The organism is Paenarthrobacter sp. PAE-2, from assembly GCF_026013155.1.
Lineage (GTDB): Bacteria > Actinomycetota > Actinomycetes > Actinomycetales > Micrococcaceae > Arthrobacter > Arthrobacter ureafaciens.
Genome location: NZ_JAPDNV010000011.1, coordinates 1 through 57,199, shown reverse-complemented (window position 1 = coordinate 57,199; position 57,199 = coordinate 1). Strand labels below are relative to the sequence as shown.

Genomic DNA, 57,199 nt, shown 5'->3' with positions numbered 1-57,199 from the left:
ACGGACTCTACGAACGAGCGCAGCTCACCGAGGACCACGCCGGCATCCACCCACACTGCTGCCTCGCCGGCGTCGGGCTTTTCCACGGCCGCCATCCGGCGTGACAGGTCCAGCACCAAGGAAGTGCCTATCGCATTGCCCGCCATGGACGTGCCGCCGCCGCGCGGCGTGATGGATATGCCCAGGGCCGAACATTCGCGCACGACTGCCCGGACATCGTCGACGTTTGCCGGAAAGGCTACGGCGGCAGGCCGGACGCGGTAGTTGGAGGCGTCATAGGAGTATTCGGAGAGGCGACGCGGAGAATCGTCCACCTCGATGCCTTGCCCGCGCAGAGCGGCAAGCAGCCGCGTCAGTGTTGAGTCTCCGCCGTCGCCGTGGGGCATGATCGACTTCTCCATTTCCATAGTGGTCCTTTGGAAGTCTAGGCGGGGGCCCGCCAGGCGGACTGTGCCAAAACAGAACGGGCACAGCGGACGGAATCCGCTGTGCCCGTTTCCTTATGCGGAAGTGGCTACTTCAGGAACTCGGACAGGTTGTCCTTGGTGATGAGGGTGAATGGCAGCGTGTAGCGGTTGTCCACATTGGAGCCGTTGAGGAAGTCCGTAACAACCTCCACTGCCTTGACGCCCTGCCCCGCGGAGTCCTGGCGGACCGTCGCGGACATGGTGCCGGCCTTGATGTCCTGCAAAGCAGGCTCGGTTCCGTCGACGCCGACTACCGCTTTGAACTCAGCCGTACGGCCTGCGTCCTCAATGGCCGACGCGGCACCAATGGCCATCTCGTCGTTATTGGCCACCACGGCGTCAATCTGGCCGGACGGGAAGCGCTGGAGCGTGTCTTCCATGTTGCGCTTGGCGTCGTCACGGCTGCCCTTGGCCTGGAATTCGGCCACGATCTTGAAGTTCTTGTTGATCGTCTTGTCGAATCCGGACTTGCGGCGGTCGGTCCACGAGGCACCGTAGATGCCCGCGGCGAACACCAGGTTGCCGCCGTCGGGCATGACCTTGTTGAGGTACTCGGCCTGCATCTGGCCGGCCACGGTGTCATCGACACCGATGTAGCTCTTGTAGCCGACGTCAGAGCCTTCCGCGAACTCGGTGGACAGGATGAACAACGGGATGTTGGCAGCGATGACCCGCTTGGCGGCGTTCTGGCTGGCATCGCCGTCCAGGGGCTGCATGATCACAGCGTCCACCTGGCGGGTGAGGAGGTCCTCAACCTGGTTCAGTTCGCTGCCCACATCCTTCTTGGAGTCGGTGATGTTGAGCTTGACGCCCTTTTCTTCAGCCGTCTTCTTCATGGCGTCGGTCATGTGCGCCAAGTCCGGGTCCTGCAGGTCGAGGACCACAACGCCGATGTTGTAGCTCTTCCCGGACTGTTCGGAACCGCTGGCGTTGCTGCTGCCTCCGCAGCCGGTGAGGGTCAGGGCTCCGGCAGCCAACATGGCTGTGGCCGCAGCGAGCTTGTGTCGCATTCCCATGGTTGTTCCTTTCAGTGGTTTTGTCTGTGCGCTTGGAGATGGTGGTGTTGCGTTGGTTGGGTGCTGGACTAGTCGGATTTCCAGCGGTTCAGCAGCACGGCGAGGACGAGGATCACGCCCTGTACGCCCTGCTGGTAGTAGGAGGAAACGCCGAGCAGGTTCATGCCGTTCATGACGACGCCCAGCAGCAGGACCCCGATCACGGTTCCCCGGATGGTGCCGACACCGCCGAAGAGGCTCGTGCCGCCAATCACGACGGCGGCGATCACCTGGAGCTCGTATCCGGTACCTGCCACGGGTGCGGCGCCATCCAGGCGGGCCGTCAGGACAAGACCGCCCAAGGCAGCCGTCACGCCACCGATCAGGTAGACGGTGAAGAGCACCCGGCTGGTGGAGATACCCACTTTCTTGGCCGACTCTTCGTTGCCGCCCACGGCGTACACATGGGAGCCGAACTTGGTACGGCTCAACACGAACTCACAGATGATGGCGGCAAGCAGGAAGATGATCACAGGGACCGGGACTGGACCCAGGAATCCGGAGCCCAGCCATTCGGCCGGTCCGCTCAACCCGGAAACAACCTGCCCGTCAGTGATGACCAGGGCTGCGGTACGGGCTATGGCCATGGTGGCCAGCGTGGCCAGGAAGGGAAGGATTGCTCCCCAGACAACCATGGCTGCGCTGAGGAAACCGACCAGGAGTCCCACGCCCAGGCCGGCTATCAGCGGGAGCCAGAAGGCGCCGCCACTGGCGGGCGCCAGGATGGCGAATGTCATGCCCGCCAAGCCGACGACCGAACCAACCGACAGGTCGATACCCGCGGTGATCATGATGAACGTCATTCCCAGCGCGATCAAGCCGATAATCGATGACTGCCGGACCACATTCACGATGTTGTTCAGGGTCAGGAAGTTCGGCGCGGCCGCGGCAAGGACGATGAGGATCACCACGAAGAGGATGATGATCCCGTAGTCCCCAATGAACCGCTTGACCTTGGTGGCCGTCAGGCCCTCCTTGAGATCGGCGGGTCCTAGTTTTGTCTTGAGGGTGTCCATGGTGAGGCTCATGAGTCGCTCCCGGTTGCAGGTCCGCCAACGGACATGGCATCAACGGCTTCCTTGCTTGACGTGCTTCCGATCTTGCGGCGGTCATCGGGGATGCCGCTTCCGGTGTCGACGTAGTCATCCAAGGTGCCGTGGGAGATCAGGTGGGCCACTTGGGCTTCCGAGACCTCGCCGACGCGGAACCGGCCCACCACCTGCCCCTGGCGCATGACGGCGAAGCGGTCTGCCACCGCGAAGGCTTCGTCAAGCCGGTGGGTAATGATGATGACTGCAATCCTCAGATCCTTGAGCCGCTGGGTGACTTCGATCAACTTGTCCACCTTCGCCACCGACAGGTTGGCAGTGGGTTCGTCCATGATGATCAGACGTGCATCGAATGCCAGGGCGCGCCCGATGGCCACGGCCTGCCGCTGACCGCCCGAGAGGCGCTTGACCTTCAGGCGCGGGTTGATGGGGATGTCCAGGCGCTCCAGCACGCGCTTGGTCTCGGACTCCATCTTCTTGCGATCGATGATCCGCACCAGCGGACCGAGGATATTCTTCTGTGGTTCCCGGCCAAGGAAGATGTTGGTGCGTACGTCCAGGTTGTCTGCCAGGGCAAAGTCCTGGTAGACCATCTCGACACCCTGGTCCCGGGAAGCGGACGGCGTAGGAAACTCGGTCCGTTTTCCATCCAGCTCAATGGCGCCCCGATCGGGCTGGTAGACGCCCGTCAGCACTTTCATGAGCGTTGATTTGCCGGCGGCGTTGTCTCCTAGCAGAGCGAAGGTTTCGCCGGGCATGACATCGATGCTGACGCCGCGCAAAGCGGACACCGCCCCGAATGTCTTGTGTATGTCCTTGAGGGCGACAAGTGGAGCTGTCACCGGTGGTGCATCGGTCATCTCATCCTCGATTGATAGGGCCAAGCAAATGAACCGGTGAAACACCATTGGCGATGGTCCGTCCAACCACATTGTTTGACGTTGCGGAGGCGGGAAATCCAAAGACACCCGTAAACCGCGTGACCTGCGCCACTCTGTTTCACTTACTTGAACTTTGACGGACTCGACGCAACGGCGTGTGTGCCACTTTGGAACACGGCTTGCAGAAATTGTTGCCATAGGAAACGAATCAATGGGAATTAGCCGGAGTTAAAAGGGAAATGCCCGGCCCGTGCACGGATTGTTGCGAAAGAATCCGTGCCCGGGCCGGGCATTCAAAGGGCTACGCTGACAAATCCACGGCAATGGCAGCGCCTGTTCGGGCTGACTTCTCCGCCGCGTCGGCCAGGACCAAGGCAGCACGGCCGTCCTCGAAGCCGGGACTCCGGGAGGGCAGGCCGCGGACAGCGCGCAGGAACTCGGCGACTTCAAGCCGGTACGCCTCCGCATAGCGCTCCAGGAAGAAGTTCTGGTACGGGCCTGTCCCCTCGACGGAACGCGTGCCCCAATGCCGCACCAGGCTGTCATTCTTGTTGGCCACCTGGAGCAAACCGGTGGAGCCGAAGGCCTCGATGCGCTGGTCGTAGCCGTACGCGGAATGCCTTGAATTGAGGATGGTCACGAGTTGGTCGTTGGTACCCCGAAGGGTGACCACGGTGGAATCGAAGTCGCCCGCCTCCCGGATGCTTTCGCTGAAGACGTTGGCACCGCGGGCCGCGACCTCCACAATGTACGGAAGAAAGTAGCGGGCCATGTCCAGGTCGTGGATGGTCATGTCCCGGAAAATCCCGCCGGACTGGGGCAGGTAAGCCGCCGGCGGCTCCCCTGGATCCCGGCTGGTGATGATCAGCTGCTCCAAGGCACCGATCTCCCCTGCCCCCACCCGCCGCCGTAGTTCCACAAAATGCCGGTCAAAACGCTTGTTGAACCCCAAAGCGATCGGAACATCCGCAGCAGCCGCCTTGGCCCGGAGTGCATCAACCCGGGCAATCTCCAGGTCAACAGGTTTCTCACACAGCACGGGGATATTTGCATCGATTGACTGTTCAATGAGTTCCACGTGGGTAGCGGTCGGAGAGGCCACGATGACGGCATCCACTTCCCCTGAAGCAAAGACTTCGGCGGGGTCGTCACTGACCCTGCCGCCGAACTCGGCAGCAGTCCGCTTGGCACCTTCCAGGTATGGATCGCACACCCAAGTGAGCGTCGCTTCTTCCAACGTTGCCAGGCTCATGGCATGCACCTGACCGATCCTCCCGGTCCCGAACAGGCCAACCCTGATCTGTTGCGTCATTGCAGCCCTCCAATAATGCAGTGGTTATTGATCAATCTTCTGCCGGCCCAAACGCGCATAGACCTCGGGGCGCTTTGAACGCAGGAAGTATGCATAAATAATGCCGCCGATGAACAAAGCAAAAGTAAATGTCATGAAAATTGCCGTCATGACGGCCGATCCACCGACCAGCTCGGGATAATTCGCAATTGCCAGATAAGTAATCAGGCCAAGGAACAACACGCTGACGATGGGGGAAACAATGGTCTTCCACACGGATTCGGGAGCGAAACTGCGGCGGCGCACAAAGTAGACCAGCACCGCGAAACTCGTAATGAACATCAGCAGCAGGACCGAGAACGTGCCGCTTCCACTGGCGATCGGATAGAGGGCCTCGGGAGCAACCGCCACCAGGGTGAACACCACAGTGGCAACCACCCAAACCATGCCCACGCCCACCGCCGAAACATAGGGGGACTTATGCCGTGGGTGGACGCGGCCGAGGATCCTCGGCAGCGCCCCGTCGGCCGCCAGCGAGAAGCTGTACCGGGCCGCAATATTCTGGATGGACAGCATGGAGGCCAGGATCGACGTGATCAAGAGGACGACCCCGATATCGGCAAAAATCTTGCCGACCAGCGCAGTGGCTCCGTCGTTGAACAGATTCACCGTGTTTGCTTTGGCCTCGTCCTGGACATTGTCGGCGCCGAGGAATGCCGTGTAGGCCCATGCGGCCACCGCGTAGAACAGGCCAATGCCGACCACCGCCAGATACGTGGCCCTGGGAATGGTCCGGTCAGGGTTCTTCACTTCATCCCGGTAGATAACCGTCGCTTCGAACCCGAAGAAATTTCCCACGGCGAACAACAGGGCCAGGCCCAACCCGGCGTCGGTGATCCAGGGCATGGAGAACCCGACACCCTGTGACACGTCGCCCGAGGCGAACGCGGCCACATCGAAAATGACCACCACGGCCGATTCCAGCAACATGACTACCGTCAGGACCTTTGCCGACAAGTCGATGCGGTTGTAAGCCAAAAGCGTGGTGACGGTGATGATGCCCAACCCGTACCAGTACCACGGAATCTCCGGACCACCCAGGGTGTTCACCACAAAGCCCTGCAGGGTGAGGGCGAACAGGGACGGCGCAAAGAAGCCGATGAAGATGTAACCCACCAGCGCCAACAGTGCACCACCAAGACCGGCCGGCTTGCCAAGGCCGGCGGTGACGAATGAATAGAAGCCGCCGGGAGCGTCCACGCTGCGGCTCATCCTGACGAAGCCCACCGAGAAGATCAGGAGCATCAACGTCACCAGGAGGTAGATGCCCGGAGCCGTGTGCCCGCTAAAAAGGAGCATCACAGGCAGGGTGCCTGCAACGGTGGTCAGCGGGGAGGAGAAAGCGAGCACGTTCATCACGAGCTCGCCCACCCCCATGTTGCCGCTGAGCTTGTCTTCCTGGGTCCGGGTAGGCGTCTGCTTCCCTTTTGTTGTGCTTGACATGTAATCCTCGTCGCGAAGTTTTGAGTGCTGAATCACACTATCGACGCGGATTGTGGGAGCACTGTACCAGCTTGGGACAGGGGTTTTGGAGCGGTTCCGCCAAGCTTTTTCAGGTCCACGATGTCATTGAGCGGCTCGCCCGTCTTCCACTTCTGCAGGTTTGCTGCGAAGCAGTCCACAACCCGGCCACGCCACCCGATCAGGTCCCCGGAGGCGTGGGGCGAGACCAGGATGTTGCTGCGGCTCCAGAGTGGATTTTCAGCTGCCAACGGCTCGTTCTCGAAAACGTCCAGGGCTGCTGCACCCACGTGCCCGGCGTCGATGGCGTCGAGCAGGTCCTGTTCCACCACCACGGCCCCGCGGCCCACATTGACCAACCGCGCTCCCGGACGCATCTTGTCAAAGCGTGCAGCGTTGAACAGCCCGCGCGTCTCCTCAGTGAGCGGCACCGTCAGCACCACGTCCTGGGCCTCCCCTAGGAGCAGGTCCAGCTCCTCGAAGGAGGCAATGGCGCCCAGTTGCTTATCCTCACGCGCTGTCCGTCCGACGACCGACACATCCATGCCCGCCGCACGCAGCAGCAGGACCGTCTCGCGCCCCACCGGTCCAGGGCCGACCACCAGGACCTTGCGTCCCAGCAACGGTTCGGTTTCCCGGTGCTGCCAGGTCCTTGCTTGCTGCAGTTCGATGGTTCGGCGCAGGTCCTTGGTGAACATCAACAGGACACCCAGGACCCACTCGGCGATGGGCCGTTCACAAACGCCGCGCGAATTGCTCACCACGATGTCGCCGTTGATGATCTCCCCGGTCATGAGGCTGTCCACGCCGATGCTCGAGGTGTGGATCCATCGCAGCTCCCCCGGACCAACGTCACGCAGAAGCTTTGTCCTGAAGTCGTTCAGGAACAGGATTTCCGCCCCGGGCAGCGCCGCCTTGAACTCTTCGGCGGACCGGACCACCACCACCTCGGCCTCGGCGTCCAGCCGCTCCACAGGAGGCAACGGCCGGCCGTCCTGGACGATGACGATTACTTTCGGTCGTGACATGCCCGTTCCCTGCCCTTCCTCGTCGCGGCTTCTCACCAGCCGCCCTGCCAGCCGCTCATCAGGCCATACGGCAGGCGCTGCGGCTCCTCATCAGGGAGGCCCTTGAGGAAATCGAAGTCGCAGCCCTCGTGAGCCTGGTTGACGTGGTCAATGAACAGTCGGCCGTAGCCGCGGCGATACTTGGGCTGCGGAAGCTTGAGGTCAGCGAGCCGGGCTTCGATCTCCTCCTGGGGGAGGTCGAGGTCCAGGCGCTGGTTTTCGACGTCCAGCACGATCGGATCGCCGTCCCGGACAATGGCCAACGGACCGCCCACGGCAGCTTCAGGGGACACATGCAGCACCGTGGTGCCGAACGCGGTACCGCTCATGCGGGCATCGGAGATCCGCACGATGTCCCGGACACCCTTGCGCAGCAGCTTTTGCGGAATGGGCAGCATGCCCCATTCCGGCATTCCGGGCGCACCCACCGGGCCGCTGTTGCGGAGCACCAGGACCGAGTCCTCCGTGATGTCCAGGTCCGGATCGTCAATCCTGCGGCCAAGGTCGTAGATGTCCTCGAAAACTATGGCCGAACCCTTGTGCTGCAGCAGGTCCTTGGAGGCTGCGCTGCGCTTGATCACCGCACCGTTCGGGGCCAGCGAGCCGCGAACGACGGCGATGCCACCGGATGCATCGAACGGCGCCTCAAGCGTGCTCACGACGACGCCGTCCGGCTCAGGTGCCGATTCGTAGCCCTTTGCGAGGGATTCGCCCGTGACGGTCAAGGCATCCCGGTGCAACAGCGGATCCAGGGCCTTCAGCACCGTGGGGATGCCGCCGACCTCGAAGAGCTGTTTCACGAGGTATTCACCGGACGGACGGACGTTGGCGATCCGCGGAGTGCGCTGCGAAATCTCGTGGAACCGGTCCAGCTGAAGTTCGTAACCCACCCTGCGGGCGAGTGCCAAAAGGTGAACCACGGCATTGGTGGAGCCACCTACGGCCATCAGCAACGTGATGGCGTTATCAAACGCTTCCTTGGTGAGGATCTCGCTGGGCTTCGGACCCGACAGGGCCATTTCAACGGCCCTGCGGCCAGTGGCTTCCGCGGCTTGCCCGCGCCTGGCGTCGACGGCGGGGATGGACGCACTGCCCGGGAGGCACATGCCCAAGGCCTCAACGAGGGACGTCATGGTGGAGGCCGTGCCCATTTCGCTGCAGTGCCCGGCGGAGGGCTTGGCGGCGGACTCGAGTTCGTCGAAGTCGGCCTCGGTGATCTTTCCTGCCCGCAGTTCATCGGCGTACTTCCAGGTGTCCGTCCCGACACCCAATTGCTTGCCCCGGAAGTGGGCGGGCTCCTGGGGGCCGCCGGTCAGCATGATGGTGGGAATGTCTGCGCTGGCGGCTCCCATGAGCTGCGCGGGGACGGTCTTGTCACAGCCGCCCAACAGCACGATCGCGTCGAGCGGGTAGGCGCGAATGGATTCCTCGACGTCCATGGCCATCAGATTGCGGAACTGCATGGCCGAGGGCTTCATCAGGCTCTCGCCCAAGGAGATGGTGGGAAACTCCAGCGGCAAACCACCGGCCATCAGGACGCCACGCTTCACGGCCTCGGCAAGCAGCTTGAAGTGGATGTTGCAGTTGACCAGCTCCGACCAGGAGTTGGCAATGCCAATGACCGGCCGGTCCTTAATGGCGAAGCGCGAGAAGCCTTCGGCCTGGATGGCGGTGCGGTGCACGAATCCGGTGAGGTCGTGCGGCGCAAACCAGCGTGCGCTGCGGAGATCGTTGTACTTCGAGTCGGACATAACCTTCAAAGCTCCTTGGCTTGTTTGTCTTGATGAGGTCTTGGGTGAAGCTGCTAAGCGGCCGAAGTGCCGCCGTCGAACGCCATGCTGGTACCAGTGGCGAACGTGCCCTCGACGGCGAGGAAATAGATGGCCGCCGCCACTTCTTCCGGCTCCGCGAGCCGGCTGAGCGGGACGGCACTTTCCTTCTGCCGCAGGGCCAGAACCGGGTCCGGCGCGTCGTTCAGGCCGGCGCGCAGCATGGGCGTGTCGATCGGCCCGGGGCAGACGGCGTTGACACGGACAGAGGGCGCCAACTCAAGGGCCAGCGCCTTGGTGAGCCCCACGACGCCGGCCTTCGCGGCGCAGTAGTGGGCCAGTCCTGCAACGCCCATGGTTGCGAGGTCAGAGGCGACGTTGACAATCGCCCCTCCCCCGGACCTGCGCATGTGGAGGCCCGCTTCCCGCGCGACGTAGAAGGTGCCGGAAAGGTTGGTGTCCAGCACCTCACGCCAGCGGTCCTCGTCCAGGTCCTCAAGGGCCGCGTAGCCGGCAACCCCCGCAGCGTTGACTGCCACGTCCAGCCCGCCGAGGGCGTGAATGGCTCCCCGGACGCCGTTCCGGGCCGATTCTGCACTGGCGACGTCGGCAACCACGTGGTGCGCACCGCCGTCGAGCTCTCCCGCAACGCGCCGCAGCTCCCCCGGGCGGCGGCCCAGCAGCGCTACCCGGGCACCACGGGCAGCGAACAGTTTCGCGGTCGCTTCTCCAACGCCGGACGTCGCTCCTGTGACGATCACCCGCAAGGGTTCCGTCCGATTCCACGGGCTGCGGTGCATCATCGTCGACGGCTCCTCTTGGTTGGCGTTGCGGGACTAGTACGTTCTACTCAAACAGCCCGGCCCCGCCGCCGGATGTCTCAGATTGAGACACAGCGCACCCTCCGTGGGTTCCTAGGCTGATGGGCAGATGCCGTCTTTCTGCGCGGCACAGCACCGCCGGAGAGCGGCACAAAATAAGGAGTCCACTTTGGAAGACCAGAACCGCATTGGCGTTGGCCTCATCTCGGTGGGGTGGATGGGGCGCCTGCACTCGCGCGCCTACCTCGCTACGAAGCAGTTCTTCCCTGAACTGCCGCGCCACCCCGAGCTGGTGATCGCCGCAGACCCCGACGACGCCGGACGCCACCACGCCGAGGCCGCACTCGGCTATAAGGAAACGGCCACCGACTACCGCAAGGTCCTCGAGAACCCGGACGTCGACGTTGTCTCGATCTGCTCCCCCAACTTCCTGCACCACGAAATCGCTATGGCAACCATCGAGGCCGGCAAGCACTTCTGGATCGAAAAGCCCATGGGCCGCAGTGCCCGGGAATCCCGCGAAATAGCCCAGGGCGCCGAAGCCGCAGGGCTGATCACCTCCGTGGGCTTCAACTACCGGCACGCACCGGCCGTCGCGGAAGCCCGTCGGCTCATCCGGTCCGGCGCTCTGGGTCGGATCACCAACGTGCAGATCCGTCTCCTCACGGGCTATGCCTCCGACCCGACGCAGGTCTTCACATGGCGTTACGAGCAGGCACGCGCCGGTTCGGGAGTCCTTGGCGACGTCCTGAGCCATGGCTTCGACCTTGCACAGTTCCTGGTTGGCCGGATCACCTCGCTCAACGCGGTCACCGAAACTTTCATCAAGGACCGTCCACTGCCCGCAGGCAACTCCTCCAACTCCTTCGACATGGGCCAGGCATCGGACGTCACCCGTGAAGTGGAGAACGAGGACTACACGGCGATGTTGGCCCGTTTTGAAGGCGGCGCGATCGGTATGTTCGAATCCACCCGTGTAGCCATTGGCCCGCACGCCGAATACATCATCGAGGTGTACGGCACCGAAGGCTCGTTGCGCTGGAACTTCGAACGGATGAACCAGCTGGAACTGGCCACGGACCGCAGCGGATACCGCACCATCATGACCCCGCCGTCCTACGGAGAATTCGGCCGCTTCCAGCCAGGACCCGGCCCCGGCATCGGATTCAACGACCTCAAGACCATCGAGGCAGCACTGTTCCTGCGTTCCGTGGCCGAAGGCAAGCAGCTCGGCCCCTCCGCCGCCGACGGCTGGTCCGCTTCGGAACTCGTTGATGCCTCCCTGACGAGCGCCGGTTCCGGCGGCTGGGTGGACATCCCGGAAGTGTCCGGGCAGACCACGTACGGAGCCTGAGTCCCGGGCATAGAAGGAAACCGGGACAAAGAAGGAGGCCGGATCGCAATGATCCGGCCTCCTTGTGCTGCGTATGAAACTACACTCCCAGGACCTACTTCGCGAAGCGGAACAGCTTCTTGTTGGCGAACTCCAACATGCCCACCTTGCCCAGTTCGCGGCCGTAACCGGACTTCTTGACGCCGCCGAACGGCACATCCGCACCGCTGAGGTCGTAGGCACCGACGAAGACCATGCCGACGTCGAGCTGGTTGCCGACGCGCTCGGCGCGCTCGACGTCGTCGCAGATTACCACCGAACCCAGGCCGTACGGCGAGGAGTTCGCGAGCTTGATTGCTTCCTCGTCGCTGCTGACCTTGTACAACTGGGCGACCGGACCAAACAGTTCCTCGCTGTAAACGTCCATGGACGGGGTGATGTTGGTAATCACCGTCGGAGTGAAGACGTTGCCTTGGGGCTCATTGTTGCCCACCAGGATTTCGGCGCCCTGGTCCAACGCACCCTGTACCTGGGAAGCCAGGAACCTGGTGGCCGAATCTGAGGACATCGGGCCGAAATCGCCGTTCTCGTAGGACTGGCCGGCGATGGCAGCCTTGAACTTCCCGGCGAACTCGTCAAAGTACTTGTCCAGCACCACGATCCTCTTGGAACCGTTGCACGATTGGCCCGTGTTGCCCATGCGGCCCATCACGGCCTTCTTCACTGCAAGGTCCACGTCATCGGTATCGAGCACCAGGAAAACGTCGGCGCCGCCAAGCTCCAGGACGCATTTCTTCAGGGCACGTCCGGCCTGCTCCGCCACGATCGCACCCACCTGTTCCGAACCGGTCAGCGAGACACCCTGTACGCGGTCGTCCGCGATCATGGTGGAAATCTGCTGGTGGGTGGCGAACAGGTTGACGTAGGCACCCTCGGGGAAACCTGCGTCGCGGAAGAGTTCCTCCAACGCCAACGCCGACTCCGGGCACTGGCTGGCGTGGCGGACGATCACCGTGTTGCCAAGGATGATGTTGGGGATCGCGAACCGTGCCACTTGGTAGTAGGGGTAGTTCCACGGCATGATGCCCAGGATCACGCCGAGGCCCTGGTAGCGGAAGAAGGTCCTCAGTCCATCCGCCACCTCAAGTTCCTCGTCCCCGAGCCACTCTTCCGCGTGCTCAGCGAAGGCAGCTGCGATGGAACCGGAAAACTCGGCTTCCCCCACGGCCTGCTGCAACGGCTTGCCCATCTCACGGTTGATGATGGCGGCCAATTTGTCCTTACGCTCAACAAACAGGTCCGCGAGGCGCTTGGCCAAGACAGCGCGCTCGGCCACGGTCGTGGTCCGGGACCACTCCTGGTATGTCTTCTGTGCTGCGCCGAGTCCTGCCTCGACCTCCGCGTCGGTGGCCGCGGGGTACTCGGCATGAATGGTTCCGGTAGCCGGATCAGTAACGGCAAATGAGCTCATAGTGAATGCTCCTTGGTCAGGAAATGGGGACTGTTATCGAAAAACATGCGGGCGGGACCGCCGATGGAACGGTCCCGCCCGATGTGCCTAGCGTGATTCGGGTGCGGTGGTGGCAGCGTAGTAGCGCTGGCGGGCGCGGCCTTCGAGGTGCTTGGCGGTACCTTCCTGGCTGCCCGGGCGCTGGGAGGTCATCGGCACTCCGACGTCCCAGAAAGCGCCGTTGCCGGACAGGTACCGGTACTGCTCGACGTGGGCGACGATCACGGCAGGCCCCTCAGCGGCGCGGGCCTCGGCGAGGGCGCCCTCAAACTCCTCGATGGTGGTCGTTGACCACGCGGCGCAGCCCATGCTGGCCGCGTTGGCAGCGATGTCGAACTCCAGTACCGGCCCGTCAAGGCGTCCGGATCCGGCGTTGCGCTCCTTGTACTGCGTACCGAATTCACGGCCCGGGCCGCCCTTGGCAACCTGAAGGGGCCAGATGCATTGGTGGCCACGGTTGTCGACCACGATCGTGATGATCTTCTGGCGCTCCTGCACTGCGGTTACCAGTTCAGTGGGCTGCATGAAGTACGTGCCGTCACCGATGAGGACATAGACCTCACCGGGCTCGCCGTCGCGGGCAATTCGGTAGCCCAATCCTGCGGGTATCTCATGGCCCATGCAGGAGTTGGCGTATTCGAAGTGGATGTCGGTGCCGTTTGAAGAATCCCAGGCTTTGTGGATGCCCTCCACCACGCCACCGGAGCCCAGGATCAGCGCGTCCTCGCCGGTAGTGGTCCTGTTCAAGACGTCGATGACCTGCGCCTGGCTCATCTTCTCGCCCGGGAAGGCCTGCAGGTCGTGTTTGCGCACTTCCAGCGTGGCCTTGCGTGCATCGGCAATGTCGCTCCTGAATCCCGCGGATGTCGAATAGCCGACAGCGGAGAGGCGTTCCCGGAGGGCCGCGAGGTTCAGCCTGGCATCTCCGATGACGGGGAATGAGCCCATTTTGTGGGCATCGAACGCACCTACGTTAAGGTTCACGAACTTCACGTCAGGGTTCTGGAAAAGCGAGTGCGAGGCCGTAATGAAGTCCTGCAGGCGCGAACCCACCGTAATCACGACGTCCGCGGCGTCGGCGATCTCGTTCGCACCCACAGTGCCTGTCACGCCCAGTGCGCCAAGGTTCAAGTCGGTCACCGGGCCGCTGCCCTTTCCGGCATACGTTTCGGAGACAGGGATGCCGAATTCGGCGCTGAAACGCGCCAGTTCTTCCTGTGCTTTGGAGTAGCGGACTCCACCACCGGCAATCAGCAGCGGACGTTCGGCGCTACGGATGATCCCGGCGGCATCACGGAGCTCGTCCTCAACTGCCGGGCGCCGGCGAATGTGCCAGACCCGGGGGGTGAAGAAGATCTCCGGGAAGTCGAACTCGGCACCCTGGATGTCCTGCGGCAGGCATACCACGACCGCACCGGCTTCGACCGGGTCGGTAAGGACGCGCATGGCCTCCGGAAGGGTGGACAGCAACTGGGCCGGGTGGGTGATCCGGTCAAAGTAGCGGCTGACGGGTCGGAAGCAGTCGTTGGCGGAGACATCGCGCTCCACCGGGTGCTCGATCTGCTGCAGCACGGGATCGCCAAAACGGTTGTTAATGATGTCCGCGGGGAACAACAGCACCGGGAGGCGGTTGGTCGTGGCGGTTGCAGCGCCGGTGACCATGTTGGTGGAACCAGGCCCGGCGGAGGCCGTGCAGGCCAAGGTGGCGGCACGGTTGGACGCCTTGGCAAAGCCGATGGCTGCGTGAACTGCAGACTGCTCGTTCTTGGCCTGGTAGTACGTGAAGTCGGAACCGTATTCGTCGATGCCCTGGGCCAGACCGACGGAGTTTCCGTGGCCGAAGATACCGTACATGCCGGGAACCAGTCGGCGCTTCTCGCCGTCCAGTTCGCTGTACTGGACCTGCAAATACTCAACGATTGCTTGTGCGACGGTGCGGCGGCGGACGGCCTTTTTGTCGGCTGCGGTCTTGACGTCTGTGCCGATGTCAGCAGCGGCTGTGGTAGTCATGCGTTCTCCTAAATTCGTAGGTGCGTCGGCATTTGCAAACCGATTCGCCCGAACCTCAGGTTTTCACTGCGGGAAAGCGACGTTGTGTCCCACTTTGGGACGCAGCCCCCTTCTGCCCCGGACACGCAAAAACAGCGGCCGACGGCGGCACGCGAGTACCGCCGTCGGCCGCTGTTTTTGCTTTGCTTCTAGTCGAACCGGTAGGGCTCCTGCGGGCCAACCGAGGGCAGCGGCCGGGGCCGCTCGCAGGTGCTCCCGATGTCTATGTGCTTGCCCTGCTCCGAGGAGGCTTCAAAGGCCAAGAGCACTTCCAGGACGTGGTAGGCGAAGTCGCCGCCCGTCCGGGGTTCCACGCCGTTGCGGATGGCGTAGCCGAATTCTGCCAGCCCGATGCCGCGGTAGGCATCGTCACGGTGGGTGATGGGCGTTTCGCGCCAGTCACCACCGCCGGGAGGCGTCATGTCCAGCGCGAGGTCCCCCGGCTCGCCGCGGCGCAGCACGGGAGCCCCGGAGAAGTGGTCCGGGTTCGGCGCTGCCAGCGAGCCGCCGGTGCCGTAGACCTCCAGATGCGGCAGGTTGTGGTTCCAGATGTCCCAGCTGACGATCACGGTGGCGGCAGCACCGGACTCGAAGTCAATGGTTCCCGTGACGTGGGTCGGGGTCTGAATCGGGATGACTTCCCCTTCCTTGCCCGGACGGGGACGGGTCTCGGACGAACGGGGCGTGGTCGCAGAGACGCGCGATACGGGGCCGAAGAAGTTCACCAGGTTGGTGATCAGGTACGGTCCGATGTCCAGCATGGGACCGGCTCCGGGGCTGTAGAAGGGATCGACGTTCGGGTGCCAGTGCTCGTAACCGCGGCAGGCGAAGGACGCGAAGGCTGCCACGGGCTTGCCGATCCAGCCGTCGTCGATCAGCTTGCGGCTGGTCTGCATCCCGGAGCCCAGGAAGGTGGTGGGTGCGGAGCCTACCTTGACCCCGGCTTCCCGTGCTGCATCCAGGATCTGCTTTGCTTCCTCAAGGGACGTTGCGAAGGGTTTCTCGGAGAGGACGTGCTTGCCGGCCGCGATCGCCTGGAGCGTGACGGGCGCGTGGAGCTTGGGCGGCGTGAGGTTGAGGACCAGTTCCACCTCCTCATCGGCGAGCAACTCGTCGGGCGTGAGGGCTTTGGGAACGTCGTACTCTGCCGCGCGCTTCCTGACGGCTTCGGGGTTCACGTCCGCGAGCGCCACGATCTGGACGTCGGGGTGGACGCCGATCTTGTCCAGGTATTGGTTGAGGACGTTTCCGACGCCGATGATGCCGACTCGAATGGGTTCCATGTGAATCTCCGTTTAACGATTGTTGGAACATCCCGGGGCGAGGATACCCCGCCCCGGGACGTGTTGCTATAGCGCTGTGGCCGGGTGGGTGGCTAAACGGCCAGGCGCTCCTGGCGTGTCTTGGCCGTGGCGGCCTCGTCCACGGCCCCGCCTGTGATGACCACGCCGTAGTCTTCTGCTGCAGCGTCGAGCGTGATCCGGGATTCGCGGTAGTCGTCGAGGACTGCCAGGACGTCGCGCTCCAGCGGATCGCCGTAGCCGCCACCACCGGGGGTGATGGACACGACTTTCTCGCCCGACTGCAGGTCGTAGCGGCCCACCACGGGGATCTCCCGGCGTTCGCCGGTCTTGAGGTCTTCCACCCAGGCGGAGGGCCCGGCGCCGTCGTGGCCGCCGCGGACGCCCTTCGGCGGGTTGATCTTGCCTTCGATGCCGTAGGTGAGGGTGACGCTTTCACCGCGGGGTTCCATGGTGACGCGGGTTGCCAGGCCGCCGCGCTGCCGGCCGGCTCCGCCGGAGTCTGCGACCAGTGTGCGTTCGTGGACGAGGATCGGGTAGCGCTGCTCGTCCACTTCCACGCTGTCGTGGTAGAGGAGGGCCCCGCACACGGGACGCTGGTAGGTGGGCCAGCCGTCAACGTACGGGGTGGCCGGACCGCCGACGCCGCCTACCAGGATCTGGTTCACGTAAGCGTTGCCGTTGCGTTCGTCCGTTCCGGAGATCACCGACTTGGCCGGCGCCTGTCCGGCAGCACCTTCGGCAGTTCCGTAGCCGTCGTCGATCTGGGAGAAGGCGGCCTGGACGATGTTGACGACGCGGTCTGCCAGGTTGGTGGTGCCCGAGGAGCAGGAGTAGGGGTGCTTGGGGACTCCGACGGCGCAGCCGTCGCGCAGCAGCACCTCAACGCGGCGGAAAGTTCCGGCGTTGCTCGGCAGGTTTTCCGGGATGCCGGAAAGAATGCCGGCCAGTGCCGCACCGGTTGCCGTTGCCTTGGTCAGGTTCAGGCCGTTGGGCAGGTTGTCCGGGTTGTTGCGCAGGTCGATCACGACTTTGCCCTGCTTGGGCTTGACCTCCAGGGTTGCCTGGAGCTGCACACCGTCAGGGCCTGTTCCGGGGAAAGGATCGTGGGCGGAGGTGCCGTGGAGGATGTACTCGGGCAGCTTCTCGATCGCGCTGGCGGTCAGCCGCTCGGAGTAGTCGAACCAGGCGTCCACGAAGTCCACCAGGTCATCCACGCCGAACTTCTCAGCGAGTTCGTGAATGCGGCGTTCGGCAATGCGCGAGGCGCCGACGGACGCCAGGTAGTCGCCGTACCACTGGTCGGGAACACGGATGCGGGAGCGGCACATGCGGATGATGTCGTCGATGTCCGTGTAGTCGCGTTGGATCCGCACGCAGGGGAAGATCAGTGCCCCTTCTTCATAGACGTCCCTTGCAGTGGCGAAGAACGTGGTGGGAAGCGAGTTGCCGCAGTCGGCCTGGTGGGCCTTGGTCACGGCGGTGAAGAGGTGGTGGCCCTGGATGAAGATGGGTACCAGGATCACGTGGTCTGCAGCGTGCGAGTTACCCAGGTAGGGGTCGTTGTGCAGGAACGCGTCGCCTTCTTTGATGTCTTTGTGCAGTTCCACCATGTCTTCGCCCAGCGGGCCTGCACCGAAGACGTGCACGGGCACACCTTCGGCGGCAGCGAGCAGCTGGTTGTCGGCGGTCAGCACGGCGCAGGAGAAGTCGCGGGCCGTGTTGATGACGGATGAGCGGGCGGAGCGGAGCAGGCCGCTGGTCATCTCGCGGACAATGCCGTCGAATGCGTTGGCAAGGACCGAGAGCTTTACGGGATCGAATTCGCGGGTCACGGTTAGGCCTCCTTACGGGTGAGGTAGATGTTGGATCGTTCATCGAGCGTGGCGTCCCACTCCGGTGGAACGACGATGGTGGTGGTGGGCTGGTCGATGACGGCCGGGCCCACGATCTTGTCGCGTGGGGCGAGCGTGACGCCGCGGTAGCGCTGGGTGCTGAAGGGTTCGCCGCCGAAGATGATCCGGTCCGTGCGGTGGATTTCCGCCGTGGGGCTGAGCTGGCTTTCGGACTTGGTGTGCTCCGGTCGCGGGATTTCCACTCGGACGCCCCACGTGATGATCTCCACGCGGCTGTCGGGGTCATGGGTGCCGTTGCGGCGGTCGTGCTCCTGGTGGAAGGCGCGTTCGATGATGCCCGCTGCATCGCCGGAGGTGTCCGGCGCTTCGTCGAGGTAGACCCTCAAGTCCCAGGCCTGCCCGGGGTAGCGCGCATCCACAAAGTAGGTGACGTTGGGGGCCTCCCCCACGCCGTCGAAGCGTTTGCTGAAGACCTCGGCCTTGGCTGTGAGATCCTCTACGGCGCGAGTTGCCGAACCCGCGTCGAAACTGCGGGTGTCGTTGTGCAGCGGGGAGAGGAATTCGGTGGCGATGGGTGCCCGGTGGGCGCCGTAGGCGGCCAGGACGCCGGCGGTGGCCGGGATGAGGACGGTGTCGGCTTCGAGGAGCCTTCCGATGGCAGCTGCGACCATGGCACCGGCGCCACCACCTGCAACGATCAGGGCACCGCGTGGGTCCACACCCTGTTCCAAGGACGCTTGCCGGATGGCTGTGGCCATGTGGTTGGCGGAGACATCAAGGATCGCTTGGGCGGCCTGCAGCGTGTCCATCTGCAATGGACCGGCGATGCGGGTGTCGATGGCCTTGATGGCAGCTTCACGGTCGAGGGTGAAGCCACCCTCGAAGCCGTCGGCGTCGAGGTAGCCCAGTGCCACGCAGGCATCGGTGACGGTCGGTTCTTCACCGCCGCGGCCGTAGGCTGCGGGGCCGGGCGTGCTTCGCGCACTTTGCGGGCCTACGCGGAGGAGGCCGCCGCCGTCGATCCATGCGATGCTGCCGCCGCCGGCGCCGATGCTGGACACGGCAACGGACGACAGGCCTGTGAGGTGGCCGACGAAGGGTTCGCCCAGCCATGCCTCGCGGGTGTGGCGAACCACGCCTTCCTCCACCAGGGAGACGTCGAAGGTGGTGCCGCCCATGTCGCAAACCACCACGGTGTCGCGGTCCGGGGCCGCCGCGGCCCCCACCAGGGGCGCCATGGACGGGCCGGAGTTCAGCAGCAGGACCGGACGGTCAAGGACATCCGCGACGTCGAGGACAGCGCCCTCGGAGGTGACCACCAGCAGATCGCCTGCAAAACCGTATTCCTGCAAGTCTGCGCGCAACTTGCCCAAATGGTCGGCCATCAACGGTTTCAGGGAGGCGTCGATCGAGGCTGCCGAGGAGCGGCGGTATTCGCGGATGGTGGGGTTGGCCTCGTTGGAGAGCGTGTAGGGAACCCCGGGAAGGATCTCGTGGATCAGTTCGGCCACGCGCTTTTCGTGGACGTCGTTGATGATCGACCACAGGAAGGAGACGGCGACGGCTTCGATCCCTTGTTCCTTGAAGGAAGCGAGGGTCTCGCGGACCTGCTCCTCGTCCAAGGGCACCAGGACGTCGCCCTCGGCGGAGATTCGTTCGGTAATTTCGAAGGTCAGGTGGCGGGGAATGTACGGCGGCGGGTAGGCGGCCTTGGAATCAAAGGCATCACGGCGGCCACCTTCGCGCAGCAACAGGGTGTCGGCGAAACCGTCCGTGGTCAGCAGCGCAGTCTTGGCGACCTTGCCGGTGAGCACTGCGTTGGTGGCGTGGGTGGTGCCGTAGACGATCACATCGGCGTTGCGGAGCACGTCGTCACCGCTCCAGCCGACCGATTCAGCCGCGCGGCGAACCGATGCTTCGAAACCGGTGAACACGCGGTCGTAGGTGGTCAGCGCCTTACCGACTGCCATGTTGCCACTGTTGGAACCAACAACGACGTCGGTAAAGGTACCGCCGGTGTCGACGGCGATCCGATACCTGGCCTCACCTGGTTGTGTTTGTACATCACTCATGGTCTTCATAACTTTCGTAGAGTTTGCAGGGGGTTAGAGCTGGGGCTTGCCGACGGTGTTGCGGAGCAGTCCCACCTTTTCGATGTCGATTTCCACCGTGTCTCCCGGTTCCAGCCAGACAGGTGGGTTCCGCTTGGCACCGATGCCCTGCGGAGTTCCCGTGGCAATGACGTCGCCTGGTTCCAGGGTGAGGAAACCCGAGAGGTAGGAGACGACCCGCGCGATCGGGAAGATCTGGTAGCTGGTGTTGGAGCGTTGCACTTCGATGCCGTTGACGCGGGTGGCCAACTCCAGGTTCTGGAGATCGCCCACTTCGTCCAGAGTGACCAGTGCAGGACCCCACGGGGTGGAACCGTCCACTGCCTTGCCTGCCAGCCACTGCGTGCCGCGGTACTGCAGGTCGCGGGCGGTGACATCGTTCAGCGGGGCCACTGCGGCTACGTAGCCGAGTGCTTCTTCTGCGGAAACTTCGCTGGCCCTGCGACCGATCACCACGGCGAGTTCACCTTCAAAATCGAGGTTTTTGCTGACCCTGGCGCCGCCGATGTCGTCGTCGGGCCCCACCATGGTGGAGGCGAACTTGGCGAAAACGTCCGGGTACTCCGGGAACGCACGGCCGGTCTCTGCGACGTGGTCTTTGTAGTTCAGTCCGATGCACAGCACCTTGGAGGGGTCCGGTACGGGTGTGGTCAGGCGTACATCGGCCCTGGCCCCCACATGGGCTTCCGGGTCGTGGCCGGCCAGGGCGCTGATTTCGGCTGACACGGCCTCGAGCCGGTCGCCATACAGTTCCAGAAATTCCCGGACGGACGTGGTGGCTCCGTGCACTGCCTGGCCGGAACCCTGCAGGAGCAGCTCCAGGTCGTAGACAGTGTCCTCGATCAGGACACCGCCGCGGGTGCCGGATTCGTGTTCATAGGAAACGATCTTCATGGCTACTTGGCACCTTCCGTCGCGGGAGCCTGCGAGGCCACAGCCAGGACGGCGTCGGCCAGGCGGTCTGCGATGTCGGCCACCACTTTCTCGTCCATAGGCGTGGACAGGGATAGCAGGTTGGCCGGGGAGCCAAGCAGTCCGCGCTCGTAGGAGGCCCACCACAGGGTGTGCTGGGTGTGCTCGTCCACCTTCTCCGCGCCGGCCGGAACGGCGCGGAGGAGCGAGCCACGGCCACGGATCTCCCAGCCGGCGTCGGCCACCCGGGAGTTCACCGTTTCGCGGGCGGTATCGCCCAACTGGTTCAGGCGCTTGACTTCATCCTGGGTATAGAGGCGAAGGGCAACGGCACCGGCGGCCATGCTGACCGGGTTGCCGGAGAACGTACCTCCGTGCGGCAGGCTCCCGGGACGGGTCGGGTCAACCTCCGCCATGAGCCCGGCCTTGCCGCAAACAGCACCGACGGGGAAGCCTCCGCCGATGAGCTTTCCCGTGGTCAGCAAGTCCGGGGTAACCCCGTACTCGCCGCTGAAGCCGTTGTAGCCAAGGCGGAGGCTGATGACCTCGTCGATGATCAGGACGATGCCGTAGCGGGTAGCCAGTTCCCGGGCGGTGCGGACGAATTCCTGGTTGATCGTCAGGAGCCCGGCTCGGTTCGGCAAGAGATCCAGGATGATGGCGGCGTATGCCTCCGGAGCGGATTCAACCGCCTGACGCAGGAATTCGACGTCGTTCAGCGGCACCGCAGTGACGTCGTCGATCACCCCGCGGGTGACGCCGCGCTGGTAGGAAGGACCGCCGGGAACCAGGGCAACCTCGGAGGTGCCGTGGTAACCGCCTTTGGTAACGATGACCTTTTCGCGTCCGGTGCTGGCCCTGGCAATACGGATGGCGGACATGACGGCCTCGGTACCGGAGTTCGCGAACCGCACCTGGTCCAGTTCCGGCAGGCGGCCCAGCAACAGTTCCGCCAGTTCCCATTCGTAAAGGTTGGGGATACCCCAGCTGGCGCCGCTGGTGAGGGCCTTGGTGGCGGCCTCGGTGATGTCAGGGTGGGCGTTGCCGTGGATCAGCGACGTGAAGTTGTTGTTTGCATCGATCAGCTCGCGGCCGCGGTCATCCCACACCCTGCAGCCCTCACCCTTGATCGCGTAGGGGCTCGGAGCGCCGGTGTAATAGGTTGAGCGCCCGTAACCGCCCGGCAAGAGCGGAAAGCCCCGCGGTCCCCGGCGCAGGTGCGGGTCCTCGACCGGGTTCTGCACCTCAAGCGTTTGTTCCAGATGGTTGGTGGTTGCCAATTCAGGTTTCTCCAGTCTTTTCAGTTCACAAGTCTTTTCAGCTCACGGGACATATCAGTTCACGAGGTCAATGAGGGGCCGGCCCGTCAGCGCAAGGCGGACCCGTTCCACGGCACCGTCCTGCAGGGCCCCCGTGGACCGGTTTGAACGCCAGGCGATGTGCGGGGTGAGGATAGCGTTGGGCGCAGAACGAAGCGGGTGGTCCGCGCCAAGGGGCTCCTGGGCGAACGTGTCGATGCCGGCGCCGGCGATATGCCCCGAGGACAACGCCCCGGCCAGCGCGACTTCATCGATGAGGCCGCCGCGGGACACGTTGACGATCACAGTGCCTTTGCGCATCGCGGCGAGGACGTCCGTGGAGATGAGGTTCGCGGTGTCCTCATTCAGCGGCAGGTGGAGGGAGACGACGTCGGAATTCCCAAGGATGGTTTCCAGTCCGGCCATGTCCACGAAGCTGTCCGTAACGAACGGATCGTACGCGCGGACCCGGGCCCCTACAGCTGCGTACATGCGGGCAACGTGCTGCCCGATGCGGCCCATGCCCAGGACACCGACTTCAAGCTCGGACAGCACAGGGGTGTCGTAACCGATGGTGCCGGCCCAGCCGAGGTTGTTGATCGCCGCGTTCCCGGCTGGCAGGCGACGAGCCAGTGCCAGGCCCATGGCGAAGGCGTGGGAGGCAACTTCTTCCGAGGCCGTACCGGGGACGATGGAGACCGGGATGCCCGCCTCGGTTGCTGCGGCAACGTCGATGTTGTCGTAGCCGATTCCGTAGCGGATGACTGCCCGGCATTTGGTCATCGAAGGGAAGTCCGAGGCAGTGAGCTTGGCGTAGGGGGTGATCATCACGATGTCGGCTTCGGGCAGGGCCTCACGGAAGGCTTCCGTGTCTGCCGCCGGCTTGAGTGTGTAGCCGAACTCCGCCGCGAGCGCGTGCTCGCGGTCCAGGTCCGGGAAATGGTGGGGGGCCACAAGAATGGTTCCCTGGGCATCGCGGGTCATAGTGTGTTCGTCCTGTTCGTCGTCGTACCCTCGGTCGCTGCCGGCCACTCCTTGGGGCGGCCGGCGTCGGGTGATTTCCAGTACAACGCGGGAACAAGTCGCCGATCCGTACCAGATCGAGACACCGCCGTGGGACACGTGTCCCACGGCGGGGCGGCCGCACGTGCAGGAGCCGGCCATCGCGAGGATGGCCGGCTGGTTCAAGCAGGGCTGGTTGTTATCCCGTCCAGGGGTCAGAGGTCGAAACCGCGGCTGCGGAAGTAGTCCATGCGGCGATAGAGGGTGGATCGTCCGATCTGCAGGGTTTCAGCGGCAAGGCTGCGGTTGCCCTTTGCTTCCTGGAGTGCCGTTCGCAGTTCGCTGAGCTCCGCATCCTCAAGGCGGGAGAGCCGGCCCTTCGTCAGGACGCGGTGGAATCCCTGTGGCAGATCGTCAGCTGTGACCTCGGCGCCTTCGGCCCGTTCAACGGCATTGGAGACGACGGCCCGCAACTGGTCGATGTTCCGGGGCCAGTCAGCATGCGTGAGGGTGGTGATCAGCCTGCGGGACAGCCGCCTCTCCCCCAGTTCCTCGGCGATGGCGTTGGCGAGGTGCGGGATGTCTTCGCGCCTGTTGCGCAGGGGCGCCACGGAGATCTCAAGGACGTCGAAGGCCTCCGAGAGCAGGAGCGTGGCATCCGTGGGACGCGTGAGGGTGAAGATTAGTTTGGTGTTGGAGTTTGCCCGCAGATGGTGTGCTACCTCCGTTGCTTCGTTCTGCGACAGCTCATCGGCGTGCTCCACGATCAGCGTGGCCGGAAGTTCGGTAGCTACCCGGTGCAGGACGTCCCTCAGGTTGGGGTTCCTCAGGTCTGCGCCGCGGGCATCGACCACCATCTGGCCGCCGCGTAATGATGCGATGGCGTTGGCCAGGCGTAGTTTTCCGCTGCCCAGCTCACCGATCAGGACCACCGAACGGTCCTGGTCCACCGCTTTCCGGGCAAGGTTGAGCGTGCGCTTGAATTCCGTACTCGTGCCGTTAAGGTGCTTCAGGAGCCTTTCAGCTGTGGGCTGCGGCGCTGCTTCCAATGTCAGGGCGCCTCTCGCGGCGCCTGCCCGTTGTTCCTTGCCGGGTGCATGCGGGCGGACCACGACTATTGCTCCCACGTTGGCCGCGGACAGGGTCACGGGAGAGATCTCCAGGGTGGACACCCCGGGGCCCTGAAGCATCACTTCGCAGTTCATGTCACGTCCGGAGGACATGACTGCCTTGGCGTAGCCGGAGATAATCGAGAAATCGTTGTCTGCCAGGGCGGCGGTGGCGGCGGCATTCTGCAGGGAATTCTTGCCGTCGACTGCTATCACAGGGCGGTTCCCCCGGCGCCGTGAAACCCTCAGATACTCGCTCAGGAGCGCCCTTTCCTTGGACGAGGTCCGTACTTCAATGTCCCGCTCGATCCGCGAGGCAACACCCTCAAGCATCAGCAGCGTAGAGGACGGCTCCAGGCTGGGTACCCGGTTGGCGGGAAGGGTGAGGCCTATGACTGCCCTTACACGGTTGTGGAAAGGATCCCGCACCAAGGAGGCGAAGCACCAGTTTCCGCGCATGTCCTCCCGGAAGTGTTCCTCCGGGGCCAGCCAGACACCACGGCCCTCCTCCAAAGCGAGTCCTTCACCGTTGCTGCCGCAGCTTTCCTCCAGCAGGGAATAGCCGGCCGGGAAACCGTCGTCGCGCAGGAAGTCCGCTTTGACCAGGACCCCGTTGGGGGCCGTGATGTTGACGTAACCGCCCAGATCGGCTGCCACTTCATCGAGTTTTTGCAGGTGCGGGCCCGCCGCCGCGATGGTGTACTCGTCAACGCGCCCTTCGTCATAGAACCCGCGGTCGGCGAAGGCATCCACTCCCGCAGCACGGCTGCGGTACCAGGACCGGGCCACGATCGGGCGGATGCCGCTCAGGTCGGCATGCGGTTGCATGAGGAACAGTTCGCGGACCCGGTTTGTCTCGTGAGGGGTCTCCAACGGCCAGGGGGTCAAAAGTTCAGCAGACATCGGGGCAGATCTCTTTCAGGTAAGCGTGTCAGGGAGCCAGTGCCGGGCCGGACTCGCCGGGACGGGTCTTCCGCGGGCGCCATTTAGGCAGTTTCGGACGGAAGACACGCTCCGCACTCCAGTCCTCGTTCCGGTACGCCTCATCCTCGAGCGCACGTGCGCCTATATACGCGGCAACCATGCCGGAAAGCCCGCTGCCGAACATATTGCTGGTGTTGTGAGCGGCCCCCGCGCTCGAGTTTTCAGTGACCATGGTTCGCTCCACTTCGCCGCTTTCACAGCAACGGGGCATGTGTCCCGCGCCACTTTCAGCTTACCTAACTAACAGACGTTAGGGAACATCTTTTGATAAGATTTTGCTAACGAACGGATGTTAGGATTGCGCACCATGAGCGATACCTCCTACGAAGTAGCCCGTAAGGCCTTCAAGACCCGCCTGGAAGAGTGGAACTGGGCAGGCCAGAAAGCCGGCCGGCAGAACATTCTGGAAGCGTTCCTGAAACTCGCCATAGCCCACGGCTTCAATTCGGTGTCCATGCGGACCATCGCCAACGCCGTCAACGTCAAACCGCCCAGTCTCTACTCGCATTTCCCCGAAGGCCGGGACGAGATTGTTGCCGAGTCGCTCCGCTGGCATTTTCATCGATTTGGCGTAGCACTACTCGAAGCCGTGGACCCTGCAAGAACAGCGGACGAATTCTGGGATGCCATGGTCAGGCTTCACTTCACGCGGCAGGTCAGGCTCCCCGAGAGCAATCTCTGGGACCTGCTGGTGGCAACCGACAGGATGGCGAACATCCTGCCCACGGAATTGCGCGCCCAGGTCGATGACTGGCTCTCACTCCATGAGGAGATGTATGTTGCCGCAGCACGCGACATGGGATGTGAGGACGCCGGGGAACACGTGAGGGTGGTAATGACGTTGCTCGAAGGGGCCACCCGCTGGACCCCTGCGGACTGCGGAGACGCCGAACTCGAAAAGATGGCGGACCGTGCCGTGACGTTGTCGCGGGCGATTCTCGCGGTCAAGTTTCCGGACTGACTTCGCCTCCCTTCCGCCACTTAGCCGGTTTCGCGACCCTCACGTGGTTCATCCGCGGCGTCCGGCTCAATCCCTTGCGTCCTCTCCAACAGAGTCCGCACGCCCTGCAGCATCTCAAGCTGTTGGCGATTGAGGGCCATCAGGCGTTCTATCTCGGTCTTCGCCTGGACATCTGTTTCGAAATCATGCAAGGCCATCGCGGCGGCTATGGCATCCTGGCGCTTGGCTGCGATCAGGAGGATGGCCCCTTGCAGGCCGGCCAGCATGGACAGGAACAGGTTGAGCAGGATGAAGGGGTAAGGATCCCAGGCCCGGGTTGCGAGCAGGAAGGTGTTGATCGCTGCCCAGGCGGCCATGAACAGGATAAACAACCCGACGAACGTCCAACTGCCCATACCGTTCCGGAGGATGTCTGCTGCCCGTTCGCCCCGGGTCAGTCCTGCTTTATGTTGCCCATGCCACGTGATCCGGTGATCAGTCATGCGCACAGCTTAGGCTTTGTGCCTGCAGCCTGGAATGATGACGGGGGCCTGTCCCGCCGAACGCCCCTAGTTGGCCGGATCGGTCCAGGCCCAGTCCTTCACCTCCGGCATGTCCTCGAAATGCTCCCGGATGTAGGTGTTGTGCGCCTGCAGCATGGACTCGCAGTGCCCCAGCAAGTCCTCCGCCCCCGCAAGGTTTCGCGGTGTGCGGCGCAGCGCTTCGATCACCAGGTGGTATCGGCTGACTTTGTTCAACACCACCATGTCGAACGGCGTGGTGGTTGTTCCTTGTTCGTTGTAGCCGCGCACATGGAAACGTTCCGGCCGGGTTCGCCCGTGGAGCAGCTGATGCAGCGCCCGTGCATAGCCGTGCCATGCCATCACCACATCCACGTCCGAGGTGAACAGCTCTTCGAACGCATCCTGTGACAAGCCGTGTGGATGGACATTCGGCGGAGTCAGCGCCATGGCATCAATGACATTGACCACCCGGAGGCGAAGCTCCGGGACATGGCGACGGAGCAGCCAGGCGGCCGCCAGCGCCTCTTGCGTGGGCACGTCACCGGCGCAGGCGAGTACGACGTCGGGACGGTCACCATCCGCGGCAGGCGTATCTGATTTGGTGCCCGCCCAGTCCCACACGGACGCCCCGGCTGCTGCGTGCTTGCGCGCTTCCTCCAGTGACAGGTACTGCGGGTGCTCCTGTTTGTCGATGACTACCAGGTTGACGTAGTCCTTGCTCTTCAGCACATGCTCACCAACGGCCAGGAGGCTGTTGGCGTCCGGGGGCAGGTACACGCGCACCACCGAGCCGGACAACGACAATACCGAGTCGATGAGCCCCGGCCCCTGATGGCTGAAACCGTTGTGGTCGTTGCGCCAGCACGTGGAGGTGAGCAGGATGTTGAGGCTGGGAACCGGCGCCCGCCACGGAAGGTCACGGGAGTGCTGAAGCCACTTGGCATGCTGGATGGTCATGGAGGCGCTGACCATCGCGAACGCCTCGTAACTGGCAAACAGGCCGTACCTGCCGGTCAGGAGGTACCCTTCCAGCCACCCCTGGCAGAGATGCTCCGAGAGGACTTCCATGACCCTCCCGTCCGCCGAGACGTGCTCCAGTGTCCCGGCCGCCTGTTCCGGCACCACAAGGCAACGGTCGGTGGCTTCGAACACTGCTCCGAGCCGGTTGCTGTTCGTCTCGTCCGGGCAAAACAGCCGGAAGCGTGGATCATCGGCGGTCTGTCGGTAGGTGTCCCGGAGCAACTCCCCGAACGGTGCGGTGCTGTGGACCTTCACCTGGCCACGAGGCATTGCGTCGACGGCGTACGGGCCCGCATCCGGCACCGGGAGTTCCCCGCCACCGATTCCCCGCGACGCCGGAAGCGCGCCCATCCGCAAAGGTGCATCAGGCAGCAGTGCGGCGAGTTCGGCAACCAGCCGCCCGTCGTCGTCGAACAGCTTCTCCGGGCGGTAGGACCGCAACCAGGACTCCAGCTGGGCAAGGTGCCGGGGGTTTTCGCGAACGGTCGGGAGCGGAACCTGATGGGACCGGAAGGAGCCTTCGACTGGTTGGCCGTCCACTTCCCGCGGCCCTGTCCAGCCCTTGGGCGTCCGCAAGACGATTGCCGGCCAGCGCGCCGGGCCCGTCACCCCCTGTTCCCGGGCCTCGGCCTGGATCCCACGGATCCTTCCGTAGGCCCCGTCCATGGCCGACGCCAGCGAACGGTGGACTGCGCCGGGATCGTCACCGGAGACCACCACCGGCTCCCACCCCTGGGCCCGAAGAAGCGCCGCGACCTCGGCATCCGTGCGGCAGCCGTGAACGGTGGGGCCTGAGATCTTGTATCCGTTCAGGTGGAGGATGGGCAGCACCGCCCCGTCCCTCGCCGCGTTCAGGAAGTTCGGCGCCTTCCACGAGGCCTCCAGGGGCCCGGTTTCCGCCTCGCCGTCTCCCACAACGCAGGCCGCAATCAGCTCCGGGTTGTCCATCACGGCGCCGGTGGCATGCATGAGCGAATATCCCAGCTCGCCGCCTTCGTGGATCGACCCCGGAGTAGCGGGACCAACGTGGCTGGAAATCCCGCCCGGGGTGGAAAACTGCCTCACCAGGCGCCGCAAGCCCTGAAGATCCTGCCCCACCTCCGGATAGACCTCGGAGTAGGTGCCCTCCAGATAGGTATTGGCCACGACGGCGGGACCTCCGTGACCGGGTCCGGTCACGAAAAGTACGTGGGCGCCGGTGCGCCGGATGACCCTGTTCAGGTGGGCGTAAATCAACGAGATCCCGGGACTGGTCCCCCAGTGGCCCAGCAGCCTGGGCTTGATGTGTCCGGGACGGAGCGGTTCGCGCAGGAGCGGGTTGTCCATCAGGTAGATCTGGGCAACGGTGAGGTAGTTGGCCGCAGCCCAGTACCTGTTGAGCAGTTCCAAATCCTCTGCAGTATCCCTGACGCTATCGACCATCTCATGACCTCATTTCTTATCGGATCCCAGCAGGGAAGCCGTCGACTCAGCGATGGCCCGTTCTTCGTCACTGGGTATGACCAGAACAGGAACAGCGGATGCGGTGGCACTGACGGTCCGGATACCTGTTCGATCGGACTGGTTGGCGTCCTCATCCTGGTTGGCGTCCTCATCCAGGGCGTAGCCCAGCGGCCGAAGCCACTCGAGGGTGGCTGCCCGGTACAGGGCCGAGTTCTCGCCGATTCCCCCGGTGAAAATGACCGCGTCCGGGCCTCCGACCGCCATGGCGTACGCGGCAATGTACTTGGCAAGCCGGTAGCTGGACGCCTGCACGGCAAGGACAGCTCCCGGGTCGCCTCGATGGAAACCGGCCGCGATGGTGCGCATATCTGCTGTTCCTGCCAAGGACAAGAGCCCGGAACGATGGTTCAGGATGTCATCGACGTCGCTGGCTGTGGCTCCCTCACCAAGCATCAGGAGCACGAGTGCCGGATCCAGGTCTCCGCATCGCGTGCCCATCACCAGTCCTTCCAACGGGGTCATGCCCATCGACGTGTCAACACTGCGGCCGGCCTTCACGGCAGTCACCGATGCACCGTTGCCGATGTGGGCCACTACCGCATTCAAGGACCCGTTCGGTTTCGCCAGGAAGCCCTCGGCATCCCGGCAGGCCAGCTCCACGGATATCCCGTGAAAGCCGTAGCGCCGTATGGGGTGCGCCGTGTAGGCATTCTCAGGAACGGCGTACCTCGAAGCGAAATCGGGGATGGAACGGTGAAAGGATGTGTCGAAGACGGCCACTTGGGGCAACCCGGGCCACAGATCCGCAGCAGCTTCCATGCAATCGGCGCTTGACGCATTATGGAGCGGGGCCAACGTCCCAAGGCTCCGGATCATCGCAATGACATCGCTGGTGACGGAGACAGGTGAGGTGTAACTTTCCCCGCCGTGGACCACCCGGTGCCCGATCGCATCCGGTCGGCCAAAGTCCCGCTCGACCTCCTGCAGCACCCGGCGCAAGCTCCCGCCCCGGTCTTCCTGATCATCGGCCCACTCCAACTGCCCCGAGTGCAGGACAGCGTTGCCGGTGGGGGTGCCGGCTTTCTCCCGCAGATGGTATTTCAAGGATGAGGAGCCCGGATTGAGGACAAGGACGCGCATGGGATCCTTCCACAGGGGCCTTGGGACAGGAAAGCACTCTCCGGGAGACCCTATCCCGGAAAGAGGCCCATGTCAGGACCTTAGGCCCCTTGCGGGCTGATTGCGGCCGGTCAATAGTGGTGATCATGACTTCGGAGATGCAAACGGAACCTTCCAACAGGCACGTGGTGGCTGCGCTCGACGGTTCCGTCGCCGGCAGCTTCGTGGCAGACTGGGCGGCCGCACGGGCACACGCCATGGGCGATCGGCTCACCTTGGTTCACGTCGTTCTTCCCGTCTGGGTCTTCCAAGTGCCCGACGAGCACACCCTCGCCCTCAAACGGGCCGAAGACCTGCTCGGGAGCGAAGCCGGAAGGGTCCACCAGGTGTATCCGGACCTGGAGGCAGCTACGACAATTGCCACCGGAGAACCTGCCGAGGCACTCTCCGCCCTGTCCCTGAAGGCGGGACTGATGGTGGTCGGCACAGACCGCGGCCCCGGCACCGAAGGCGAAGGATTCGGATGCGTCAGTTTCCAAGTGGCCGTGACCAGCCGATGCCCGGTGGCTGTCATCCCCCACAACGCGCCGGGGCAATCTTCGGGCGTAGTGGTTGGCGTGGATGGATCACCGGATGCGGCCGGTGCCCTGGAATTGGCCGCCGGAGAGGCCCGCCGGCTCAACGAAGAGCTGATCATTGTCCACGCCGTCGATCCGCACGCAGCCGGCGGAGGTGCTGATGACGTGGCCGGGAAGTCAGCGGAATGGGTGAACCGGAACTTCCCGGATATCAGCATGCGGATCCTTAGCGACCCGGTACACACCCCGGCGGAGGCCCTCACGGAGGCTTCCCGGGGTGCCCGACTGCTGGTGATCGGGCGTAAGGGCAAGGGCGGACTCTCCGTCCTGGTGGGTTCGGTCGCACAGCACATACTCCTGAATCTCCGATGCCCGACCATCCTGTCCTAACCGGCAAGGAGGGCCTCACCTCAACCGCAGCAGCTGAACTGCTGCGGGCAACCGGTCCGAACGTGCTGCCGACTGCCAGGAAGGTTCCACAGTGGCGGAGGCTGCTGGCCGAACTTACCCATTTCTTTGCCCTGATGCTGTGGGCCGCCGCAGCCCTGGCCTACATCGCAGGCATGCCGCAACTATGCATAGCAATCATCGTGGTGGTGATCGTCAACGGCCTCTTCGCCCACATCCAGCAAGAACGCGCCCAGCACGCCGCCGAACGGCTGCAACGGCTCCTCCCTGCCGAGGTCAGCGTTCGCCGCGACGGCACGATCCGGACCGTGCATGCCAGCGAACTCGTGCCCGGCGACGTCGTGGTTCTTGCGGCCGGGGACCGCCTTCCGGCAGATATCCGGTTCCTGGAAGCTGCCGGATGCACGGTGGATGAATCAATGCTCACCGGTGAGAGCGTGGTGATCCACAAAGCGGCGGGACAGGAGGGCTGGGGCGGAACGTTCATGGTGAACGGCGACGCCGAGGGTTTGGTGACCGCGACCGCCGGGCGCACCAAACTGGCCGGGATAGCGGCCCTCACCAGTGACACCAAATCCCCTCCCACACCCCTGACACTGGAGCTGCGAAGGATCGTGCGGCTCATCGCCCTGGTTGCCCTGGCGGTTGCGGGGCTGTTCTTTGTGGTCTCCCTCCTGGTCGGGATCCAGTGGCGCGACTCCTTCCTTTTTGCCATTGGCGTGGCCGTGGCCCTCATACCCGAGGGACTCCTGCCCACCGTCACTCTCTCCCTGGCCATGGGCGCACAAAGAATGGCCGCGAAGCAGGCGCTGGTACGGAACCTCGAGGCCGTTGAGACACTGGGCTCCACGACGTTCATCTGCACCGACAAAACGGGCACCCTGACGCAAAACCGGATGAACGCCGTCGAGGTTTTCACACCGGCCGGAACCGTGAAGGTTGAAGGAGAGGGCTACGAACCGGAGGCGCAGGTCAGCGGCGAAGCCGTCTCTGCGGCCGCCCGAGCTGCCTTCTGCGCGCGCACCGCATCGCAGGGCCGGGCCGTGCTGCGCGATGGCCAATGGACCTCATCCGGAGACCCCATGGAAGCGGCACTGGATGTGCTGGCCCGCAGGCTTCCAGAGGCCGGGCCCCCTTCGGCGAAGGGATCCACGGACCGGCCGCCGGAAAAGCGGTTCCCGTTCGATGCTGTACGGCGCAGGGAGTCGGCCGTCATGGGCCCTGTCCTGTACGTGAAAGGTGCTCCCGAGTCCGTCCTTCCACTGTGCACCTCAGTAGATGCCGAGGCCTTGGCCGCCGAGGTCGAAGCCATGGCCTTGCGCGGGTTGCGGGTGATGGCAGCCGCCCGCAGACAGCTTCCGGGCTCCCCCGCTGACTGGCTCGGACGGAGCGCAGCCGAAGCCGAGCAGGAGTTGGAGTTCCTTGGCCTGATCGGACTGCATGATCCGCCGCGGGCCGGAGTCGGCGACGTCATTGCCACGGCCCGGCACGCAGGTATCCGCATTGCGATGATCACAGGCGACCACCCGGTGACCGCCGGCGCCATCGCAACGGAGATCGGCCTGATGGGCCCGGACCGCCTGGTGGTCCAAGGCTCGGATCTTCCGGAGGACGAGCAGATGCTCGGTGCCCTGCTGGACCGGGACGGGGTGGTGGTCAGCCGGGTATCGCCCGAGCAAAAACTGCGCGTCGCCAAGGCACTGCAGTCCCGCGGCCATGTGGTTGCCATGACCGGCGACGGCGTCAACGATGGCCCGGCCCTGCGGCAGGCCGACATCGGGGTGGCCATGGGCCTCAGTGGCACCGACGTGGCCCGTGAAGCGGCGGACCTCGTCCTCCTGGACGACCACTTCGCCACCATTGTTGCCGCGATCGAGCAGGGCCGTGCAACGTATGCCAACATCCATCGGTTCCTGACGTACCACCTCACCGATAACGTGGCGGAACTGGCCCCGTTCGTCATCTGGGCGTTGTCAGGAGGGCAGTTCCCCCTGGCCCTGGGCGTGCTTCAGATCCTGGCTCTGGACATTGGCACGGACCTCCTTCCCGCGCTCGCGCTCGGTGCCGAGTCGCCGGGGAAGCGCGTGCTTCAGAGGCCACCCGAGAAGAGGCACCTCATGGATCGCCAACTCATGCTCCGGGCATTCCTCATCATGGGGCCCACGGAAGCCTTCATCTCCATGGCGGCGTTTACCACCGTGCTGGTCTCCGGAGGCTGGACCAGGACTGAACCCCTGGACCCCGGCCTCCTCATGACCGCCTCCGGAGCCGCCTTTGCCGCGGTTGTCATCGGTCAAATGGCCACGGCATTCGCTTGCCGCAGCGCCACCACCCCGCCTTGGCAGCAAGGGTGGTTCACGAACCGCCTGCTGCTGTGGGCGGTCGCTGCCGAAATTGTTGCCCTGGCCGTCTTCTTGTTCCTGGCTCCGGTGGCAGGCCTCCTTGGACAGGCGCCGCCCACACCAGCCGGATGGATCATCGCCATTCTCGCTTTCCCGGCGGTCCTCGCGGTCGACCTGCTGTACAAGAGGCTGCGGCACCCGGCCGGGCGGTCATTGGCGATGCATGCCATTAGGCCCTAGCGTGCACCGAAAACCGCAACAAAGCTTGTCCCATGAACTCACCAAACAGCCCCCGGAGAATCATCGTCGGCGTGGACGGGTCGGAATTCTCATCGAAAACCTTGACCATGGCAGGGCGGGTTGCCCCGGTTTTTGGCGTGCCGCTCGAGGTGCTCACCTGCATCGGCATGTCCGACTACTACCTGACGTCGCGCTTTGAGCAGGAACTGACCAAGTTCACCTCTGAGCTCGAGGAAACCGCCAGGCGGATGGCCGAAGAGGCCGTGGATCGTGCCTTCGCCGGAAACCGGCCTGCCGACCTGACTGTTACGGTCAAGTTCGGCGAGCCGGCAAAGGTCCTGGTGGAGGAAAGCAATGACGCCCTGATGTTGATCATTGGCCGGCACGGTGGCGGTGGCTTCCTGGGGCAGGCGATCGGTTCAGTCAGCAGGGCCTGCGCCGCCCATGCCCACTGTCCCGTGCTTCTGGTAGGGGCGGACGACGTGCTGCCTTAATCAGCCGTTGGCCTGGTCAGCACTAGGCCGGGTCACCCTTGGGCCGGGTCACCCTTGGGCCTGTACGGCCGTGATGGCCACGGTGTTGATGATGTCCTCCACCGAGGACCCCCGGGAAAGATCATTGATGGGCTTGCGCAGGCCTTGAAGAATAGGTCCGACGGCGATTGCGCCGGCCGAGTGCTCAACGGCCTTATAGGTGTTGTTGCCTGTGTCCAGGTCGGGAAAGATGAAGACCGTCGCCTTCCCTGCCACTGTGGACGACGGCAGCTTGGTGCTCGCGATCCGGACGTCCACCGCAGCGTCATACTGGATGGGGCCCTCCACCGGGAGGCCCGGCCGGGAAGCCCTCACCAGGGCCGTTGCTTCACGGACTTTGTCCACGGACGTGCCGGCTCCGGACTCACCGGTGGAATAGGAGAGCATGGCGACTCTGGGCTCCACACCAAAGCGTTCCGCCGTTTCAGCTGAGGCAATCGCGATCCTGGCCAACTCCCCGGCCGTGGGGTCGGGGACCACTGCGCAATCCCCGTAAACAAGCACCCTGTCCGGGAACAGCATGAAGAACACCGATGACACCACTTCCTGCGGATCGTCTCCCTTGATGAACTCCAAGGCGGGACGGATGGTGTTCGCCGTCGTGTGTGCCGCTCCGGACACCATGCCGTCCGCGCAGCCCAACCGGACCATCATCGTCCCGAAGTAGGCGGCGTCAAGCATGATTTCGCGTGCCCGTTCCATGATCATGCCCTTGTTGGCCCTGAGCTTGCAGTACTCCCGGGCAAAGCGCTCACGGTCAGGTGAGGTGGCGGGATCAATGACGGCAAGGTCCCCGAGTTCGATCCCTTGCGTGGCAGCCAGCTCGCTGACCACTTCCGGCCTGCCAAGCAGCGTCAGCCGGCAGACGTCGCGGCGCCGCAGGATGTCGGCTGCCCGCAGGATCCGAACGTCCTCTCCTTCGGCCAGGACAACATGGCTTGTCCGTTGCCGGGCACGTTCAATCAGGTCGTTGAAGAAGCGCAGCGGGGTGATGGTGGATGGGCGGGGCAGCGCCAGCTCTTTCAGCAGGTCCGCTTCGGGGATGTGGCGTGACCACAGGCCCAGGGCGGCGGCAACCTTGCGTTTCCCTCCTGTGTGGATTTCGCTGCGGACGCTCGCCGCACCCTGCGCCACGGAGTACAGGTCTCCGCGCTCAAGGAAGACCGGAAAAGGGGCCCCCTCCAGCAGCCGCTTCACATGCGGGGAAGGTTGCAGGCCATCTGTCAGGATCATCCCTCCAGGGCTCGGCAGATCCGGTGCCCACGCCGACGCCAAACAGGCAAGGATGATGTCCGTACGGTCCCCCGAAGCCAGGACCATGTCTCCGGTCTGCACGGCGGGAAGGAAGTCGTCAGCGCCCATCCCTGCAACACGGATCCGGCGGATATCCCGGTCCCATTCCTTGCTGCCGGTACTTGGTACCAGCTGAAGCGACTCTGCGATGTCGGCGACGGTAGGCGTGGAGATTTCAGCTACCTCGGGGATGAGGTAGCAGGGAACGTCCGGGGCCGCTTCCCGGAGGGCTTGCTCCACCCGTTCTTCCGTGCCGGGTTCCACCCGGTTGACCACAACAGCCAGCACGGAACAACGCGCTGCCTTGAACTGCTTGAGGGCTGTGGCGACAGACTCCCCTATCCGGGCCGGCGGGACTCCCCGGCCACCGACCACTGCCAGGACGGGCAGTCCCAGGTTGCTGGCAAGGGCGGCGTTCAGTTCGAACTCCCCCGCCGCATCGGGACTCCGAAGGTCGGAGCCATCCACCACGACGGCATCGCAACCACGGGACAAGCGGTTGTAGATCCCGATCATGCGTGACACGAGCTCGTCCTGCTGCCCTGACCTCGCTTCGGCCAAGGCGACGGGCGTTGTTGTTCCAGCCTTGCTCCGCGAGGCTCCCAGCTCGTACAGCCGCCGCAGCAACAGGACTACAGGATCATCGTCGACGGCGCCTCCAGCCACCAGCGGGCGGAAGAACCCCAGGCGCCCGGCGTGGCGATGAAGTGCGTCCACCATGCCCAGCACTGCCAGTGACTTTCCGGACCCGGGCCCCGCAGACGCAATGTAGAGTCCCTGCACCATGCGGTCTCCTTTCCTGGCATGCGGTCAATTCCGGTGAGTCCAGCATTTCCTGTGACTTCAAGGGTGACGGGCAGGCGGTGATAAAGCCAGAAAGAATCCCGCCCCGTGGCAGCGCCGGGGACCTTGGACCCTGTTAGGCGTCGGCGCCTGTCCCTAGGATCGCAAGTACCCCAGGTGCAGGCCACCGGTCGCGCCGCCCCATCCCTTACAGGAGGACAATGCCCATGGAAACCGACGAGCGCCCAGGCAGGATCTTGTCCGACGATGAGTCATGGAGCGTCCTGCAAAGGAACCAGCACGGCCGCCTCGCGGTCAGCGTGTTGGGAGAGCCGGACATCTACCCGCTGAACTTCATCGCGGACCAGGGCAGGTTGCTGGTGCGGACCAACCCGGGAACCAAGCTTGCTGAGCTGACGGTCAACGAGAAAGTCGCCTTCGAAGTCGAGGAAATAGGCGACGGCGAGGCGTGGAGCGTTGTCATCAAAGGCACGGCACGCGTCATCGAGTCCCAGTCGGAAATCGACGAGGCGGACAAGCTCCCCCTGAAACCATGGATTCCTACCCGGAAGTACACCTACGTGGAGATCCGTCCTACCCGCGTGCACGGCCGGCATTTTGAGCTGGGGGACGAACCCGAGCGCTACTAGGTCCCGCTCCCTGGGGGCGGGACCCCCGGGGCTGCTTCCTTCCCAGCGCCCGCAGCGCATTGAGTATGGTGGCCAGGTCGACCAGTTCCTGCAGCAGCGCCCCTGCCACGGGCACAATGAAACCCCAGGAAGCGAACACCATCAGGACCAGGCTCAGCAGAATACCCGTCCAGATACTGGTGCGGGCAATGCGCAGGGTGTACTGCCCGACGTCGACCGCCACCGCCACCTTGGAGAGGTCATCGAGCAGGATCACCACGTCCGCTGACTCGCTCGCCGCGGTGGCACCGCGCGCGCCCATGGCAATTCCGACGTCGGCCGCTGCCAGGACCGGGGCGTCGTTGACGCCATCCCCGACCATCATGACCGGGCGCGTCTTCAGCCCGGCGACCGCCCTGACTTTGTCCCCGGGGAGGCACTCGGCAAGCACCGTTTCCATTCCTGCCTGGGCGGCGATGCTCCGGGCGGTGCTCTCGGCGTCGCCGGTCAGCAACAAGGATTCCCGGACACCAAGGTCCCGAAGCTTCTCCAGGGTGTCCACGGCGTTGACCCGCAAGGGATCGCTCATGATGAGGGTCCCGGCATACCTTCCGTCGACGCCCACGTAGATGGCCAACTGGCCGCCGGCCAGTTCGGACTGTTCAAAACCCGTGGTCTGCTCGCGGACGAACGCAGCTTTTCCGACCACCACGTCGTGGTAGCCCACGCGGGCGGCGACGCCGTTGGTGGCGTGCTCGGTGGCCGCCGTCGAAGGCAACAGCGGCAGTCCGCGCTCGGCAGCCGACGCCATGACCGAGGTCGCAAACACGTGGGAGGAGAACTGTTCAGCCGAGGCAGCCAACTGCAGCAGCGTCTCTTCGCTCGGTGAATCCGACCCGGCACGCCTGACGGCCACGAGGGTGGGTTTGCCGGCCGTCAGCGTCCCGGTCTTATCAAAGACAGCCGTCCTGACCTTGCTGAGCTGCTCAAGGGTCCCTGCGTTCTTGATGATCACCCCGGCCTTGGCGGCCCTGCTGGTCCCGGCAAGGAAGGCTACCGGGGCGGCAATAAGGAGCGGGCAGGGAGTAGCGACCACCAGCACCTCAACAAATCGCACGGGATCGCCGCTGATGAACCAGGCAAGGCCGGCCATGGCAAACGCCACCACTGTAAAAGGGATGGCGTACCTGTCAGCCAAACGGACTGTAGGGGCCCGGCTGGCAGCCGCTTCCTGGACCAAGGCGACAATTTGGCTGTACTGCGATTCCTTGGCGGTGGCAGTCGCTTTGATGCGCACGGCCGCGGGCCCGTTGACCGTGCCGCTCAGCACGGAACCGCCCCGGGACCGTTCGACGGGCAGGCTCTCGCCGGTCAGTGCTGATTCATCGAAGCTGCCCGCCTCGGACAACAGTTCGCCGTCCACCGGAACAGTCTCTGCGGGCTTGACCAGCAATACGTCACCGGGGTTGACGTCCTCCACGGCGATGTCCACCAGGTCTCCTGAGGCCTCTACCCGGTGTGCGTTGCGCGGCGAGCGTTTCAACAGATCGGTGAGTTCCCGGGTGGCGCGGCCCTGCGCGTAGTCCTCCAGGGCTTCACCTCCGGTAAGCATGAGTACGATCACCAGCGCCGCGATGTACTCACCGACGACCACCGTTGCACCGATGGCCGTGATGGCCAGCAGGTCGATCCCCCACCGGCCGCGGAAAAGATCCTTGACCATGGAACCGGCGCGGTACAGCGCAACGGCCAGGGCAAAGATGGATGCGATGCCCTGGGCCGCGGTGTCCTGGCCACTGAGGATCAGGACAGCGACCAGTAAGCCCACCAGGAGGATCGCGCCCACAAGGGGGTACCTGCGGGCAAGGGTGAAGAGCCTGACTTCACTCATGCGCGCCACGGGACAGGACGACTTTCAGCGCTTCCGTCTCGGAGGCCCGGGAGAAGGTGTCATAGGCGTCCATGATGTTCTCGAGCGAGAAATGGTGGGTCGCGAACTTTCCGGCGGGAAGCTTCCGCTGGGCCACCAGCCTCAGCAGCATGGGAGTGGTGTTGGTGTTCACCAGGCCCATGCTGATATTGATGTTGCGGATCCACAAGTCCTGCAGGGGCAACTCAACGGGTTTGCCGTGGACACCGATGTTTGCCACGTTCCCGCCGGGCCGGACCAGTTGGAGGCACATGCCGAACGTATCCGGGATGCCTACGGCTTCGAGGGCGACGTCCACGCCGGCACCGTCGGTGAGGGCCAGCGCCTGCGACAGCCAGTCCGAGCTGGTCGGGTTGATGGTGTGCGTGGCACCAAAGTCGACGGCGCGCGCCAGGCGGCTGTCGTTGGGGTCGATGGCGATGATGGTGGCGGCGCCGCAAAGCCCCGCCGTGGCCATGGCGGCCAAACCGATAGGACCGGCTCCAACGACGGCGATGATGTCACCGGGGGCGACCCTGCCGTCGAGGACACCGATCTCGAAGGCCGTGGGCAGAATGTCCGAAAGCATCACTGCCTCATCGTCACTGACGCCTTCGGGCAGTTTATGCAGGGAGTTGTCGGCATAAGGCACCCGCACGAATTCTGCCTGCGTCCCGTCAATGAGGTGCCCGAAAATCCATCCCGTACCGGGCTGCCCTTCGTCCCCCAGGCAGTGGGAAAACAGCTGCTTACGGCAATTGCTGCAATGTCCGCACGATTTTATGCACGACACTATGACGCGGTCGCCGGGCTTGAGGCCGCTGACTGAGCTTCCCACTTCCGTCACCGTCCCCACTCCTTCGTGGCCGAGGATCCGCCCAGGCACTACGGCCGGCACATCACCTTTGAGGATGTGAAGATCCGTTCCACAAATGGTGGTGGTATCGATCCGGACTATGGCGTCGGTAGGGTGGGCAATCACCGGGTCCGGAACCTCTTTCCAGGCTTTGGCCCCGGGGCCGTCGTAGACCAGCGCTTTCATCGCATTGCCTTTCCGTGGTGCCCGTCAGCGGAATGATTCCCTACGGGCGTCATTGAGTGGTGCTTTCCAGATATCCGGACGGGTAGTGGTGAAACGCCTGCCAGTGATGGATTCCGGAATGATCCTGACGTAGTGGTTTTTACTTCCGGCCTGCCACGGCTCAAGGTCCAGCGCCTCAGCCTCCGCGAGTTCGTGGCGTTCCAGGATGACTGCTGCCCGTCCCCTGGCGACGACGCTCCAAGCCTTTGACGCTCCGGCCTCGAATCCGTCGATCTCAAGGGCGGTTGGCGCTTTCATGGCGCTCCAGTACTTTGTTCCGGCGCCCGTGCGGAAGACGATTCCCTGACCGTCAAGGACGTAGTTCACGGGGAAGATGTCAGGATGCCCCTCAACCAGGACAGCCAGGCGGCCAACGTTTGTTTGGCCAAGAAGCGCCCAGCATTCTTCGGGATCCAGGCGTTCGATGGCTGTGTGTGGGGTCGATTCCATGCCCTGACGCTAACCGTGCCGGGGCGCCCCCGTTAGGGCCGTAGGTCCCGGACCGCCCTTAGGTCCCGGACCGCCGGGCCGGGAAGTCACTCAAGTCCGGCGCGGGTGGCATCATCCAGAGGGCTCCACCAGGTCAACGGCTCGGTGATTTTGAAGCGACGCCCGGTCATCGACGTCGGAACAACCCGGATGAAGTGGTCCTTGCGGCCTGCCTGCCACGGGAAAAGCAGCAGTCCGACCGTGTCAAGGACGTCCTGGGTCAGCTTGATGCTTTCGGCCTTTCCTTTGAGCACCACGCTCCACGCCACCCCCGAAGCGGTGTCCACGCCGTCGGCCTCTACGGCTACCGGGGTGGCCCCCAAGACTGTGTGGAGTTTTGTCCCCTCACCCGTCCGGAAGACCAAGGTCCCGTGATCCACCTTGTAGTTGATGGGGAAGATGTCCGGATGGTCGCCGGCCCAGACGGCCAGCCGTCCCACCGACACGCTTCGAAGCAACTCCCAGCACTGCTTGACGTCGAGGTTTTCGATTTCGGGTACTGCACGCTTGTCCATGGCTAGACGGTAAATCCGGAAAGTGCGGTTGGACAGGGTAGAAAGGCCCGCCCCTCCCGTCCCGTCCCGTCCCGTCCGCAACAGTATCGCCAGCGCCGTCGGGTCCGGAGTAATCTTTGCACGACGGCGCCGCACTCCCTGGCCGGCACCGTGGAAAGACGATGATGAGCCACCCTTACCAGTCGTCACCGGACGAACCACCGGCGGCCGCCATTCCCCTTGAGGCACTGTTGCGGACCTTCATGTCCCGGGCGGACGAACTGCTCATGGCCGAGGAACGGACCAGGGGCTTGCTCGAAGCTGTGGTGACCGTTGCCGGAGAACTGAGCCTGGAAACGGTCCTGAAACGCGTGGTCGATTCGGCGTGCCACTTGCTTCATGCCCGCTACGGAGCGCTCGGCATCATCGGCGAGGACAGCAGCCTCAGCCACTTCGTCACCGTCGGTATCGACCAGGAACTCGCCGAGCGCATTGGTCCGCTTCCGACCGGCCACGGAGTACTGGGGCTCCTCATCACAGGGCCTGCACCCCTGCGCCTGCATGACCTGCGGCAACATCCCAAATCCTACGGATTTCCCGCACATCATCCGCCGATGAAATCGTTCCTCGGAGTACCCATCAGGGTCCGCGACGCCGTCTTCGGGAATCTTTACCTCACGGAAAAGGAAGGTGGAGAGGACTTCACTCCCGAGGACGAGGACCTGGCTGTGGCGCTTGCCGCGGCCGCGGGCGTGGCGATTGAGAACGCCCGCCTGTACGAGGACGCCCAACGGCGGGCATCCTGGCTGGAGGCCTGCATGGATGCCACCGGCTACCTGCTGGAGGACAGCAGGGAGGACCACACCGAGCACGCTGCTTTCCGCGTCGTCGCTGAGGCTGCGGCCCGCCTGACGGATGGCCGGGTGGCACTCGCGCTGACTCCGGCAGACAGGAAAGGTACTTACACGGTGGCGGCTGCCGTCGGCAAGGGGGCCGGCGATCTGAGGGGCCGGAAGCTGACAGTCGGTCCGACCGGGATGAAGGACATTGTTCTCACGGGGCGAAGCACCGCCGTGGATGACCCTTGGAACTTCCTCGGCCCGGGCGTGCCATCCAACCCCGCAAAATTGCTGGCCGTGGACCTGAGCGCCCAAGGAACCCACTATGGCCTGCTGGTCTCGGTGCGGGACTCCGACTCCGAACCGTTCAGGCAAACGGATGTGGAAATGTCCGCTGTGTTCGGTTCGCACGTAGCCTTGGCCCTTGCCTTGGACAGAATCCGAAGGTATCGGGAAGAGTCGGTGGTCTCCACCGACAGGGACCGGATCGCACGGGACCTGCATGACCTTGTCATCCAAAGACTGTTCGCGGCAGGACTGAGCATCCAGAGCCTGCGGCGCTACACCACAGCCCCTGAAGCTCCGGACCGGATCGACGCCATCACTGATCAGCTCGATTCCAGCATCCGGGACCTGCGCAACACCATCTATTCACTGCGGGCAGCTGCTGCCGGCCGCCAATTGGTCAGCAGCCGGATTGTCGAGACGGTGCAGTCGGCATCGGCCTCGCTCCCGTTCGCGCCCCACCTCACCCTGATCGGGGCCCTTGACGTGGTGGAGGACGAGATCGTCATCGAGCACTTGCTGGCAGTCATCTCCGAGGCCTTGAGCAACGCGGTGCGGCACTCGGACGCACAAACCATCAACGTCACCGTCGGCATGACGGCCGATGCACTGACTGTGGAAGTCAAAGATGACGGCCGGGGCTTCAGCCATCCCGGTTCAGGAAACGGCCTGGCCAACATGGCAAAGAGGGCAGCCGATCTCAATGGTTCCTGTGCCGTCACGAGCACCCCGGGCGACGGCACATCGTTGACGTGGTCCGTTCCACTGCGCTGACCGTCCGGTGCGCGGCTGACACAGTGCGCGGCTGACTCAGTGCGCGGGCCCGCCGTCGGCTTCGTCGGGGCTATGCGCCATGTAGACCGCCGCCTGCGTCCGGCGTTCGAATCCCAACTTGGCCAGCAGGGAGGACACGTAGTTCTTGACGGTCTTCTCTGCCAGCAGCATCTCTTCTCCGATTTGCCGGTTGGTCAGGCCTTCGCCGACGAACTTCAGGACCCTCCGCTCCTGGGGCGTCAGTGCCGCCAGCCTGGGATCGTCCCGTTTGGGTTCGGTGAGCCCCTGCACAACCCGGGCCTTCACCGCCTCGTCGAACAGGGATTCTCCGTGCGCCGCGCGCCGCAGTGCACCCAGCAGGTCGCTACCGCCAATTTCCTTGAGTATGTAGCCGGCCGCGCCGGCGATGATCGCGCCCCTGAGGGCCTGCTCGTCGTCGTAACTGGTGAGAATAACGCAGTTCAGCGACGGATCGACCGACCGGACGTTGCGGCATACCTCAATGCCGGTGCCGTCCGGCAAGCGCGCGTCCAGGACCGAAATGTCCGGCCGCAACGCCGGGATCCTTCGGGCCGCCTCCTCTGCCGAACCCGACATCCCGACTACCAGGAAGCCTTCGTTTTCCAACAGCTCCTGCAGGCCCCGCCGTACCAATTCATGGTCGTCAAGGATGAAGACCCGCAGAACTCCGGGAGTGTGGTCGCCGCTCGTAGCGGGCGCGTCCGCGAACATGACCCTCCCGTCCGGCGCACAGCGTGCGCCTATAGCCTCAACCCATGTAGTGGATTCTGCACCTGCGTGGTGCATTCCGATTCTTGTCTGCCCACCTGATCCAAGCAAGGGACCAAAGGCCTACGCGGGCGGTGACTTTCGGCCCTGTTGCGCAGACCGGTGGAAGGGGAATCTGGAACTACAGGATACCGGGGACGTAACGGTTGCTTCCGGTATCAAGGAAATGAAGGAGCATGATCCCCATGAAAAAGTGGACGCGATGGCAGGATTACGTTGTTGTCGCAGCAGGCGCCTACACGGCGCTGTCGGTCCTCTGGACCTCCCAAACAGGAATGTCGACGGCGATGATGGTCACCTTAGGTGTCCTGCTGGTCATCAGCGGAGCCATCAACCTCGCCCTCCCGGGAATGCCGGTTGTTGAGTGGGCACAAGCACTGGTGGCCGTAGTCCTGCTGCTGGCCCCCTGGCTGGGCAACTACACCTCGGCTACCGGAGCAGCCTGGACGGCATGGATCGCCGGGGCAGTCGCCCTGGTTGTCACAGCCTTTGCCATCAGGCCAAGCACCGAGGAATACCGGCACCACCACGTTGCAGCGGCACCCTGAACCAAATAGCACATCCGGCGCTGCGGACTCCGCTGCGCCGGATTTTTCCTGTCCAACGGAGGTCCGGGAGGAACGATGAAGAACAGCGGCGTTGCCAGCCTCAGGTTCCTGGGGGCTACAGATACAGTGACAGGATCCAGGTACCTCCTCGACCACCAAGGCACCCGCGTGCTGGTGGACTGCGGTCTCTTCCAAGGGTACAAACGCCTCCGGGAACGCAACCGCAGGCCGTTCCCGGTAAGCCCGTCGTCGATCGACGCAGTCCTCCTGACCCATGCCCACCTTGACCACACCGGGTACCTTCCCCTGCTGGTCAGGGACGGCTTCCGCGGCCCGGTCTACAGCACGGAAGGCACGAGCCAACTCTCCAAGCTCCTGTTGACGGACAGCGGTCACCTCCAGGAAGAGGAAGCGAGGCATGCCGCACGTGCCGGTTCCTCCCAGCACGACCCCGTGCTGCCCCTGTACACCGCCTTGGATGCGACGCGGTCACTGCAGAGTTTCCGCCCCGTCGACTTCGACACTCCCTTGCAGATAGGAACCGGCTTCGAAGCGGTATTCGTACCAGCCGGCCATATCCTTGGCGCGGCCCAGATCCGGCTCCAGGCCGGCAACGCCTCGGTGCATTTCACCGGTGATCTTGGCCGCGCGGATGATCCCTTCATGTACCCACCCCGGGACCTGGAAGCCGTTGACGTGCTCGTCACCGAATCGACCTACGGGAACCGGCAGCACCCGCCGGGCGATGCCGAAAGCGAATTAGGTGATGTGGTGAAGCGCACGGTGAAACGGGGCGGCGTCGTTCTGATAGCTGCCTTCGCCGTCGGCAGGGCGGAAACGCTCCTGCTGCAGTTGGCGCGGCTCCGACGGAAAGGCGCTATACCCGAGGTCCCCATCTATCTCAACAGTCCGATGGCCATTGATGCGTCCTACATGTACCAACAGCACCCGGAGGAGCATCGCCTCAAGCCCGAAGAATTCAATGCCATGTACCAGCTGGCCACCATGACCCGCACTGCCGATGATTCCAAGCTCCTGAACCTTCGGGGAGGGCCCATGATCATCATCTCTGCCAGCGGGATGCTCACGGGCGGCCGGGTCCTCCATCACATTGAGGCATACGGCGGGGATCCAAGGAACACGGTGGTCCTGAGCGGCTATCAGGCCGGCGGGACGCGGGGAGCCACCCTCGCGGCAGGAATTCGCGACCTTCGCATCTACGGCCGGGACGTCCATATCCGGGCCGAGGTTGTGCAACTGGAAGGCTACAGCGCCCATGCCGACGCCGATGCCATCATCAGGTGGATGCGCACGGCGCCGCAGGCCCCGCGGATGACGTACATCACGCACGGCGAGCCGGAGGCATCGGATGCTTTGCGGTTGCGCATAAAACACGAGCTGGGCTGGAAGGCCCGCGTTCCCGAATACCTGGAGACGATCAGCTTGAACGATCCGGATTAGGCCCTGCTCCGGGACTTAGGGCCCTAAACATCACATCAGCGCTGGTCAAGACTGGAGTGACACGACCCGGCGTCGCGACCGGGCGACCTTCAGAAGGTGAGGATCAGTCATGAGTGAGGCCATTGTCGTCGGTGTCGGCGACTCTCCCAGCAGTGAAGCAGCAATGCGTTGGGCGATGCACCGGGCCGCCGCGCTGAAGTTGCCCGTCCTCCTTGTCCATGCCGTGGACGACAGGTGGGCTTATGACGCTGTTGGCTACAACGACTGGATCCGCAACTCCGGCGCTGCCCTCCTTTCAGATGCCAAGGACCGAGCCGCCAAGATGGAACCTACGGTAAGCCTCAGCACGGATCTGGTCCACGGCGCACCCGGTTACTCGCTGCGGAAAAAGTCCAAGAAGGCCTCCATGGTGGTGATCGGTTCCGGTCACAGCTGGGTTGGTGGTTCACTGACCGACCGTGCGCTCCAGGTCGCGGCGGTCGCGCAGTGCCCGGTGGCCGTGATCGGCGAACATGACCTCAGCACCCGCCAAGGCGTGCTGGTCGGGGCGGACGGGTCCGAAGAATCCATCCAGGCGGTGGGCTTCGCCGCTGCCGAGGCCGACCGGACAGGGCAGGAACTGACCGTGCTGCACGCCTTCCGGCTCCCGGATCCGTGGCTCAGCCGGGGGATGCCGGGCGGTGACTTCAACGGCATCATCGAGGAAGAAGAACGGGTGGTGCTCGCCGAGACGGTGGCCGGCTTGGCCGATACCTACCCGGACCTCACGGTCCACCAAGTTCTGCAGACGGACAGAAGCCCGGCCGAGGCACTGCTGGGAGCTGCAAAAACCGCATCTATGCTGGTTGTCGGCAGCCGTGGCCGCGGCAGTTTCAAACGCCTGATGCTTGGTTCCACCGCACACGCTGTTCTTGCGAAACTGCCGTGCCCGACCATCATCACCAGGGTGAAGCCGGTCAAGCACAAGGGCTGACCCGGCGTCCCCACGCAAAGCCGGCTGTCCCTTGCTGGTCACCAGCAAGGGACAGCCGGTTTTTTCGTGGGCTGGGAGTTTGGGTGGACGGGAGTTTGAGTGGGCACGGATCCTAGCTCAAGTGCACATGGCGTCCGGAGATGAGGTCGGCCTGGATGCGGATAAACAGAGTCCGTTCACCGCCGGCCCACGGTTCGGGCATCACTTTGCCCCATAGCTCCTTGATGGTTTCTTCTTCCAAGACGTGGGAGGAGGGCCCGCTGACCAGTACCGACCAGCCTTCGCTCCGGTCCGGCCAGGTGTGGTCGACCTGGAAGGACGTCTGGAGCCGGGCCGACGGTTCTCCAATGAAACCGGAAGGAGCCGTCCGAAAATAGATGGCGTGGTCACGGACCAGGTAATGCACCGGAAGAATCATCACGCGGCCATGGTGCACAAAGCCCACCCGGCCTGTTTCTTCGGACCGCAACAGCTCCCAGCAGCGCTCGGGGGATAATTCTTCGCTGACGTGGCGGGCTCCATCGAGTCGGGCAGGCTGCGTCTCATTCATCATTTTCTCCGGTCTGTTGTTCTACAAGTAATTGCGCCAGTTCAGCGCCCCAACGGGAGGCCCGGTCAATTTCCTCCTGGTCCACTGCTGGTCCGGGACCTACTTCGAAGCTCTCACCATCTGCCAGGAGCTGGAATCCGGCTTTGCGCAGGCCTTCGCTGATACCCCGCGCCGCGCTGCCGGTGATGATTTCCAGGCCATGGTTCCGCGTATCGAAGGCCACTGCGTTCTGCCCGGGCACAGCCGCGTGGGTTGCCGCCAACCATTCGCGGACGCCTACGTTGATCTGAGTACCCACGTCGAGTACTCCGGTGGCGGATCCGACGTCGGCTGCCCGTCGCCGGGTTGAGGGCCTGCTCATGCCGTGAACGTGCGTCGGGCCGCCAACGACCAAAAGATCACACCCGATGATCCGTCCATCGTCAACATCACCGACCGGGACGACGCTGGCAGCAACTGTCCCACCCAGTCCGCCGGCAATGGCCTCCGCGACCCGCCGGGTGTTGCCGTACATCGACTCGTAGATCACTAAAGCTTCCATTGCTCCCCCTGCTGTTCCCTAGTGGACGTCTGTTTCCGGTGCATGCACCACGAGGACAGGGCAATGGGCGTGGGCAACACATGCCGAGCTGACCGACCCCAGCAGGAGGCCGCCAAAACCACCATGCCCCCGACGCCCCACCACCACCATGCCGGCGTTCCGGCTGGCCTCTATGAGCCCCTGCCGGGGATGGCCTCGTACAAGGCGGGTCACCACATTGTCCGGGAGGGCCGGGCCGAAGGCCTTCTCCACCGACTGCTGCAATATCTCGGCCGCGGCATCTTCGAAACGACCGATTCCTACGGCAACGTAGCCGTCAACTACTTGGGGATACTCCCAGAACGCAGTGGCCTCCATAGTCTGCCCCGTGGCATCAGCAAGCCGGCGGGCCTCACGCAGCGCGGCGATGGACGCCTCGGATCCATCAACTCCCACGACGATCCCGCTGCCCGGGGTCTCCTGGTGCATCCTTGGCCTCCTGCTTGTCTCGCGTTCCGGTCAGGTCAGGATCACCCGGCGGGATGGTAAGCAACAGGGCCGAAAGTCACTCCGCCTCTCCCGGCGGATCGGCGCGGAGCTCTTCAATGGTGGCCCGCAGGGCGTGGATGATGCCGTCGAGTTCCCGGGAGACGGCATGCATCCGTTCATGTCCGGCCGGGTCGTCGACGAATCTCTTGAGGTTCTGGATCCCAAGCCCAGCGGCGAACAAGCGCTGGATCACCAGGTCGTGCAGGTCACGGGCGATCCGCTCGCGATCTGACGACACTACGTTCTGTTCCCTCCGGGCACTGGCCCGGGCAAGGTCCAGCGCCAAACCGATCCTGCTGCTGAACAAAGCACTGGATTCAAGGTCTGAATGCGTGAAGGCAGGGGCTCCCGCGGCCCTTGCGAGCATCAGCACTCCGTTGTCCGTGCCACGGTGGCCCAGCGCAGACACAAGCACAGTGCCAAGTTTCTCCGACATGCCTACTCCCAATGCCGTGGAAGCATCATGGATAAGGCGTGACTGGCCGGATTCCTGCACGGCATCGACTACCTCGGAACCCGGTAACTCCTGGCCCGCGTACATCCCTTGGACTCCCACCGCGGACCGGCAACGCAGAGTCCCCTCCGGGTCCGGAACGGCAATCACCGCCAAGACTGAGTCCGAAACATGCACGGCAGCTTCCCCCACGCGATCAAGGTCCGTCTGGCCGCCGTCGGGCTGTCCGGCAATCAGCCGGCTGGCGAGCTCCATGCCGGCCTCCAACCAACGCCACCGACGGTTGCTCTCATCGAAAAGCCGGGCATTTTGGATAGCGACGCCTGCTGCTGCCGCGAGTGCTACCGCCAGGTCCTCGTCAGCGCGCGTGAAATCCTGGCCGTCTTTCTTTTCGGTGAGGTACAGGTTGCCGAACACCGTGTCACGCACCCGGATGGGTACGCCAAGAAAAGTCTTCATGGGCGGATGGTGCGGCGGAAAGCCAACCGCCATCGGATGCTTTCCAAGGTCATGCAGGCGCAAGGGCGCAGGTTCCCTGATCAGGTGTCCCAGTACCCCGTGCCCGGTGGGCAGGTCCCCGATCGACCTGATCCCTTCCACATCGATACCGACGGTGATGAAATGGCTAAGGCGCTGGTCCTCACCTATCACCCCCAGCGCCCCGAACCGCGCATCCAGCAGGAGGCAGGCAGAATTCACGACGCGGTCAAGGACCGCTTCAAGGCTCAAGTCCTCGGCAATGGACACAACGGCTGCCAGCAGGCCGTTCATCTGCTCCTGGGCATGGAGCAATTCGTCTGCACGGGCCACGAACTCCCTGAGCAGCAAGTCGACCCGGCCCTTCATAGGGGAAGTCCAGCCCTCTGTGCCTTCCATGTCCGGACCTCCTGAACCGGCCAACGCGCAAATCCAGCCAGTTTACGGTCCCCAAGATCCGGAACGCAACGATTCATATCACGCAGCAGCAGAACCGATCGGACAACATCAAGTTCAGCTTCTGCCGTTAACCGGGCGGCCCCTCATCCGCAGGCGCATGCGGAATCGAGTACTCAAGGCCATGCTAGCCATAACCGGTGGACTCCGGAAGCCATGGGCCTGGGTGCCACAGCCCGCCCCGGACTACCGGTCCCCTGCACCGCCGGAGGCAAGATAGTCGATGAGTCCGTCCACGGTACCGACTTTGGGGTAGTCGCTTTCCGGAATGTTGACGCCTGTCTGAACGTCCAAGGTTTCCACCAACCTCAGGAAATCCAGGGAATCCAACTCAAGATCCTGGCGAAGACGGGATCGGCCTTCAACCTCGTCCAGGTCTATGTCCGGCGCAACCACGCCCAGGGCGGCTTGGACGGCATCGCGTGCTTCATCGTGGGTCATAGCTCCTCCGGTTCCTGCAGCAGCTCATTCATGCGGTTCAGGAATCGCGCACCCCGCAGGCCATCGCTGACCCTGTGATCGGCGGACAGCGTGGCAACCGCAACGTGGCGGATCCCCAGCATTCCGTTCCGCGCCCAAGCCTGTTCGCTCACGCGGCCGATTCCGATCATCGCCACCTGTGGCGGATAGATCACGCCATAGACGCTCTCCACGCCCAAATCGCCAAGGTTGGTGACAGTGACCGTGGGGTCGGCCATCTCGGCGCGCAGCAAACGACCCGACCGGGCACGGCTCACCAGGTCCTTGAGCCGTTTCATGAGTTCATCCAAGGACAAGGTGTCAGCGTCATGGATGGCCGGGGCCACGAGCCCTCCGCGCCTGAGAGCAACTGCTACTCCCAGATGCACTGATGGAGCCGGCTTGAACTCTCCGTACTGGAAAAACCCATTCACTTCAGGAACATCGCGGGCCGCCACAGCAGCTGCTTTAAGCAACAGCACGGAGGCCACCAAACGGTCTGCCACCGCCCTCTGTGTATTGGCAGCCGTCATCCACTGGACGGCGTGTTCAAGGTCCAGGGTCTCAGTCAGGTAGTAATGCGGGACGGTTTTCTTCGACCGTGCCATCAGCGTCCCGATGGCGCGCCGCAAAGTATCGGCCCGTTCCGCCGTGTCGTGCAGAACCGGCGGACCGGCCGCCGGACCGGCGGGCGGATTGTTTGGCGGCTGTCCCCCGCTTTCCGGGGGCCCGGCAGTACCGGGTGCGTCCCCTGGCTGGACTGTCGTGCTGCCGTCAGGTGATTGCAGGAGGTAGCGCCTGACGTCGGCCTCGGTCACGGCGCCACCGGGACCGGTTCCGGTGACCAGTGCCATGTCCACGTTCGATTCATGCGCCAGGCGCCTGGCCCTGGGCGAGGACTTTACCTCTTTCCGTATTCCGGCGGTCACAGCATGTTCGACGTCCGCCCGGGTGACCCTGCCGTCCTTCCCGGTGCCGTGCACCTCCGAGGCTTCCACTCCCAGACGGTGGGCCAAGTGCCGGACTGGAGGGGTCGGCGCAGGCCTGCTTGATGGCTTCTGGGCCTCTGCCCGCTGAACCGGTGCGGTTTCCGCCGGCGTGGGGGTGATCCTCGCCAGGGGCGTGCCAACCGGGACTGTCTCACCGATCCCGGTCAGGAGCTCGGAAACAACTCCCTCGTGAAAGGTCTCCACGTCCATGACTGTTTTGTCCGTATCGACCACAGCCACAATGTCGCCGCGGCGGACGTAGTCACCGGGCTTGACCAACCATTCGACGATCTTTCCGTGGTCCATGTCCGCGCCGAGGGAAGGCATGAGGAAATCAACCATGGCCCATCGTTTCTTTCACGGCGGCTACGACCTTCTCCACAGAAGGCAGGGCAGCCAGCTCCAGATGCTTGGAGTAGGGAATGGGCACTTCCGCGCTGCACACCCGGGCCACCGGAGCATCGAGCTCATAAAAGGCACGTTCCATGATGCGGGCGATGATCTCGGCAGAAATGCTCCCGCTGCGCCAGCCCTCGTCAACCACCACGGCCTTTCCGGTCCGGGACACGGTTTCCACTATCGCCTTTTCGTCCAATGGCCTCAGGGACCGCAGATCCAGGACATCGGCTTCGATGCCCTCTGCTGCAAGCTGCCGTGCGGCGTCCAGGACCATTGGAAGGGTGCCGCCATAGGTAATGAGGGAGACGTCGCTGCCCCTGCGGCGCAAGGCGGCCGAGCTGATGTCAACCGGTCCGGCGTCGTCACTGAGTTCCCCCGCGACGTTGTACAGGGATCCATGCTCAAAAATCAGCACAGGATCCGGGTCTTCCAGGGCGGTCCAGAGCATGCCCCTGGCATCCTCGAGAGTGGCCGGGGCCAGGATCTTCACGCCGGGGATGTGCGCGTACCAGCCTTCGAGGCTGTGCGAATGTTGGGCGCCAAGTTGCCGGCCCGCTCCGGTCGTCATCCGGATCACGAGGGGAACGTGGAACTGGCCACCGGACATGTGCAGCAGCGAAGCTGCATTGTTGACGATCTGGTCCAGGGCCAGGAGGCTGAAGTTGACGGTCATGATCTCCACAATGGGACGCATTCCGCCCAGTGCCGCACCAATACCGGCGCCGACGAAGGCCGACTCGGAAAGTGGCGTATCCCGGATGCGCTCAGGGCCGAACTCCTCCAGCAGGCCGAGGCTGACGGCAAATGAACCGCCGTAGGCACCCACGTCCTCCCCCATGAGGAACACCCTGTCATCGCGCTGCAGGGCATCACGGATACTTTCCCGGAGCGCCTCACGGTAGCTTGTTTTCACCGTCTCCCCCTTCGCTGTAGACAAAGCGGGTCAGTTGCTCCACCGGTTCCAAGGTCCCCTTTTCTGCGAACTCGACGGCGGCGGCCACCTCGGCGTCGACGGCGGATTGGAGCTCCTTCCAGGCTTCCTCGGAAAGGTCGCCGTTTGCGTCCAGGGCCGAGCGCAGCAACAGGACAGGGTCCCTCTCCTGCCACCTGGCGACTTCGGCTTTGTCCCTGTAACGCTCCGGGTCGAACATCGAGTGCGCGCGGAACCGGTATGTACGGAACTCCAGGAAGTGCGGCCCGTCTCCTGAACGGACCGCATCCACTGCTCGACGGGACGCCTCTTTGACCGCCCTAACATCCATTCCGTCCACAGCCCACGCCGGAATCCCGTAGCCAGCGGCCTTGAGCGCGATGTCCGTCTGCGATTGCGAGCGCCCCAAAGCGGTGCCCATGGCGTAGAGGTTGTTTTCACAGCAGAACAGGACCGGCAGCTGCCACAACGCTGCCAGGTTCAGGCTCTCGTGGAATTCGCCCTCGGCTACTGCCCCCTCGCCAAAAAAGCAGACGCTGACACCCTCCTTGCCCTGCAGTTTGTTGGCAAGTGCCAGACCAACAGCCAGGGGAAGCCCGCCGGCAACAATCGCGTTGCCACCGTAGAAATTCGTGGCGGCATCGAAGAGGTGCATGGAGCCGCCCCTTCCCCGGCAGCAACCTTCGATGCACCCGTACATCTCCGCCAGGATGCGGCCTGCATCCACGCCGCGCAGCAGCGCGTGGCCGTGCTCGCGGTAGGTTGCAACAACGGCATCCTCCGGGCCCAGCGTCTCCATCACCCCGGCAGCGACGGCTTCCTCACCTATGTAGACGTGGAGGAAACCCCGGATCCGGGATGCGCTGTACAGCTCAACGCATTGTTCCTCAAGCCTGCGTACGCGGAGCATCTGGCGAAGGAGTCGGAGCCCTTCTTCGCGGTCCAGCCTGCCGGGCGGGGCCGACATCGGGTCCCTCATGACAGCCTCCCTTGGCGGGCGTCCGTGCCGGAGGGCTCAAGCGTTGACGTATCGCCTTCAGGCAGCCCCAGGAACCGTGCCTTCAAAAGCCGCCTGAGAATCTTCCCGCTGCGCGTCTTCGGCAGGTCGGCGCTGAACTCAATGGACTTCGGAGCAACGGCAGGCCCCAGACGCCTGCGGCTGAAAGCCACAATGTCGCGACGGACGTCCTCAGTCGGCTCAACGCCGGATTTGAGCTCCACAAACCCCATGACGAGCTCACCGGCAACAGCGTCCGGGACACCAATCACCCCCGCTTCAGCCACTGCCTCATGCTCCAGCAGGCAGCTTTCCACCTCGAACGGGCCAATCAGATGCCCCGAGGACTTGATGACGTCGTTGCCGCGGCCGACGAACCAGAAGTAGCCGTCTTCATCGCGCTTGGCCAGGTCCCCGGTGAGGTACCAGCCACCCGCGAAGCACTTGCGGTAGCGCTCTTCCTCGTTCAGGTACCCCCGGAACATTGACGGCCATCCGGGCTTCAGCGCCAGTTCGCCGATGGTGTCCGGCGTCTCCACGAGGACCGCTTCCCCATCGCGGAGAACCGGGCGGTCATCCTCGTCCCGCAGAACCAGCGCGGCATCGATTCCGGGCAGGGGCTTGCCCATGGAGCCAGGGCGGATGTCCATGGCAGCGTAGTTGGAGATCATGATTCCGCCGGTTTCGGTCTGCCACCAATTGTCGTGGATCGGCAGACCGAATGCTTCCCGGCCCCACATCACCACCTCCGGATTCAACGGCTCTCCGACGCTGGCGATGAAACGCAATGCTGACAGGTCGTAGTCCCTGGCACGGTCGGCACCGGCCTTCATGAGCATTCTCAAGGCAGTCGGGGCGGTGTACCAGACGGTTACCGACTCATTTTGCAATATCCGGTACCAACGGTCGATGTCCATTTCTTCCTGGTCCACAACCGTGGTCAGTCCGTGCGCCAAAGGCGAGATGATGCCGTAGGAAGTTCCGGTCACCCACCCGGGGTCCGCCGGACACCAATAGATATCGCCGGGGTGAAAATCCAGGGCATACTGTCCGGTCATGTAGTGCGCTGTGACGGCGTCGTGAACGTGTACGGCACCTTTGGGAGTGCCGGTGGTTCCGCTGGTGAAGTGCAGCAACGCCATATCCCCGGCCTGCGTGGGCCGGAGGGTGAAGTCCGCGGATGCCTCGCGCATCAGCACCGTGAGGTCTTCCGTGCCCGGGTCCGGTGTGCCTTCGCAGTCTGTCAGCAACACGTGCCTCAGTTCGGGGAGGGCGTCCCGGATGGGCACGATCTTCTTGCGATAGAGCGCCCGGGTGGTGACAAGTACTTTCCCCTCGCCCAGCAGCAGGCGCTGCTTTACGGGTTCCGGGCCGAACGCGGAGAACAGCGGACAGAAAACGCTCCCGTTCTTCAAGGTGCCCGCAACGGCTGTGTAAAGCTCGGGTGTCCGGCCGATCAGCGAGAATACCCGGTCACCCTTGGCCACGCCCAGGCTCTGAAGAACGTTGGCGAACCGGTTCGAAGACGCCGCCAGTTCTCCATAGCTCACGCTGAGGACTTCCCCGGTGCCTTGGACGAAGCGCAGCGCGTCCTGGTCGGCGAGGGGCCCTGCAGCATGCCGGTCCACTGCTTCAAAGGCCATGTTCACCCCGCCCCCGGGGGTCCCGGTCAGCGCACTGCGGGCATCGTCCCAGGAAAAGGTGGCCCGTGTTCGCTCATAGTCCAGCAGGTTCGGCGCGACTTTCATGGTGGAAAGGTCCTTGCGGATCAGCGGCCATTGGCTTGTTCGGGCGCTCATGGATCAATGCCACTGCTCCCGCGGAGCCTCTGCCAGAGTCGAAAGTCCTGAGGCGCTGGTATGGCCGGCCGCGCCGCGGTCAGGCCGTGACTTTCGGCACTGTTGCCGGGACACGCTCCCATGGAGCATGAAATGGCAACTGCGTTCATCGATGGCGACGCGCGGAAGCAACGCGGCCATCCGGCAATGGAGAACCCAATTATGGAACGTCTAATCGACAAAGTAGTGCTGATCAGTGGCGGCGCCCGGGGCATCGGTGCCGCTGTGGCCGCCCGCCTCCATGGGGAGGGGGCGAGGGTGGTGATCGGAGATGTGCTGGATGAAGAGGCGAAGGAAACAGCCGCGCGGATCGGGGCCGGGGCGGTAGCGGTGCGCTTGGATGTCACCCGTCCCGATGACTGGGAGTCGGCAGTGGCCACCGCCGTCAATGAATTCGGTGGCCTGGATGTCCTGGTGAACAATGCCGGAATCGTCAATGCTGCCCCGATCGAGGATTACACCCTTGACCAATGGAACACCATCATTGCCGTGAACCTGACGGGTTGCTTTAACGGCATCAAGGCTTCGATACCGGCCCTGAAAAAGTCCAGGGGCGGCTCGATCATCAACGTTTCCTCCATTGCGGGTATTCGCGGATACGAACAAATTCCCGGGTACACGGCGTCGAAGTTCGGCGTGCGGGGACTCAGCAAGAGTGCCGCCTTGGATTTGGGACGCTACGGCATCCGCGTCAACTCAGTCCATCCCGGTGTTATCTCCACGCCGATGACCGCCGGAATGACCATCGACATGAGCCATGTGGCGATGGGGCGGGTGGGCCATCCCGGTGAGGTCGCCGACCTTGTTCTTTATCTCGCTTCGGACGAGGCGTCATTTGTCACCGGAGCCGAGTTCGTCATCGACGGCGGCGATACTGCCGGAACGGTTACCGTTCCGGAGCGTGGTTGAGGGCATGGCCGACAATGGGCGGCGTACAGAACGCAGGTCCGGGGGCTCCTGACGGCCGCCACCAGCGGAACAGAGTAAGTGCGTGAACGGGGCAACTACGTCCCGACCGTCATGGGGCAACGCTATGACGGCCTCGTCTGGTTGCCCACGACGACCGCCCTTCGACCGCTGCACCGTGAATACCTTCCCGATGAACCCGAACTTGAAACCGAGCCCACAGGCTTCTGAGCAATGCCGGTCATCCGTCGCTACGGACAAGGGCCGATTTCCGCAACAGGGCCGTTCGTCCCTTATCCAATCGGCGGGAACCGTCAAGAATAGGTGGCACAAGACCCTTGGGACCCGGATGCCCACGACTTCCGACCACCAGCGCGCCCACGCCACCGGGGCAGGGGCGTTGACGTTCTAGTTGAGAGTTCCACCATGTCTGGACATTTCGAAGTTTTCGTCGATGCGTATTCCCACTTTCGGTTCCGCCTTGTTGGCCCCAGGGGAAACACCCTGCTCGAGTCAGGCCCCTACGACGACAAACAGTCGATAGCCATCGCCATCTTCGACGTGCGCGAATGTGCAGGTACCGGCCTGGTGGAAGACCACACCAAGCCCGCTCCGCGCTGGTCCTCGGCGTCGGGCCCGCACTCATCCCCGCGACGGCGGTCAACGCCATTGGCGGCACCGCATTGAACTGTCACGCCATGGCGGGCACCATGCGTCCCGACATCATGACGTACAGGATCTAGGTGTAGTTCCCAGGGACGTTGTGAACAGCGTGGCGTGATGTAAAGGACGAG

Annotated in this window: 50 protein-coding genes (1 of these 50 cut by a window edge); 13 read left to right on the top strand and 37 right to left on the bottom strand. The window is 63.9% G+C overall.

What is annotated here, in order from left to right; translation table 11 throughout:
- The 9 genes from OCL88_RS09285 to OCL88_RS09245 form a co-directional block, all read right to left on the bottom strand.
- Window positions 1–401, bottom strand: partial view of an FAD-binding and (Fe-S)-binding domain-containing protein gene (locus tag OCL88_RS09285; RefSeq protein WP_264962308.1) — the start only. 2,551 nt of this gene lie to the left of the window's left edge; 401 of the gene's 2,952 nt are visible here — the first part of the coding sequence; its start codon is at window positions 399–401; the stop codon falls past the left edge of the window.
- A 113-nt stretch (window positions 402–514) separates the two neighbouring features.
- On the bottom strand, window positions 515–1,483 hold the full coding sequence (locus OCL88_RS09280) for a sugar ABC transporter substrate-binding protein (protein ID WP_021472190.1): 969 nt from the start codon (window positions 1,481–1,483) through the stop codon (window positions 515–517).
- Window positions 1,484–1,551: 68 nt separating this feature from the next.
- The gene (locus tag OCL88_RS09275; protein WP_264962307.1) at window positions 1,552–2,550 is read right to left on the bottom strand and encodes an ABC transporter permease; all 999 of its coding nucleotides are present in this window, start codon (window positions 2,548–2,550) and stop codon (window positions 1,552–1,554) included.
- Window positions 2,547–3,431 carry an ATP-binding cassette domain-containing protein gene (locus OCL88_RS09270; RefSeq protein WP_264962306.1) on the bottom strand — a complete coding sequence of 295 codons (885 nt, stop codon included), beginning with the start codon at window positions 3,429–3,431 and terminating at the stop codon, window positions 2,547–2,549. The genes OCL88_RS09275 and OCL88_RS09270 overlap by 4 nt, the downstream gene beginning before the upstream one ends.
- A gap of 322 nt (window positions 3,432–3,753) precedes the next feature.
- The gene (iolG, locus tag OCL88_RS09265; protein WP_264962305.1) at window positions 3,754–4,764 is read right to left on the bottom strand and encodes an inositol 2-dehydrogenase; all 1,011 of its coding nucleotides are present in this window, start codon (window positions 4,762–4,764) and stop codon (window positions 3,754–3,756) included.
- Window positions 4,765–4,788: 24 nt separating this feature from the next.
- Complete coding sequence (locus OCL88_RS09260; protein WP_264962304.1) at window positions 4,789–6,246, bottom strand: APC family permease; 1,458 nt, start codon at window positions 6,244–6,246, stop codon at window positions 4,789–4,791.
- Between the two features lie 32 nt (window positions 6,247–6,278).
- Entirely contained in the window at window positions 6,279–7,292 is a 1,014-nt protein-coding gene (locus OCL88_RS09255; protein WP_264962303.1) for a D-2-hydroxyacid dehydrogenase, read from the bottom strand.
- 32 nt (window positions 7,293–7,324) lie between these two features.
- Window positions 7,325–9,082 (bottom strand): IlvD/Edd family dehydratase, encoded by a 1,758-nt coding sequence (locus OCL88_RS09250; protein WP_243542752.1) that lies wholly within the window; start codon window positions 9,080–9,082, stop codon window positions 7,325–7,327.
- Between the two features lie 53 nt (window positions 9,083–9,135).
- Window positions 9,136–9,903: an SDR family NAD(P)-dependent oxidoreductase gene (locus tag OCL88_RS09245; protein ID WP_243542751.1), complete on the bottom strand. Its 768-nt coding sequence runs from the start codon at window positions 9,901–9,903 to the stop codon at window positions 9,136–9,138.
- A 187-nt stretch (window positions 9,904–10,090) separates the two neighbouring features.
- On the opposite strand from OCL88_RS09245, the gene OCL88_RS09240 reads away from it, so the two are divergent.
- Window positions 10,091–11,275, top strand: a complete 1,185-nt coding sequence (locus OCL88_RS09240) for a Gfo/Idh/MocA family protein (protein ID WP_264962302.1) — start codon at window positions 10,091–10,093, stop codon at window positions 11,273–11,275.
- A gap of 94 nt (window positions 11,276–11,369) precedes the next feature.
- On the opposite strand, the gene OCL88_RS09235 is transcribed toward OCL88_RS09240, so the two are convergent.
- From OCL88_RS09235 to OCL88_RS09190, 10 genes are all read right to left on the bottom strand, one after another.
- Window positions 11,370–12,725 carry an aldehyde dehydrogenase family protein gene (locus OCL88_RS09235; protein WP_264962301.1) on the bottom strand — a complete coding sequence of 452 codons (1,356 nt, stop codon included), beginning with the start codon at window positions 12,723–12,725 and terminating at the stop codon, window positions 11,370–11,372.
- Window positions 12,726–12,812: 87 nt separating this feature from the next.
- Window positions 12,813–14,774 (bottom strand): 3D-(3,5/4)-trihydroxycyclohexane-1,2-dione acylhydrolase (decyclizing), encoded by a 1,962-nt coding sequence (gene iolD / locus OCL88_RS09230; RefSeq protein WP_264962300.1) that lies wholly within the window; start codon window positions 14,772–14,774, stop codon window positions 12,813–12,815.
- 188 nt (window positions 14,775–14,962) lie between these two features.
- Window positions 14,963–16,096 (bottom strand): Gfo/Idh/MocA family protein, encoded by a 1,134-nt coding sequence (locus OCL88_RS09225; protein ID WP_264962299.1) that lies wholly within the window; start codon window positions 16,094–16,096, stop codon window positions 14,963–14,965.
- Between the two features lie 92 nt (window positions 16,097–16,188).
- Window positions 16,189–17,949, bottom strand: coding sequence for a hydantoinase B/oxoprolinase family protein (locus tag OCL88_RS09220; RefSeq protein ID WP_264962298.1), 1,761 nt, complete (start codon window positions 17,947–17,949; stop codon window positions 16,189–16,191).
- A 2-nt stretch (window positions 17,950–17,951) separates the two neighbouring features.
- Complete coding sequence (locus OCL88_RS09215) at window positions 17,952–20,042, bottom strand: hydantoinase/oxoprolinase family protein (protein WP_264962297.1); 2,091 nt, start codon at window positions 20,040–20,042, stop codon at window positions 17,952–17,954.
- A gap of 33 nt (window positions 20,043–20,075) precedes the next feature.
- Window positions 20,076–20,975, bottom strand: a complete 900-nt coding sequence (locus OCL88_RS09210) for a fumarylacetoacetate hydrolase family protein (RefSeq protein WP_264962296.1) — start codon at window positions 20,973–20,975, stop codon at window positions 20,076–20,078.
- A 2-nt stretch (window positions 20,976–20,977) separates the two neighbouring features.
- Complete coding sequence (locus tag OCL88_RS09205; RefSeq protein ID WP_264962295.1) at window positions 20,978–22,273, bottom strand: aspartate aminotransferase family protein; 1,296 nt, start codon at window positions 22,271–22,273, stop codon at window positions 20,978–20,980.
- A 54-nt stretch (window positions 22,274–22,327) separates the two neighbouring features.
- Window positions 22,328–23,479 carry a C-terminal binding protein gene (locus tag OCL88_RS09200; protein ID WP_264962294.1) on the bottom strand — a complete coding sequence of 384 codons (1,152 nt, stop codon included), beginning with the start codon at window positions 23,477–23,479 and terminating at the stop codon, window positions 22,328–22,330.
- A gap of 29 nt (window positions 23,480–23,508) precedes the next feature.
- Window positions 23,509–25,305 (bottom strand): sigma-54-dependent Fis family transcriptional regulator, encoded by a 1,797-nt coding sequence (locus OCL88_RS09195; protein WP_264962293.1) that lies wholly within the window; start codon window positions 25,303–25,305, stop codon window positions 23,509–23,511.
- A 28-nt stretch (window positions 25,306–25,333) separates the two neighbouring features.
- Window positions 25,334–25,558 (bottom strand): hypothetical protein, encoded by a 225-nt coding sequence (locus OCL88_RS09190; protein WP_264962292.1) that lies wholly within the window; start codon window positions 25,556–25,558, stop codon window positions 25,334–25,336.
- 135 nt (window positions 25,559–25,693) lie between these two features.
- Here OCL88_RS09190 and OCL88_RS09185 point away from each other — a divergent pair, with 135 nt between their 5' ends.
- Window positions 25,694–26,347, top strand: coding sequence for a TetR/AcrR family transcriptional regulator (locus OCL88_RS09185; RefSeq protein WP_264962291.1), 654 nt, complete (start codon window positions 25,694–25,696; stop codon window positions 26,345–26,347).
- 20 nt (window positions 26,348–26,367) lie between these two features.
- On the opposite strand, the gene OCL88_RS09180 is transcribed toward OCL88_RS09185, so the two are convergent.
- The 3 genes from OCL88_RS09180 to OCL88_RS09170 form a co-directional block, all read right to left on the bottom strand.
- A complete protein-coding gene (locus OCL88_RS09180) occupies window positions 26,368–26,829 on the bottom strand; it encodes a DUF1003 domain-containing protein (RefSeq protein WP_264962290.1) in 462 nt (153 codons plus the stop codon).
- 66 nt (window positions 26,830–26,895) lie between these two features.
- Window positions 26,896–29,292, bottom strand: a complete 2,397-nt coding sequence (locus OCL88_RS09175; protein ID WP_264962289.1) for a phosphoketolase — start codon at window positions 29,290–29,292, stop codon at window positions 26,896–26,898.
- A 9-nt stretch (window positions 29,293–29,301) separates the two neighbouring features.
- Complete coding sequence (locus OCL88_RS09170) at window positions 29,302–30,453, bottom strand: acetate/propionate family kinase (protein WP_264962288.1); 1,152 nt, start codon at window positions 30,451–30,453, stop codon at window positions 29,302–29,304.
- 125 nt (window positions 30,454–30,578) lie between these two features.
- On the opposite strand from OCL88_RS09170, the gene OCL88_RS09165 reads away from it, so the two are divergent.
- From OCL88_RS09165 to OCL88_RS09155, 3 genes are read left to right on the top strand one after another with little or no spacing between them, the layout of a single operon-like run.
- On the top strand, window positions 30,579–31,400 hold the full coding sequence (locus OCL88_RS09165) for a universal stress protein (RefSeq protein ID WP_264962287.1): 822 nt from the start codon (window positions 30,579–30,581) through the stop codon (window positions 31,398–31,400).
- Window positions 31,379–34,000, top strand: coding sequence for a cation-translocating P-type ATPase (locus OCL88_RS09160; RefSeq protein WP_264962286.1), 2,622 nt, complete (start codon window positions 31,379–31,381; stop codon window positions 33,998–34,000). The genes OCL88_RS09165 and OCL88_RS09160 overlap by 22 nt, the downstream gene beginning before the upstream one ends.
- Window positions 34,001–34,032: 32 nt before the next feature.
- Window positions 34,033–34,494, top strand: a complete 462-nt coding sequence (locus tag OCL88_RS09155) for a universal stress protein (RefSeq protein ID WP_264962285.1) — start codon at window positions 34,033–34,035, stop codon at window positions 34,492–34,494.
- Between the two features lie 48 nt (window positions 34,495–34,542).
- Here the strand turns inward: OCL88_RS09155 and pta are convergent, their stop codons facing one another.
- The gene (gene pta, locus OCL88_RS09150; protein WP_264962284.1) at window positions 34,543–36,612 is read right to left on the bottom strand and encodes a phosphate acetyltransferase; all 2,070 of its coding nucleotides are present in this window, start codon (window positions 36,610–36,612) and stop codon (window positions 34,543–34,545) included.
- A gap of 224 nt (window positions 36,613–36,836) precedes the next feature.
- On the opposite strand from pta, the gene OCL88_RS09145 reads away from it, so the two are divergent.
- Window positions 36,837–37,259, top strand: coding sequence for a pyridoxamine 5'-phosphate oxidase family protein (locus tag OCL88_RS09145; protein WP_031216469.1), 423 nt, complete (start codon window positions 36,837–36,839; stop codon window positions 37,257–37,259).
- Here OCL88_RS09145 and OCL88_RS09140 read toward each other — a convergent pair.
- The 4 genes from OCL88_RS09140 to OCL88_RS09125 form a co-directional block, all read right to left on the bottom strand.
- Window positions 37,204–39,129, bottom strand: coding sequence for a heavy metal translocating P-type ATPase (locus OCL88_RS09140; protein ID WP_264962283.1), 1,926 nt, complete (start codon window positions 39,127–39,129; stop codon window positions 37,204–37,206). The genes OCL88_RS09145 and OCL88_RS09140 overlap by 56 nt on opposite strands.
- Window positions 39,122–40,189, bottom strand: a complete 1,068-nt coding sequence (locus tag OCL88_RS09135; RefSeq protein WP_264962282.1) for a zinc-dependent alcohol dehydrogenase family protein — start codon at window positions 40,187–40,189, stop codon at window positions 39,122–39,124. The genes OCL88_RS09140 and OCL88_RS09135 overlap by 8 nt, the downstream gene beginning before the upstream one ends.
- A gap of 24 nt (window positions 40,190–40,213) precedes the next feature.
- Window positions 40,214–40,678, bottom strand: a complete 465-nt coding sequence (locus tag OCL88_RS09130) for a pyridoxamine 5'-phosphate oxidase family protein (RefSeq protein WP_264962281.1) — start codon at window positions 40,676–40,678, stop codon at window positions 40,214–40,216.
- Between the two features lie 86 nt (window positions 40,679–40,764).
- Window positions 40,765–41,232: a pyridoxamine 5'-phosphate oxidase family protein gene (locus tag OCL88_RS09125; protein WP_021472158.1), complete on the bottom strand. Its 468-nt coding sequence runs from the start codon at window positions 41,230–41,232 to the stop codon at window positions 40,765–40,767.
- Window positions 41,233–41,393: 161 nt separating this feature from the next.
- Between OCL88_RS09125 and OCL88_RS09120 the strand changes: the two genes are divergently transcribed.
- Window positions 41,394–43,109, top strand: a complete 1,716-nt coding sequence (locus OCL88_RS09120) for a GAF domain-containing sensor histidine kinase (RefSeq protein ID WP_264962280.1) — start codon at window positions 41,394–41,396, stop codon at window positions 43,107–43,109.
- 36 nt (window positions 43,110–43,145) lie between these two features.
- Here the strand turns inward: OCL88_RS09120 and OCL88_RS09115 are convergent, their stop codons facing one another.
- Complete coding sequence (locus OCL88_RS09115; protein WP_021472156.1) at window positions 43,146–43,841, bottom strand: response regulator; 696 nt, start codon at window positions 43,839–43,841, stop codon at window positions 43,146–43,148.
- Between the two features lie 233 nt (window positions 43,842–44,074).
- Here OCL88_RS09115 and OCL88_RS09110 point away from each other — a divergent pair, with 233 nt between their 5' ends.
- The 3 genes from OCL88_RS09110 (at window position 44,075) to OCL88_RS09100 (ending at window position 46,880) form a co-directional block, all read left to right on the top strand.
- Complete coding sequence (locus OCL88_RS09110) at window positions 44,075–44,446, top strand: SPW repeat protein (RefSeq protein WP_227471368.1); 372 nt, start codon at window positions 44,075–44,077, stop codon at window positions 44,444–44,446.
- 75 nt (window positions 44,447–44,521) lie between these two features.
- Window positions 44,522–45,907 (top strand): MBL fold metallo-hydrolase RNA specificity domain-containing protein, encoded by a 1,386-nt coding sequence (locus OCL88_RS09105; protein WP_264962279.1) that lies wholly within the window; start codon window positions 44,522–44,524, stop codon window positions 45,905–45,907.
- 109 nt (window positions 45,908–46,016) lie between these two features.
- Window positions 46,017–46,880 carry a universal stress protein gene (locus OCL88_RS09100; RefSeq protein WP_264962278.1) on the top strand — a complete coding sequence of 288 codons (864 nt, stop codon included), beginning with the start codon at window positions 46,017–46,019 and terminating at the stop codon, window positions 46,878–46,880.
- A 112-nt stretch (window positions 46,881–46,992) separates the two neighbouring features.
- Here OCL88_RS09100 and OCL88_RS09095 read toward each other — a convergent pair whose 3' ends face one another.
- The 9 genes from OCL88_RS09095 to acsA all read right to left on the bottom strand — a co-directional run bounded on the left by OCL88_RS09095 (window position 46,993) and on the right by acsA (window position 55,460).
- Window positions 46,993–47,430: a pyridoxamine 5'-phosphate oxidase family protein gene (locus OCL88_RS09095; RefSeq protein WP_241650825.1), complete on the bottom strand. Its 438-nt coding sequence runs from the start codon at window positions 47,428–47,430 to the stop codon at window positions 46,993–46,995.
- Window positions 47,423–47,971: a flavodoxin family protein gene (locus OCL88_RS09090; RefSeq protein ID WP_264962277.1), complete on the bottom strand. Its 549-nt coding sequence runs from the start codon at window positions 47,969–47,971 to the stop codon at window positions 47,423–47,425. Before OCL88_RS09090 ends, OCL88_RS09095 begins: the two co-directional genes overlap by 8 nt.
- A gap of 18 nt (window positions 47,972–47,989) precedes the next feature.
- Complete coding sequence (locus OCL88_RS09085) at window positions 47,990–48,439, bottom strand: universal stress protein (RefSeq protein ID WP_264962276.1); 450 nt, start codon at window positions 48,437–48,439, stop codon at window positions 47,990–47,992.
- Window positions 48,440–48,515: 76 nt separating this feature from the next.
- Window positions 48,516–49,829, bottom strand: a complete 1,314-nt coding sequence (locus tag OCL88_RS09080) for a GAF domain-containing protein (protein WP_319951648.1) — start codon at window positions 49,827–49,829, stop codon at window positions 48,516–48,518.
- A 243-nt stretch (window positions 49,830–50,072) separates the two neighbouring features.
- A complete protein-coding gene (locus OCL88_RS09075; protein ID WP_069696460.1) occupies window positions 50,073–50,327 on the bottom strand; it encodes an acyl carrier protein in 255 nt (84 codons plus the stop codon).
- Complete coding sequence (locus OCL88_RS09070; protein WP_264962275.1) at window positions 50,324–51,676, bottom strand: dihydrolipoamide acetyltransferase family protein; 1,353 nt, start codon at window positions 51,674–51,676, stop codon at window positions 50,324–50,326. Before OCL88_RS09070 ends, OCL88_RS09075 begins: the two co-directional genes overlap by 4 nt.
- Window positions 51,669–52,646 (bottom strand): alpha-ketoacid dehydrogenase subunit beta, encoded by a 978-nt coding sequence (locus tag OCL88_RS09065; protein ID WP_264962274.1) that lies wholly within the window; start codon window positions 52,644–52,646, stop codon window positions 51,669–51,671. The genes OCL88_RS09070 and OCL88_RS09065 overlap by 8 nt, the downstream gene beginning before the upstream one ends.
- On the bottom strand, window positions 52,627–53,643 hold the full coding sequence (gene pdhA, locus OCL88_RS09060; protein ID WP_264962273.1) for a pyruvate dehydrogenase (acetyl-transferring) E1 component subunit alpha: 1,017 nt from the start codon (window positions 53,641–53,643) through the stop codon (window positions 52,627–52,629). Before pdhA ends, OCL88_RS09065 begins: the two co-directional genes overlap by 20 nt.
- Window positions 53,640–55,460 (bottom strand): acetate--CoA ligase, encoded by a 1,821-nt coding sequence (acsA, locus tag OCL88_RS09055; RefSeq protein WP_264962272.1) that lies wholly within the window; start codon window positions 55,458–55,460, stop codon window positions 53,640–53,642. Before acsA ends, pdhA begins: the two co-directional genes overlap by 4 nt.
- A 201-nt stretch (window positions 55,461–55,661) precedes the next feature.
- On the opposite strand from acsA, the gene OCL88_RS09050 reads away from it, so the two are divergent.
- The 3 genes from OCL88_RS09050 (at window position 55,662) to OCL88_RS09040 (ending at window position 57,092) form a co-directional block, all read left to right on the top strand.
- Window positions 55,662–56,408 carry a glucose 1-dehydrogenase gene (locus OCL88_RS09050; protein ID WP_264962362.1) on the top strand — a complete coding sequence of 249 codons (747 nt, stop codon included), beginning with the start codon at window positions 55,662–55,664 and terminating at the stop codon, window positions 56,406–56,408.
- A 78-nt stretch (window positions 56,409–56,486) separates the two neighbouring features.
- The gene (locus OCL88_RS09045) at window positions 56,487–56,636 is read left to right on the top strand and encodes a hypothetical protein (RefSeq protein WP_264962271.1); all 150 of its coding nucleotides are present in this window, start codon (window positions 56,487–56,489) and stop codon (window positions 56,634–56,636) included.
- A gap of 195 nt (window positions 56,637–56,831) precedes the next feature.
- Window positions 56,832–57,092 carry a YegP family protein gene (locus OCL88_RS09040; RefSeq protein WP_264962270.1) on the top strand — a complete coding sequence of 87 codons (261 nt, stop codon included), beginning with the start codon at window positions 56,832–56,834 and terminating at the stop codon, window positions 57,090–57,092.
- The last annotated feature ends 107 nt before the right edge of the window (window positions 57,093–57,199 follow it).

Excerpts from the sequence above, each read along its gene's own strand:
- OCL88_RS09280 (WP_021472190.1), bottom strand. The coding sequence starts at position 1,483 with ATGGGAATGCGACACAAGCTCGCTGCGGCCACAGCCATGTTGGCTGCC.
- OCL88_RS09275 (WP_264962307.1), bottom strand. The coding sequence starts at position 2,550 with ATGAGCCTCACCATGGACACCCTCAAGACAAAACTAGGACCCGCCGAT.
- OCL88_RS09270 (WP_264962306.1), bottom strand. The coding sequence starts at position 3,431 with ATGACCGATGCACCACCGGTGACAGCTCCACTTGTCGCCCTCAAGGAC.
- iolG (WP_264962305.1), bottom strand. The coding sequence starts at position 4,764 with ATGACGCAACAGATCAGGGTTGGCCTGTTCGGGACCGGGAGGATCGGT.
- OCL88_RS09260 (WP_264962304.1), bottom strand. The coding sequence starts at position 6,246 with ATGTCAAGCACAACAAAAGGGAAGCAGACGCCTACCCGGACCCAGGAA.
- OCL88_RS09255 (WP_264962303.1), bottom strand. The coding sequence starts at position 7,292 with ATGTCACGACCGAAAGTAATCGTCATCGTCCAGGACGGCCGGCCGTTG.
- OCL88_RS09250 (WP_243542752.1), bottom strand. The coding sequence starts at position 9,082 with ATGTCCGACTCGAAGTACAACGATCTCCGCAGCGCACGCTGGTTTGCG.
- OCL88_RS09245 (WP_243542751.1), bottom strand. The coding sequence starts at position 9,903 with ATGATGCACCGCAGCCCGTGGAATCGGACGGAACCCTTGCGGGTGATC.
- OCL88_RS09235 (WP_264962301.1), bottom strand. The coding sequence starts at position 12,725 with ATGAGCTCATTTGCCGTTACTGATCCGGCTACCGGAACCATTCATGCC.
- iolD (WP_264962300.1), bottom strand. The coding sequence starts at position 14,774 with ATGACTACCACAGCCGCTGCTGACATCGGCACAGACGTCAAGACCGCA.
- OCL88_RS09225 (WP_264962299.1), bottom strand. The coding sequence starts at position 16,096 with ATGGAACCCATTCGAGTCGGCATCATCGGCGTCGGAAACGTCCTCAAC.
- OCL88_RS09215 (WP_264962297.1), bottom strand. The coding sequence starts at position 20,042 with ATGAGTGATGTACAAACACAACCAGGTGAGGCCAGGTATCGGATCGCC.
- OCL88_RS09210 (WP_264962296.1), bottom strand. The coding sequence starts at position 20,975 with ATGAAGATCGTTTCCTATGAACACGAATCCGGCACCCGCGGCGGTGTC.
- OCL88_RS09195 (WP_264962293.1), bottom strand. The coding sequence starts at position 25,305 with ATGTCTGCTGAACTTTTGACCCCCTGGCCGTTGGAGACCCCTCACGAG.
- OCL88_RS09190 (WP_264962292.1), bottom strand. The coding sequence starts at position 25,558 with ATGGTCACTGAAAACTCGAGCGCGGGGGCCGCTCACAACACCAGCAAT.
- OCL88_RS09185 (WP_264962291.1), top strand. The coding sequence starts at position 25,694 with ATGAGCGATACCTCCTACGAAGTAGCCCGTAAGGCCTTCAAGACCCGC.
- OCL88_RS09180 (WP_264962290.1), bottom strand. The coding sequence starts at position 26,829 with ATGACTGATCACCGGATCACGTGGCATGGGCAACATAAAGCAGGACTG.
- OCL88_RS09175 (WP_264962289.1), bottom strand. The coding sequence starts at position 29,292 with ATGGTCGATAGCGTCAGGGATACTGCAGAGGATTTGGAACTGCTCAAC.
- OCL88_RS09170 (WP_264962288.1), bottom strand. The coding sequence starts at position 30,453 with ATGCGCGTCCTTGTCCTCAATCCGGGCTCCTCATCCTTGAAATACCAT.
- OCL88_RS09165 (WP_264962287.1), top strand. The coding sequence starts at position 30,579 with ATGACTTCGGAGATGCAAACGGAACCTTCCAACAGGCACGTGGTGGCT.
- OCL88_RS09160 (WP_264962286.1), top strand. The coding sequence starts at position 31,379 with ATGCCCGACCATCCTGTCCTAACCGGCAAGGAGGGCCTCACCTCAACC.
- OCL88_RS09155 (WP_264962285.1), top strand. The coding sequence starts at position 34,033 with ATGAACTCACCAAACAGCCCCCGGAGAATCATCGTCGGCGTGGACGGG.
- pta (WP_264962284.1), bottom strand. The coding sequence starts at position 36,612 with ATGGTGCAGGGACTCTACATTGCGTCTGCGGGGCCCGGGTCCGGAAAG.
- OCL88_RS09145 (WP_031216469.1), top strand. The coding sequence starts at position 36,837 with ATGGAAACCGACGAGCGCCCAGGCAGGATCTTGTCCGACGATGAGTCA.
- OCL88_RS09140 (WP_264962283.1), bottom strand. The coding sequence starts at position 39,129 with ATGAGTGAAGTCAGGCTCTTCACCCTTGCCCGCAGGTACCCCCTTGTG.
- OCL88_RS09135 (WP_264962282.1), bottom strand. The coding sequence starts at position 40,189 with ATGAAAGCGCTGGTCTACGACGGCCCCGGGGCCAAAGCCTGGAAAGAG.
- OCL88_RS09130 (WP_264962281.1), bottom strand. The coding sequence starts at position 40,678 with ATGGAATCGACCCCACACACAGCCATCGAACGCCTGGATCCCGAAGAA.
- OCL88_RS09125 (WP_021472158.1), bottom strand. The coding sequence starts at position 41,232 with ATGGACAAGCGTGCAGTACCCGAAATCGAAAACCTCGACGTCAAGCAG.
- OCL88_RS09120 (WP_264962280.1), top strand. The coding sequence starts at position 41,394 with ATGATGAGCCACCCTTACCAGTCGTCACCGGACGAACCACCGGCGGCC.
- OCL88_RS09115 (WP_021472156.1), bottom strand. The coding sequence starts at position 43,841 with ATGTTCGCGGACGCGCCCGCTACGAGCGGCGACCACACTCCCGGAGTT.
- OCL88_RS09110 (WP_227471368.1), top strand. The coding sequence starts at position 44,075 with ATGATCCCCATGAAAAAGTGGACGCGATGGCAGGATTACGTTGTTGTC.
- OCL88_RS09105 (WP_264962279.1), top strand. The coding sequence starts at position 44,522 with ATGAAGAACAGCGGCGTTGCCAGCCTCAGGTTCCTGGGGGCTACAGAT.
- OCL88_RS09100 (WP_264962278.1), top strand. The coding sequence starts at position 46,017 with ATGAGTGAGGCCATTGTCGTCGGTGTCGGCGACTCTCCCAGCAGTGAA.
- OCL88_RS09095 (WP_241650825.1), bottom strand. The coding sequence starts at position 47,430 with ATGAATGAGACGCAGCCTGCCCGACTCGATGGAGCCCGCCACGTCAGC.
- OCL88_RS09090 (WP_264962277.1), bottom strand. The coding sequence starts at position 47,971 with ATGGAAGCTTTAGTGATCTACGAGTCGATGTACGGCAACACCCGGCGG.
- OCL88_RS09085 (WP_264962276.1), bottom strand. The coding sequence starts at position 48,439 with ATGCACCAGGAGACCCCGGGCAGCGGGATCGTCGTGGGAGTTGATGGA.
- OCL88_RS09080 (WP_319951648.1), bottom strand. The coding sequence starts at position 49,829 with ATGGAAGGCACAGAGGGCTGGACTTCCCCTATGAAGGGCCGGGTCGAC.
- OCL88_RS09075 (WP_069696460.1), bottom strand. The coding sequence starts at position 50,327 with ATGACCCACGATGAAGCACGCGATGCCGTCCAAGCCGCCCTGGGCGTG.
- OCL88_RS09070 (WP_264962275.1), bottom strand. The coding sequence starts at position 51,676 with ATGGTTGATTTCCTCATGCCTTCCCTCGGCGCGGACATGGACCACGGA.
- pdhA (WP_264962273.1), bottom strand. The coding sequence starts at position 53,643 with ATGAGGGACCCGATGTCGGCCCCGCCCGGCAGGCTGGACCGCGAAGAA.
- acsA (WP_264962272.1), bottom strand. The coding sequence starts at position 55,460 with ATGAGCGCCCGAACAAGCCAATGGCCGCTGATCCGCAAGGACCTTTCC.
- OCL88_RS09050 (WP_264962362.1), top strand. The coding sequence starts at position 55,662 with ATGGAACGTCTAATCGACAAAGTAGTGCTGATCAGTGGCGGCGCCCGG.
- OCL88_RS09040 (WP_264962270.1), top strand. The coding sequence starts at position 56,832 with ATGTCTGGACATTTCGAAGTTTTCGTCGATGCGTATTCCCACTTTCGG.